The 57,671-nt window shown below is 42.9% G+C and carries 52 protein-coding genes and 1 pseudogene; 42 read left to right on the top strand and 11 right to left on the bottom strand.

The window, feature by feature from the left end; all coding sequences use genetic code 11:
• Window positions 1–48 precede the first annotated feature (48 nt).
• On the top strand, window positions 49–606 hold the full coding sequence (gene orn / locus PYW33_RS13035; RefSeq protein WP_004278381.1) for an oligoribonuclease: 558 nt from the start codon (window positions 49–51) through the stop codon (window positions 604–606).
• A 36-nt stretch (window positions 607–642) separates the two neighbouring features.
• On the opposite strand, the gene PYW33_RS13030 is transcribed toward orn, so the two are convergent.
• Window positions 643–894 carry a hypothetical protein gene (locus PYW33_RS13030; RefSeq protein WP_004647441.1) on the bottom strand — a complete coding sequence of 84 codons (252 nt, stop codon included), beginning with the start codon at window positions 892–894 and terminating at the stop codon, window positions 643–645.
• Window positions 895–1,076: 182 nt separating this feature from the next.
• On the opposite strand from PYW33_RS13030, the gene PYW33_RS13025 reads away from it, so the two are divergent.
• Both PYW33_RS13025 and PYW33_RS13020 read left to right on the top strand, forming a co-directional pair.
• The gene (locus tag PYW33_RS13025; RefSeq protein ID WP_004647442.1) at window positions 1,077–1,847 is read left to right on the top strand and encodes a tRNA threonylcarbamoyladenosine dehydratase; all 771 of its coding nucleotides are present in this window, start codon (window positions 1,077–1,079) and stop codon (window positions 1,845–1,847) included.
• Window positions 1,848–1,945: 98 nt separating this feature from the next.
• Window positions 1,946–3,781: a tetratricopeptide repeat protein gene (locus tag PYW33_RS13020; RefSeq protein ID WP_004647443.1), complete on the top strand. Its 1,836-nt coding sequence runs from the start codon at window positions 1,946–1,948 to the stop codon at window positions 3,779–3,781.
• 67 nt (window positions 3,782–3,848) lie between these two features.
• Here PYW33_RS13020 and PYW33_RS13015 read toward each other — a convergent pair whose 3' ends face one another.
• The 7 genes from PYW33_RS13015 to PYW33_RS12985 form a co-directional block, all read right to left on the bottom strand.
• The gene (locus PYW33_RS13015; RefSeq protein WP_004647444.1) at window positions 3,849–5,273 is read right to left on the bottom strand and encodes an efflux transporter outer membrane subunit; all 1,425 of its coding nucleotides are present in this window, start codon (window positions 5,271–5,273) and stop codon (window positions 3,849–3,851) included.
• 10 nt (window positions 5,274–5,283) lie between these two features.
• Window positions 5,284–7,260: a MacB family efflux pump subunit gene (locus PYW33_RS13010; protein WP_004647445.1), complete on the bottom strand. Its 1,977-nt coding sequence runs from the start codon at window positions 7,258–7,260 to the stop codon at window positions 5,284–5,286.
• A gap of 2 nt (window positions 7,261–7,262) precedes the next feature.
• Window positions 7,263–8,624, bottom strand: coding sequence for a MacA family efflux pump subunit (locus PYW33_RS13005; protein WP_004647446.1), 1,362 nt, complete (start codon window positions 8,622–8,624; stop codon window positions 7,263–7,265).
• A gap of 124 nt (window positions 8,625–8,748) precedes the next feature.
• On the bottom strand, window positions 8,749–9,735 hold the full coding sequence (gene holA, locus PYW33_RS13000) for a DNA polymerase III subunit delta (RefSeq protein ID WP_004647447.1): 987 nt from the start codon (window positions 9,733–9,735) through the stop codon (window positions 8,749–8,751).
• A 9-nt stretch (window positions 9,736–9,744) separates the two neighbouring features.
• Window positions 9,745–10,278: an LPS-assembly lipoprotein LptE gene (locus tag PYW33_RS12995; RefSeq protein ID WP_004647448.1), complete on the bottom strand. Its 534-nt coding sequence runs from the start codon at window positions 10,276–10,278 to the stop codon at window positions 9,745–9,747.
• A gap of 207 nt (window positions 10,279–10,485) precedes the next feature.
• Entirely contained in the window at window positions 10,486–13,107 is a 2,622-nt protein-coding gene (gene leuS, locus PYW33_RS12990; RefSeq protein WP_004647449.1) for a leucine--tRNA ligase, read from the bottom strand.
• A gap of 123 nt (window positions 13,108–13,230) precedes the next feature.
• Window positions 13,231–13,584: a DUF4124 domain-containing protein gene (locus PYW33_RS12985; RefSeq protein WP_004647450.1), complete on the bottom strand. Its 354-nt coding sequence runs from the start codon at window positions 13,582–13,584 to the stop codon at window positions 13,231–13,233.
• A 688-nt stretch (window positions 13,585–14,272) separates the two neighbouring features.
• Here PYW33_RS12985 and PYW33_RS12980 point away from each other — a divergent pair.
• The 6 genes and pseudogenes from PYW33_RS12980 to PYW33_RS12955 all read left to right on the top strand — a co-directional run bounded on the left by PYW33_RS12980 (window position 14,273) and on the right by PYW33_RS12955 (window position 19,526).
• Entirely contained in the window at window positions 14,273–16,000 is a 1,728-nt protein-coding gene (locus PYW33_RS12980) for an acetolactate synthase 3 large subunit (protein ID WP_004278370.1), read from the top strand.
• Window positions 15,997–16,488 (top strand): acetolactate synthase small subunit, encoded by a 492-nt coding sequence (gene ilvN / locus PYW33_RS12975; protein WP_004278369.1) that lies wholly within the window; start codon window positions 15,997–15,999, stop codon window positions 16,486–16,488. Before PYW33_RS12980 ends, ilvN begins: the two co-directional genes overlap by 4 nt.
• A gap of 104 nt (window positions 16,489–16,592) precedes the next feature.
• Entirely contained in the window at window positions 16,593–17,609 is a 1,017-nt protein-coding gene (gene ilvC / locus PYW33_RS12970) for a ketol-acid reductoisomerase (RefSeq protein WP_004647451.1), read from the top strand.
• Window positions 17,610–17,833: 224 nt separating this feature from the next.
• Entirely contained in the window at window positions 17,834–18,085 is a 252-nt protein-coding gene (locus PYW33_RS12965) for a hypothetical protein (protein ID WP_004647452.1), read from the top strand.
• Window positions 18,063–18,683 carry a DUF2971 domain-containing protein gene (locus PYW33_RS12960; protein ID WP_004647453.1) on the top strand — a complete coding sequence of 207 codons (621 nt, stop codon included), beginning with the start codon at window positions 18,063–18,065 and terminating at the stop codon, window positions 18,681–18,683. The genes PYW33_RS12965 and PYW33_RS12960 overlap by 23 nt, the downstream gene beginning before the upstream one ends.
• Window positions 18,684–18,760: 77 nt before the next feature.
• Window positions 18,761–19,526: pseudogene (locus PYW33_RS12955) on the top strand (IS5-like element ISAba31 family transposase).
• A 47-nt stretch (window positions 19,527–19,573) separates the two neighbouring features.
• Here PYW33_RS12955 and PYW33_RS16945 read toward each other — a convergent pair.
• A complete protein-coding gene (locus tag PYW33_RS16945; protein WP_016807076.1) occupies window positions 19,574–19,798 on the bottom strand; it encodes a helix-turn-helix domain-containing protein in 225 nt (74 codons plus the stop codon).
• Between the two features lie 711 nt (window positions 19,799–20,509).
• Here PYW33_RS16945 and PYW33_RS12950 point away from each other — a divergent pair.
• The 16 genes from PYW33_RS12950 to der all read left to right on the top strand — a co-directional run bounded on the left by PYW33_RS12950 (window position 20,510) and on the right by der (window position 36,411).
• Window positions 20,510–21,043, top strand: a complete 534-nt coding sequence (locus tag PYW33_RS12950) for a hypothetical protein (RefSeq protein WP_004647454.1) — start codon at window positions 20,510–20,512, stop codon at window positions 21,041–21,043.
• Between the two features lie 76 nt (window positions 21,044–21,119).
• Complete coding sequence (locus tag PYW33_RS12945) at window positions 21,120–21,824, top strand: fimbrial biogenesis chaperone (RefSeq protein WP_004647455.1); 705 nt, start codon at window positions 21,120–21,122, stop codon at window positions 21,822–21,824.
• Window positions 21,825–21,846: 22 nt separating this feature from the next.
• Entirely contained in the window at window positions 21,847–24,180 is a 2,334-nt protein-coding gene (locus PYW33_RS12940; protein WP_004647456.1) for a fimbria/pilus outer membrane usher protein, read from the top strand.
• Between the two features lie 13 nt (window positions 24,181–24,193).
• On the top strand, window positions 24,194–24,610 hold the full coding sequence (locus tag PYW33_RS12935) for a hypothetical protein (protein WP_004647457.1): 417 nt from the start codon (window positions 24,194–24,196) through the stop codon (window positions 24,608–24,610).
• Between the two features lie 268 nt (window positions 24,611–24,878).
• A complete protein-coding gene (locus PYW33_RS12930; RefSeq protein ID WP_004647459.1) occupies window positions 24,879–26,159 on the top strand; it encodes a glycosyltransferase family 4 protein in 1,281 nt (426 codons plus the stop codon).
• A 20-nt stretch (window positions 26,160–26,179) separates the two neighbouring features.
• The gene (locus PYW33_RS12925; protein WP_004278361.1) at window positions 26,180–26,731 is read left to right on the top strand and encodes a phosphatase PAP2 family protein; all 552 of its coding nucleotides are present in this window, start codon (window positions 26,180–26,182) and stop codon (window positions 26,729–26,731) included.
• An 87-nt stretch (window positions 26,732–26,818) separates the two neighbouring features.
• Entirely contained in the window at window positions 26,819–27,019 is a 201-nt protein-coding gene (gene iscX, locus PYW33_RS12920; RefSeq protein WP_004278360.1) for a Fe-S cluster assembly protein IscX, read from the top strand.
• 110 nt (window positions 27,020–27,129) lie between these two features.
• Window positions 27,130–27,561 (top strand): nucleoside-diphosphate kinase, encoded by a 432-nt coding sequence (gene ndk / locus PYW33_RS12915; RefSeq protein ID WP_004647460.1) that lies wholly within the window; start codon window positions 27,130–27,132, stop codon window positions 27,559–27,561.
• Between the two features lie 122 nt (window positions 27,562–27,683).
• Complete coding sequence (gene rlmN, locus PYW33_RS12910) at window positions 27,684–28,919, top strand: dual-specificity RNA methyltransferase RlmN (protein ID WP_004647461.1); 1,236 nt, start codon at window positions 27,684–27,686, stop codon at window positions 28,917–28,919.
• Between the two features lie 14 nt (window positions 28,920–28,933).
• On the top strand, window positions 28,934–29,734 hold the full coding sequence (gene pilW / locus PYW33_RS12905) for a type IV pilus biogenesis/stability protein PilW (RefSeq protein WP_004647462.1): 801 nt from the start codon (window positions 28,934–28,936) through the stop codon (window positions 29,732–29,734).
• On the top strand, window positions 29,725–30,516 hold the full coding sequence (locus PYW33_RS12900; protein WP_004647463.1) for a helix-turn-helix domain-containing protein: 792 nt from the start codon (window positions 29,725–29,727) through the stop codon (window positions 30,514–30,516). Before pilW ends, PYW33_RS12900 begins: the two co-directional genes overlap by 10 nt.
• 23 nt (window positions 30,517–30,539) lie before the next feature.
• Window positions 30,540–31,661: a flavodoxin-dependent (E)-4-hydroxy-3-methylbut-2-enyl-diphosphate synthase gene (ispG, locus tag PYW33_RS12895; protein ID WP_004647464.1), complete on the top strand. Its 1,122-nt coding sequence runs from the start codon at window positions 30,540–30,542 to the stop codon at window positions 31,659–31,661.
• A gap of 3 nt (window positions 31,662–31,664) precedes the next feature.
• Complete coding sequence (hisS, locus tag PYW33_RS12890; RefSeq protein WP_004647465.1) at window positions 31,665–32,960, top strand: histidine--tRNA ligase; 1,296 nt, start codon at window positions 31,665–31,667, stop codon at window positions 32,958–32,960.
• 30 nt (window positions 32,961–32,990) lie between these two features.
• Complete coding sequence (locus PYW33_RS12885; RefSeq protein ID WP_004647466.1) at window positions 32,991–33,689, top strand: YfgM family protein; 699 nt, start codon at window positions 32,991–32,993, stop codon at window positions 33,687–33,689.
• Window positions 33,686–34,834, top strand: a complete 1,149-nt coding sequence (gene bamB / locus PYW33_RS12880; protein WP_004647467.1) for an outer membrane protein assembly factor BamB — start codon at window positions 33,686–33,688, stop codon at window positions 34,832–34,834. Before PYW33_RS12885 ends, bamB begins: the two co-directional genes overlap by 4 nt.
• A gap of 167 nt (window positions 34,835–35,001) precedes the next feature.
• Entirely contained in the window at window positions 35,002–36,411 is a 1,410-nt protein-coding gene (der, locus tag PYW33_RS12875; protein ID WP_004278348.1) for a ribosome biogenesis GTPase Der, read from the top strand.
• Window positions 36,412–36,564: 153 nt separating this feature from the next.
• On the opposite strand, the gene PYW33_RS12870 is transcribed toward der, so the two are convergent.
• Entirely contained in the window at window positions 36,565–37,593 is a 1,029-nt protein-coding gene (locus PYW33_RS12870; RefSeq protein WP_081398989.1) for an IS701 family transposase, read from the bottom strand.
• Between the two features lie 196 nt (window positions 37,594–37,789).
• On the opposite strand from PYW33_RS12870, the gene PYW33_RS12865 reads away from it, so the two are divergent.
• From PYW33_RS12865 to PYW33_RS12850, 4 genes are all read left to right on the top strand, one after another.
• Window positions 37,790–39,298: a hypothetical protein gene (locus tag PYW33_RS12865; RefSeq protein WP_004647470.1), complete on the top strand. Its 1,509-nt coding sequence runs from the start codon at window positions 37,790–37,792 to the stop codon at window positions 39,296–39,298.
• 2 nt (window positions 39,299–39,300) lie between these two features.
• Window positions 39,301–41,349 (top strand): MreC domain-containing protein, encoded by a 2,049-nt coding sequence (locus tag PYW33_RS12860; RefSeq protein WP_004647471.1) that lies wholly within the window; start codon window positions 39,301–39,303, stop codon window positions 41,347–41,349.
• 21 nt (window positions 41,350–41,370) lie between these two features.
• The gene (locus PYW33_RS12855; RefSeq protein WP_004647472.1) at window positions 41,371–42,066 is read left to right on the top strand and encodes a hypothetical protein; all 696 of its coding nucleotides are present in this window, start codon (window positions 41,371–41,373) and stop codon (window positions 42,064–42,066) included.
• Between the two features lie 80 nt (window positions 42,067–42,146).
• The gene (locus PYW33_RS12850) at window positions 42,147–42,806 is read left to right on the top strand and encodes a 4'-phosphopantetheinyl transferase family protein (protein ID WP_004647473.1); all 660 of its coding nucleotides are present in this window, start codon (window positions 42,147–42,149) and stop codon (window positions 42,804–42,806) included.
• 23 nt (window positions 42,807–42,829) lie between these two features.
• On the opposite strand, the gene PYW33_RS12845 is transcribed toward PYW33_RS12850, so the two are convergent.
• The gene (locus PYW33_RS12845) at window positions 42,830–43,600 is read right to left on the bottom strand and encodes an SDR family oxidoreductase (RefSeq protein ID WP_004647474.1); all 771 of its coding nucleotides are present in this window, start codon (window positions 43,598–43,600) and stop codon (window positions 42,830–42,832) included.
• 91 nt (window positions 43,601–43,691) lie between these two features.
• Here PYW33_RS12845 and mazG point away from each other — a divergent pair, with 91 nt between their 5' ends.
• The 13 genes from mazG to PYW33_RS12780 all read left to right on the top strand — a co-directional run bounded on the left by mazG (window position 43,692) and on the right by PYW33_RS12780 (window position 57,618).
• The gene (gene mazG, locus PYW33_RS12840; RefSeq protein ID WP_004647475.1) at window positions 43,692–44,504 is read left to right on the top strand and encodes a nucleoside triphosphate pyrophosphohydrolase; all 813 of its coding nucleotides are present in this window, start codon (window positions 43,692–43,694) and stop codon (window positions 44,502–44,504) included.
• Window positions 44,464–44,886, top strand: a complete 423-nt coding sequence (locus tag PYW33_RS12835) for a ComEA family DNA-binding protein (RefSeq protein WP_004647476.1) — start codon at window positions 44,464–44,466, stop codon at window positions 44,884–44,886. The genes mazG and PYW33_RS12835 overlap by 41 nt, the downstream gene beginning before the upstream one ends.
• Window positions 44,887–45,022: 136 nt before the next feature.
• Window positions 45,023–46,495, top strand: coding sequence for a polynucleotide adenylyltransferase PcnB (gene pcnB / locus PYW33_RS12830; RefSeq protein WP_004647477.1), 1,473 nt, complete (start codon window positions 45,023–45,025; stop codon window positions 46,493–46,495).
• Entirely contained in the window at window positions 46,492–46,977 is a 486-nt protein-coding gene (gene folK / locus PYW33_RS12825; protein ID WP_004647478.1) for a 2-amino-4-hydroxy-6-hydroxymethyldihydropteridine diphosphokinase, read from the top strand. Before pcnB ends, folK begins: the two co-directional genes overlap by 4 nt.
• Before the next feature lie 53 nt (window positions 46,978–47,030).
• The gene (gene panB, locus PYW33_RS12820) at window positions 47,031–47,840 is read left to right on the top strand and encodes a 3-methyl-2-oxobutanoate hydroxymethyltransferase (RefSeq protein ID WP_004278337.1); all 810 of its coding nucleotides are present in this window, start codon (window positions 47,031–47,033) and stop codon (window positions 47,838–47,840) included.
• Window position 47,841: 1 nt separating this feature from the next.
• Window positions 47,842–48,690 (top strand): pantoate--beta-alanine ligase, encoded by an 849-nt coding sequence (gene panC / locus PYW33_RS12815; RefSeq protein WP_004647479.1) that lies wholly within the window; start codon window positions 47,842–47,844, stop codon window positions 48,688–48,690.
• 18 nt (window positions 48,691–48,708) lie between these two features.
• Window positions 48,709–49,560 (top strand): RNase adapter RapZ, encoded by an 852-nt coding sequence (rapZ, locus tag PYW33_RS12810; RefSeq protein WP_004278335.1) that lies wholly within the window; start codon window positions 48,709–48,711, stop codon window positions 49,558–49,560.
• A complete protein-coding gene (locus PYW33_RS12805) occupies window positions 49,557–49,826 on the top strand; it encodes an HPr family phosphocarrier protein (protein ID WP_016806787.1) in 270 nt (89 codons plus the stop codon). Before rapZ ends, PYW33_RS12805 begins: the two co-directional genes overlap by 4 nt.
• Before the next feature lie 2 nt (window positions 49,827–49,828).
• Window positions 49,829–50,362, top strand: coding sequence for a ribosome biogenesis factor YjgA (gene yjgA, locus PYW33_RS12800; RefSeq protein WP_004278333.1), 534 nt, complete (start codon window positions 49,829–49,831; stop codon window positions 50,360–50,362).
• A 713-nt stretch (window positions 50,363–51,075) separates the two neighbouring features.
• Entirely contained in the window at window positions 51,076–52,344 is a 1,269-nt protein-coding gene (locus PYW33_RS12795) for a sensor histidine kinase (RefSeq protein WP_004647481.1), read from the top strand.
• 173 nt (window positions 52,345–52,517) lie between these two features.
• Window positions 52,518–53,822: an RNA-guided endonuclease InsQ/TnpB family protein gene (locus PYW33_RS12790; RefSeq protein ID WP_004647482.1), complete on the top strand. Its 1,305-nt coding sequence runs from the start codon at window positions 52,518–52,520 to the stop codon at window positions 53,820–53,822.
• A 94-nt stretch (window positions 53,823–53,916) separates the two neighbouring features.
• Entirely contained in the window at window positions 53,917–56,667 is a 2,751-nt protein-coding gene (glnE, locus tag PYW33_RS12785) for a bifunctional [glutamate--ammonia ligase]-adenylyl-L-tyrosine phosphorylase/[glutamate--ammonia-ligase] adenylyltransferase (protein WP_004647483.1), read from the top strand.
• A 24-nt stretch (window positions 56,668–56,691) separates the two neighbouring features.
• Complete coding sequence (locus PYW33_RS12780) at window positions 56,692–57,618, top strand: branched-chain amino acid transaminase (RefSeq protein WP_004278329.1); 927 nt, start codon at window positions 56,692–56,694, stop codon at window positions 57,616–57,618.
• Window positions 57,619–57,671 lie beyond the last annotated feature (53 nt).

Below are 57,671 nucleotides of genomic sequence, written 5' to 3'. Positions count from 1 at the left end.
TTAATTTGCTACTATAGTTGTTTTTAAACCCAATAAGATTGCACATTTATGAGCAGCACCGCTGATACCCGCCTGATTTGGATTGACCTTGAAATGACAGGTCTAGACACAGACAATGATCAAATTATTGAAATTGCAACAATTGTAACCGATGACAATTTGAATATTTTGGCAGAAGGTCCTGTGCTTGCGGTACATCAGCCTGCACGTCTGTTAAATGCCATGGATGAGTGGAACACTCGCCAGCATGGCCAGTCCGGTCTGATTGAGCGTGTACGTCGCAGTAAACTGACCGCTCAGGATGCCGAGCAGCAAACTATTGAATTTCTGAAAAAATGGGTGAATCCAAAATCTTCACCGATGTGTGGTAACTCGATCTGTCAGGATCGCCGTTTCTTGCACCGCCTGATGCCTGAACTGGAGCAGTATTTCCATTACCGTAATCTGGATGTATCGTCAGTGAAAGAGCTGGCCAAACGCTGGCGCCCGGAAATCATGAGTGGCCTCAAGAAAAATGCTTCGCATCTGGCAATGGATGACATTCGTGATTCGATTGCGGAACTGAAATATTATCGTCAATATTTCTTTATCATGAATAAAGACTAAATTTCGATGAACTGAAAAGAGGCGCAAGCCTCTTTTTTATTTTACTGAACTGGATTTCTTTCTAGTGTAAAACTGCTCCATGCTTTCAAAGCCTACCCACGAGAGCAATAACACGATCAGATGATTCTGTGTTTCATAACGATCGAAAATAACCAAGCCAAATAATCCTAAAGTCATTAAACGAATGAGAATGCTGAGATAATAATTTTTGTTCTTTTGGCTGATCAGAACATAAAAATAAAGCCCGATACAAAGCACGTTCAAACCCAAAAGGGTGTTAAATAGCATGACATTTCACTCCTTTTGGCCAAATGACATAGAATTAATTTGTTGATATTTTAGTCAATCTCGAGTGGGTTGTCGCTCTCATCCAACCTGAATGTCATTTAAATCGATCAAAAATTTAGTGGCGGTAAAGAAAAGCGGATTTTGCTAAAATGATCCGGTATTTTTATTGCTATAGATGACCTATGACCGACCTGCTTCAAGATGATGAATATGATCGCCGTTTTGCTGGTGTTGCCAAAATTTATGGAGAAGACAGCTTTAACCATTATGAAAAAAGTCATGTGATGGTGATAGGCATCGGTGGTGTCGGTTCATGGGCGGTAGAAGCACTGGCACGTAGCGGTGTGGGCGAACTGAGCTTGGTCGATATGGATGTGGTGGCGGCCTCTAATATTAACCGTCAATTACCTGCCATGAGCACCACACTGGGTCATGAAAAAATTGAAATCATGGCTGAACGTTGCCGCGCAATTAATCCACGGATTAAAATTAATCTGATCGATGATTACCTGACGCCTGAAAATATCAAAGAAATTTTAGCAGGTGATCCAGATTTAATCCTCGACTGTATTGACGATGTCAAAGCCAAATTTGCTCTGATGCTACATTGTCGCTTTAACAAGATTCCTTTAATTGTATCGGGCGGGGCAGGGGGTAAACTGGACCCGCTGAAAATTCGGGTCGCCGATTTATCTAAAACCGAACAGGATCCGATGCTGGCCAAATTACGTGCCCAGTTACGCAGCAAAGGCATCTGCAAAAAGCCCAAAGAAAAATTCGGCATTACTTGTGTCTATTCCATCGATAATCCATTCTCCAGTGCCGATGTCTGCGCCAGTGCCGGCTTGCGCTGTGGTGGTTATGGCTCTGCCGTGGTGGTGACTTCGAGCTTTGCCATGGTCGCTGTAGCAGAAGGCTTGAAAAAACTCGATAATAAAAGAGCAAAAGCCTGATTTAAAAAATAAAAAGCACAATCTATGTGCTTTTTTTAAACTGGCGTTTAGAATGAAAGGATTCATTTGCAGAACAAAAATAATGTTTTGGAGCAGCTATGTGGTTCTTGCTGGTACTGATTTTGGGGATAGGGGCGTTGGCGATCTGGATGTGGAAACGTCCGGATCCGGTGAAACGTGATCAGGCGAAGGCTGTACAACATGATTTATGGATTGAGCAGATTGATGCTCAACTGAAACATGCAGCACGTTTGAGTTCAGATCCTGAACATCCGAATTATGCACGCGCCTATCAGATTTACCAGAATCTTGCCCAGCAACAGGAAATTCCACAGGCTTATGTCGGCATGGGGCTGATGCATTTGCAGGGTCTGGGACATGCGCAAAATACGGAAACAGCCATCAGTTATCTCGATAAAGCCTTTCATCTGGGCAGTGATGACGCAGCTTATCATCTAGGGCAGATTCATGAGGAGCAACGCTATCAAATGGCTGACCCGGAAAAAGCGCTGTACTGGTACCGACATGCGGTAGCACGTGGCAATCTGGATGCCCAATATCGTATTACTGAACTTTCTTCTACCGAAGGCCAGCCTCAAAACGAGATGACTGCAGAAAAACAGCGTCTGGCATTATTAATTCAAAATGCCGGGCAGGGTCATGCCAATTCGCAGTATCAGTTGGCTCAGTATTATTTGGCAGATTCAACAACCCAAGATTTAGTGCAAGGAATTCATTATCTGTTTCTGGCGGCACAACAAGATCATTTGGCCGCTAATCAGCAGATCGCCGATGATTATGGGCATGGACAGATTCTCCCCCAAGACCTGATGCAATCGCTGCAATTTATTAAACGCTGTATCAGTCTCGGTGACCAGAAAGGTCTCTATGATTATTATGCCGGTGTGTTACAAGGCCGTATCGATACCGACCAGCGTCAACGCGTGTTCCAGCATTTATTGCAGCAGTCCAAAGAACACGCCGATGCACACGCCAAGACCTTAATCGGACTGGCTTATTTTCATGGCTGGTATGTTGATAAAAATGAAACCATGGCATTTCGTTACTGGTCGGAAGCGGCCAACAGTCAGCATGCGCCTGCATTATGCATGATTGCTGCGCTGTATTTTGAGCAGCACCTGGTGGCCAACGAACCGCAAAAAGCATTTGAGTTATATCAGGCTGCCTATCAGCTTAGTCCTGATGATGTGTCTGCAGGGATGGGGCTGGCGCTGTGTTATTTAAACGGTGTAGGCACAGTTAAAGATACGGGCAAAGCCACACAAATGATTCAGAGCGCGGCACAGCAGTATTGGCTGATTGAAGCTCAATCTGAAGCGGATTTAATTTATAGCGTCGGCCGATTTTATAGTCTGGCTGAATATCCATTGCCGACACGTAATAAAGCTGTCCAGTACCTGAATCAGGCGGTTGCGAAAGGTTCGAAAGAGGCGGCATGGTTCCTGTACCAAGCTCTGTCAGGCATTTATCCTGTCTTTGTGAACAATTTAGAGCTAGCAAATCGTTATCTGCATCAGGCTGCGCAATTGGGTCATGCCCAAGCACAGGCAGAATTGGGCTTGAAATATCTTAAAGGCCAACAGATTGCGCAGGATATTGCCTTAGGCTTGAGCTATCTGCAAAAAGCAGCCGCTCAGCAGAATGGTGTAGCACTGAATGCTCTGGGTGAAGCATATGAACAGGGTCAAGGTGTTGAGAGCAATATTGAGCAAGCCGTACAGTATTATCAGCAGGCGGCAGCGCAGGTAAATGCGGATGCTTATAGCCATCTTGGACGTTTATATACCAAGGGAATTGGCGTGGAGCGTGATATCAGAATCGCACGGGACTGGCTGGAAAAAGGCAGTTTACTCGGACATGAGCGATCCACTGAATTATTGAAAAATGTGAATGCGTATTTGCAAATGAAATAAACTGACTCAAATCATATGAGCTAAAAAACCGCTGTCTGACAGCGGTTTTTTTATGGATCAAGCTTTGTTAAGGTAATTGTTTAATCGGGCTACCACCCAATGCCTGCATCAAGGTGACATAAGCATTGTACTGGTTCTGTCTGGTTTGCACCAAAGACAGCCGCGCATTGCGCGTAGTTTCCTGTGCATCCAGCAGGTTTTTCAACGCCACCGCACCATTACGATAACGCACTTCAGTCAAGCGTTCAGTTCTTTCTGTCAGCTCAACATTGCGTTGCTGTAATGCAACCTGCTTAGTGAGCTCAGTACGATTCGACAAGGCATTTTCCACATCGGCAAAGGCTTCGTACATGGTCTGGCGATACTGGATAATGGCTTTTTCATATTCCAGCTCATTGACTTGCAGATCACGTTTCATGTCATTCCATTGCAGGAAAGGCAAGGTCAGACCTGCACCTAAAGTTGCAACCGGATTTTTCAGTGCATTCGAGAGGGACGTACTGCTGCCAATACCGGTGGTCAGATTGCCGGTCAAACTAATGGATGGATAGTAGCTGGCTTTGTTGGCATCTTTATTGGCCAGTGCCTTACGCAAGCGCAGTTCAGTCGCTCGAAGGTCAGGACGACGTGACAATAAACTCGCCGGTAAGTCAGCCTGAATACTCGGCAATTGAATATTCGGTAAACGGCTTGGCTCTTGAATCGCGAGCTGTTGAACCGGCATGTGCAGCAATACCGCGAGTCCGGTACGTGTTTCCACACGTTGTTGTTCAATCTGGCTTAAGGTTGCCTGTTGGCTTTGAATCGCCTGTTCCGCCTGGGTTAAATCCAGACCGGATACTGCGCCGGCACGATATTGCACTCGCACCAGATCATAGGTTTTTTGCGCGGTCGCCAGATTTTGCTGTACCACGCTATAACGTTCATTCAGATAAGCCAGTTGCCAATAGAGTTGCGCTGTGGTGCCGATCAGGCTCTGAGCAGTTGCCTGCAAGTCTTCTTCAGAGGCTAAGGCCTCCCAGCGCGCCGCTTCAGTCTGATTGGCCAGTTTGCCAAACAGATCCAGTTCATAGCTTAAGCCCGGATAGCCCAGTGAAAGACCCGTCGAAGCATTGCTGCCACCCTCCAGATCAAAACGCTGGCCCGTTGAAATTCGTGCATCACCGACACGGACACGGACGCCTTGCTGGCTTTGTGCCTGTCTGGCCTGAATGCGCGCCTGCTGTAAACTGATGCCAGCCACCGCCAGATCTGTATTCTGCGCCAGCACTTGATCGACCAAACTGTTCAATTGCGGATCTTTAAATAAGGTCCACCATTGATCTGCCAGAATGTCGGCATGGATCTGCTGACTTAAAACCTTATTATTTTGAAAGTTGCCCGGCATATTGATCGCAGGCTGCTCATAAGGTGTTTTTACCACTGCCGCACAACCGGTCAGCGAGCTTCCCAGCAACAGGGCACTGGCAAGCTTGGTTAAATTCATTTGCATATCAGGTTCCTTATTCGCGAGAAAGCGCATCGACTGGATTCAGACGAGCGGCATTACGTGCCGGGATAAAGCCAAACACAATCCCGATCAGGCTTGAGCAGACAAAGGCAGCCACAATCGAAGTGGTTGAATAGGCCATCTGGAAAGTACCGCCGGCAAAGTGGGTAATTAGCTGGCCAATCCCGAGCGAGAGCAGCACCCCCAAAATACCGCCTAAAATACACACCAGCACTGCTTCAATCAGGAACTGCTGCAAAATATCACTTTGACGTGCACCCACTGCCATCCGCACCCCAATTTCCTGAGTACGTTCAGTCACGGACACCAGCATGATATTCATCACCCCGATCCCGCCGACCACCAGTGAAATCACAGCAATCGCCGAAATTAAAAGCGTCATAGTCGCTGTGGTCTGCTGAATGGTTTCACGAATACTGTCGGCATTCTGGGTAAACACATCCTGCGCGCCATGGCGCTGTACCAACAGGTTTAAAATTGCATTTTCAGCCGCCGCACTTGGATATTCATCCTTAATCCGCACAATGATGCTGCGAACGTTAGATTGCCCCAGCATACGACTCATCACGGTAGAATACGGCAGGTAGACATTCAGGCTGTCATTATTGCCCATCATGCCTTTTTGTGCATCAATCACCCCGATAATCCGGCTCGGGACGCTACCGAGTAAAATCACCTGTCCCACCGGATTAGTACCATCTTTAAAGAAGGTATTTTTGGTATTGGTGTCAATGACAACATCTTGTGCCTGTTGCATGACGCTACTGCGGTCAAAGGGCTGACCGGACTGGAAAGTCATGCCACGCACATAAAAGAAATCTTCACTGACGCCGTTGACCGTGGTTGAAGCTTCGATTTCTTTATAACGGCCGGTGACACTGCTATTCACCGATGGGCTGACGCCATCGACATACGGTTGTTCAGCCAGCGCATCGGCATCGGCCGGAATCAGGGTTTTGGACTGTGAAGATCTGGAATTGTCCCCAAAGCCTCGACCCTGAAATACAGTAATGGTATTGGTCCCCAGACTACTGATATTTTCCAGAATCTGTTTTTGTGAGCCATTGCCCAGCGCGACCACCGAGACCACCGAAGCGATACCGATAATGATTCCGAGCATGGTCAGGAAAGTCCGCATGCGATGTGCATTCATGGCCAGCAAGGCCATACGAAAGGCTTCACCTAGACGGTCAACTGCAGAACGCCATGAAGAAATCTTCTTTTGTTCACTGCGGATTAGCGGCTGTTTTTCCAGATGCTCTTCGACTTCAGGAACATTGGGTTGGTCGGAAATGATATTGCCGTCTGAAATCTCGATAATACGCGTCGCATTTTTCGCTACATTATGATCATGCGTGACCAGAATGATGGTATGACCTTTGGCATTCAGTTCACGCAAAATACGCATCACTTCAATACCGCTGTTCTTATCCAATGCACCTGTCGGTTCATCGGCCAAAATCACGTCACCGCCATTCATCAGCGCACGGGCAATCGAAACCCGTTGCTGCTGACCACCAGAGAGCTGACTCGGACGGTTCAGGGTTTTTTCACCCAGCCCCAGATCGGTCAGAATCTTGACGGCTCGTGCATGCCGTTCAGATGAATCTGCACCAGCATAAATCGCAGGAACTTCGACATTGCCTGCTGCGTTTAAATCGCCCAGTAAATGATAACGCTGGAAAATAAAGCCGAAATATTCACGGCGTAATTGCGCGAGTTCATCCGCTTCCAGTTCGCGGGTTTCACGGCCTTTGACCTTGTAGCTACCGGTAGTTGGTTTGTCCAGACAACCCAGAATGTTCATCAGGGTTGATTTACCGGAACCGGACTGGCCGACAATCGCCACCAGTTCACCTGGATAAATCTCCAGATTCACCCCTTTTAAAATCTGGACCGTGCTTTCACCCGCAGGGAATTCACGAACCAGATTTTTCACCTCGAGGAGAGGCTGTTGTTGTGAATTCATGCTTACATTCTCATTGGGCCACGGCTATTGCCACCGCGTTTTGCTGCATCATTGGAGGTATCAGAACCATCGGCAATCACCACCTGATCACCACGTTTTAAACCTTTCAGCACTTGCGCAGTCGCGCGGTTATTCAAACCGATTAATACAGGGGTTGGTTTTGCAGTACCATCGGCTTGCAAGACACGAACCATGCCACGCTGTGCTTTACCTTGCTCAATCAGCGCAAGTTCTGCTTCAGACAGGTTTAGACGCGCTGGACGTTCAGCGGCAGGGCGGTTGCCTTGAGCCGATTCAGCTTCAGAACGTGATGCCGGGCCGCCTTCACCGCGAGAACCCTCACCACGAGCTTCACCACGATTGGCACGTGGCGGACGGTTTGAACCTTGAATGGCTGCAGCAGGAATGGTCAGTACATTTTTGGCTTCATCCAGCACGATATAAACTTGCGCCGTCATATCAATACGCAATTTTCCATCTTCATTCGGGACATCGAACAATGCGTTGTAATACACCGCAGAACTTGACGATGAGCTTGATGTATTGCTATCGGTATTAATTGAATTGGGTGCAGGCTCAACCTGACGCAGTTTAGCGTAAATCTTTTTCTCGTTATTACCTAAGGTGGTGAAATAAACCGTCTGACCTTCTTCAACTTTCATGACATCTGCTTCAGAAATTTCAGCTTTAATGGTCATGGTGTCGAGTTTGGCCAGTTTGACAATGGTCGGCGCACTCTGGTTGGCGTTTACAGTCTGACCTTCTTCGGTCACAATCGCCACAATTGTGCCATCCATCGGGGCCACAATCTGGGTATAGCCAAGATCTTCTTTGGCAGTCGCCAGCGTCAAACGTGACTGTTCAATCTGTGCATTGATGGCAGTAATATCCGCTTGTGCTGTTTTATAGTTCGCAAATGCAGATTCTAGCTCTGAGCGAGAAGTGGCATCCTGTGCATACATGGCTTTTTGACGGTTGTATTCAGCTTCAACTTTGGCCAAATTCGCCTGTCTTACTGCAAGTTGTGCCATCTGATTTTTAATGCTGGCTTCAGCGGTTTTTAAATCATTTTCCTGACGAACGGAGTCAATCCGCGCAATCAGCTGACCTTGCTTGACCTGATCGCCCAGTTCTACATACATTTTTCTGACCTGACCCGAAACCTGCGCCCCCACGCTGACCATCTTGGTCGCTTCCAGAATACCAGTTGCCAGTACAGAGCTTTCGATATCGCCTTGGGTGACTTCAGCCGTAATATATTGCGGAGGCTGTTCTTTGGGTTTGAGGAAGTACCACCCCGCAGCGATGAGCGCAATGGCAATCACGGCGGCCATAATCAATTTCGTCGGTTTTATTTTTGGCATGATCAATATCGGTTCAAAATCAGAGAATTGTGAACGATTATAAAAGCGAAATTAGGATAAATCGTGTATTTTTTTAAACTAATAGGAATGATTATTATTTTATTTTTCGAATTTTGACAAAGACTTAGTGAAATAGGGGCTTGCCACAGATACTGGAAATCGCCTGTAGTACCAGATGCTCCGGATTCTCATGTCCAAATCCTTTAATCGAGGCATCAATTCTTAATAATAACCCCGGCCAGGCCAGAAAAGTCTGCGGACTAAGACGGCGCAAGGCCTGTTGATATAACCCGACTTTGGTTTTCCAGATCCCGATTTGCAAGGCATTTTGCGGTTGTTCAAACAGCTGCATCAACAGACGCATTTCCTTGCTGAGACTCCATAAAATCAGGCTCATCGGTTCACCTGAAGCGACCAGATACTGAAAAATCTTGATCGACTGGGAAAGATTGCCTTGTAGCAGGGCATCGCTCAAATCATAGGTGCTATAACGTGACTGATCTTGTAAACATGCATATAAATGCTCCACCTGAATCACATCGATTTCAGCAAAGGTATCGCTGACCCGCATCAGGCTGTTCTTTGCCGCAAGCAGGTTGTGCTCATGATGTTGTTCCAGCCATTGCCAGGCATCATTGGCTAAACGAATGCCGAGTTTTTCAGCTTCAATACCCAGAATCTGCTGCCGGTCTTTGGGATAATTGGCCACCAGCGAAACATTGACGCCATTGGCATCAATGACCTGAAAAAAGCTGGTTTTTAGGCTACTCGCATCTTGCTTGGGCATCACCACTAATAGCAAATTATCGCTGTCTTGTTGTAAATAGCTTTTTAGCAGTTTAAGACTACTTGCATCTGGCTTGATATTGCCATGCACTTCAATCGCCAGCTGTGTTGAAAATAGCGACAGACTGTTCAGAGCATTAAAGACGGTTTTCCAGTCAGCGACCGAACTAATGTCATAGCGTTGACGTTCAATGTCCTGTTTTTGCCAGCTGCTGCGAAAGGCGTCAATTAAATTCTGTTCCAGCAAAGGCTCTTGACCATGCAATACCCAAGCACCGCGAGCTTCATCGACACGTTTCAGGGCTTGCAGATAATCAAGTTTCATAAGGTGGTCTTATTGAGCAGGTTGCGCTGGAGTATTTTGTTTGGCTAAGGGTAAGCGGTTCGATGAAATCTGACGCGCGATCTGTTGCGCCACATCATCAATAATGACCTGATTCAGATATTTTTGTTCCTGGTCATCGGTGTTGACTGTTTCAATATCATATTGATACGTACGTGTTGCCACCACAGTGCGTGGTTCAGTGATTGGATTGCCTTGTGCATCTTCAATCCGGAAAGTCACGTTTAAACGTAATAAGGTTTCAACCAGTTTACCGTTTAGTTCCAGACGGCGAGGGGTGTAATCCAGGACACGTAACACATAAGCATTGGGTGCATTACTCAGCTGTACACCTGCAGCACCGAGGTAAACCGCCAGTTTCTCTTGCAGTTCTTCAGTATTGGGCGGTAAAGACAGGTTCATGACAGAGTAAGCAACAGGTGCGGAACTCGGATTGGTCCCTTTCAGATGAAAACCACAGCCGACTAAGCCTGCACTCAGACCACAAGTTAAAACAATTGCTGCTAAACGTTTGCCCAAATGCATGTGTTGCCCTCTATGCTTCCCGAAGGGGAATATTCGAAATCCTGAACTGGATTGTAAAGTCAAAGCCCGTTGGCTGGCAACGGGCTTTGTTTGGGAATTTTGAAATCCTTCATAAAGTTCCTTCTCCCTTTGGGAGAAGGTTAGGATGAGGGTTTATATATTTACCTCTCCCTAACCCTCTCCTGAAAGGAGAGGGAATGTAAGGACTTAAACCACCAAATTCACTAATTTATTCGGTACCACAATTTCTTTCTTGGTTGGGCCAGTCAAGAATTGTTGAACTTCAGGCAATGCTTTGGCTTGAGCCAAAATATCATCTTTAGAAGCATCGACTGATACTTCTAACTTACCACGGAGTTTACCGTTGACTTGAACCACAATCGTTTGTGTATTACGTGTCAGCGCAGATTCATCTACCGCAGGGAATAAAGTTGAATTCAATCCAATCCCAAATTCGGCCAATAAAGTCTGGCTTAAATGCGGTGCAAATGGTGCAAGTAAAGTTAACAGCGTGGTAATCGATTCACGTGCAACCGCCACGTCATTGTCATCTTGGGCTTCAAATTTGTTGTTCGCGTTTAGAAGTTCCATCAATGCAGCAATGGCAGTGTTAAATGCATGACGACGTTCGATGTCATCACCGACTTTCTGGATGGTTTCGTGAGTTTTACGACGTAGGTCTTGCGCGGCCGTTGAAAGAGCAGTTTTGTCGATGCTGGCAGCAGTATTCGCTTTTTCAAGGAAACCTGTTGCTAAACGCCATACACGTTTCAGGAAGCGGTTTGCACCCTCAACACCGGCATCAGACCATTCCAGTGATTGATCTGGTGGTGCTGCGAACATCATGAACACGCGTGCCGTATCTGCGCCGTACTGGTCAATAATCGATTGCGGGTCGATACCGTTATTTTTCGATTTCGACATTTTTTCCTGACCGCCAACCACAACTTCTTGGCCATCTTCTTTATATTTGGCAGAAAGCACACGGCCTTTTTCGTCTTTTTCAAGTTCGATATCCGCAGGGTTAAACCAGGTTTTCTTGCCAGATTCAGCTTCACGATAGAAGGTATCTGCTAGCACCATACCTTGCGTTAACAAGTTAGTGAATGGTTCATTGCCTTGTACTACGCCTTCATCGCGCATCAATTTGTGGAAGAAACGCGCATATAACAAATGCAGAATCGCGTGTTCAACACCACCGATGTACTGGTTTACAGGCAACCAAGTTTGGCCAGCTTCTGGTTTTACCATGCCACCCGTAAAGTCGGGAGATGCATAACGTGCATAGTACCAAGATGATTCCACGAAGGTATCCAGCGTATCTGTTTCACGACGAGCATCGCCACCACAGCTTGGGCATGACGTTTTGTAGAATTCAGGCATTTTGTTCAACGGGTTACCTGAACCATCTGGAACAACGTCAGTCGGAAGAACCACAGGAAGCTGCTCTTCAGGTACTGGCACTTGACCACATGATGGACAGTTAATCATTGGAATTGGACAACCCCAATAACGCTGACGAGATACACCCCAGTCACGTAAACGGAATTGAACTTTAGAACTTGCCAGGCCTGTTGGTTCTAATTTAGCAAGAAATGCATCGTATGCACCCTGAAAATCTAAACCGTCAAATTCGCCTGAATTAACCAGTTTGCCTTCTTTAGAGCCGTACCATTCTTGCCATTGAGTCGCATCAAAGTCAGCATCATCTGCGCCTTTAGCATCAATCACTTGCTTGATGGTCAAGCTATATTTATTGGCAAATTCGAAGTCACGTTCATCATGTGATGGAACCGCCATCACTGCACCTGAACCATAAGACATCAATACATAGTTGGCGATCCAGACCGGAACTTCTTCGCCAGTCACAGGATGCTTCACAGAAAGACCGGTTGCCATGCCTTTCTTCTCGGCAGTCGCAAGATCCGCTTCTGCCACAGAACCCATACGGCATTCTTCAATGAATGCAGCCAATTCTGGGTTTGTTTCAGCCGCTTTCAGCGCCATCGGGTGTTCTGCTGCAACTGCAACATAGGTCACGCCCATCAAGGTATCGGCACGGGTAGTAAATACCGTTAAACCATCTGCATACACGTCAGGATTTGCTGAAGGGAAAGTGATGTCCATCCCTTGTGAGCGGCCAATCCAGTTACGCTGCATGGTCAACACTTGTTGTGGCCAGCCATCTTTAAGCGTGTCTAAATCGTCAAGTAACTCTTGCGCATAATCAGTGATGCGGAAGTAGTACATTGGAATATCACGCTTTTCTACCAATGCACCTGAACGCCAGCCACGACCATTTTCAACCTGTTCGTTGGCAAGAACAGTCTGATCGACCGGATCCCAATTCACGGTTGAAAGCTTACGGTAGATCAAGCCTTTTTTATAAAGCTGAACAAATAGCCATTGTTCCCAACGATAGTATTCAGGGGTACAGGTCGCAAATTCACGATCCCAATCTACGGCTAGACCGAGTTTTTTCAACTGGTCACGCATGTAAGCAATATTTTCAAATGTCCATTTTGCCGGTGCAACCTGGTGTGCAATCGCTGCGTTTTCAGCAGGCAGACCAAAAGCATCCCAACCCATCGGTTGCAGGACAGTTTCACCTTTTAAGCGATGGAAACGGCTGATCACGTCACCAATCGTATAGTTACGCACATGACCCATATGTAGCTTGCCACTTGGGTAAGGGAACATCGAGAGAATATAACGACGTGGACCTTCTACTTTGTCGGCAACTTTAAAGGCTTTGCGAGATTCCCAATCCTGTTGGACTTGAGGCTCAATCGCACTGGCTTGATATTCGGAATCAATGTGAGTAGTCATAAACGTATCAGTGAATTACGGTGAAAAAAGTCTGTTGCACAGCATAGCGCAAAATGTACCTAAAAGTGAATTTTGCGCCGGCATTTCCCGAAGAAAAAACACGCTGTTCTATATAGAGGTGTCTTATAAAGCAACTGCACGATTTTTAGATTGCTGCAAGGCTTCGTTGGCTTCACGTTGTTGCTGGTCCTGATTCGCAGGAACTTGAGGGGCTTGTTGCTGTTGTTCTTGAGGTGTGTTCTCGGTTTGAACTTCAGTTTCAGTAGTTCTAGATGATGCTGGTGCTGAATTTTTCCAGCCATAGGTATCCACTGTGGTGGCTTTTTTCGCAGATTTCGGTGGTGGTGTTTTCGTATAGTGCGTGGTGCCCTTGGTATCGACCCATTTATAATACTGGATTGCTGAAGCACTGCTGCTACAGATGCCTAGAGAAATTGCACAACTCAGACTTAAGGCAGTTAAAAAAGATATTTTCATTGTTTTTGAGCCTCTGTGTTCTAGCCATAAAATACTACAAAACATTGTAGTGATTTTCACAGTAAAAATAATGAATTTTTTATCCGCTCTATTCATGATTAAGAGTCGAACAGCTTCTGCATCTCGTTTGTAGAAGTGGTGAGCAAATTTTCAGACACAAAATTTATTGATAAACAACTTCACTTGATTTAATAAAAATTCATTCATTTTTTTTATATAAGACATACTAAAAATTTATAAAATTAAATATATAAGTTTATGAATTTTATTGGATTAAATATTATTAGATTAATTCTTTATTACTGTCTTTGCTCTAGATCGCTGTTAAAAACAGCAAATCAGGTGTTTTTAAGCGCATATTGCCTGTTTTTTAAACTTGACTTTAAAGCCTGAAAACACAAGAATGCTGCAATAGTTTTATATGCCTTAATCGATCACCCTTCGACTAAGTGTCATTTCATGCAGTGGGCGATTTCTCTAGCCGAGAAATTGAACAAAGCTAAGCAAAATATGTTTATCCCAACATGTTTTAGGTCTTGTATTGCTCGAACAGCCAAGAGATCAGATTTTTTTCCTATTGCTATGAAAACTATGAAATTTGTGTGCTATAACAGTGCAGACAGTTAACAAATGAAACACTGCAAATGCCTCCCATTTGTGCAGTGTCATAATATTAGGGTGAATCACGTTGGAACTTCTATCTGGTGGTGAAATGCTTGTTCGCGCATTAGCGGACGAAGGCGTTGAACATGTTTTTGGATACCCAGGCGGCGCAGTTCTTCATATTTATGATGCGCTATTTCAACAAGACAGAATCAATCATTATCTCGTACGTCACGAACAGGCTGCCGGTCACATGGCCGATGCTTACTCACGCGTGACAGGCAAGACCGGTGTTGTGCTAGTGACTTCAGGTCCGGGTGCAACCAACACGGTAACGCCAATTGCAACGGCCTATATGGACTCAATCCCGATGGTGATTTTGTCAGGTCAGGTTGCGAGTCATCTGATTGGTGAAGATGCATTTCAGGAAACCGATATGGTCGGTATTTCACGTCCTATCGTGAAACATAGCTTCCAGGTGCGTCATGCCAGCGAAATTCCTGCGATTATCAAGAAAGCCTTCTATATTGCGTCTTCAGGTCGTCCAGGTCCTGTAGTGATTGATATTCCAAAGGATGCGACCAATCCTGCAGAGAAATTTGCTTACGAATACCCAGAAAAAGTGAAGATGCGTTCGTATCAGCCACCGTTCCGTGGTCACTCAGGTCAAATTCGTAAAGCGATTGAAGAACTGATCCATGCTAAACGCCCAGTTATTTACTCAGGCGGTGGTGTGGTTCAAGGCAATGCTTCAGCACAATTGACAGAGCTTGCGCATCTATTGGGTTATCCAGTGACCAATACCTTGATGGGTCTTGGCGCATTCCCGGGTGATGATGAACAGTTCATCGGTATGTTGGGTATGCACGGTACTTATGAAGCTAACATGACCATGCACAATGCAGATGTAATTCTGTGTGTGGGTGCGCGTTTCGATGACCGTGTGACCAACAATCCTGCAAAATTCTGTCCAAATGCTAAAGTCATTCATATAGATATCGACCCAGCGACAATCTCAAAAACCATTATGGCGCACATTCCAATTGTCGGTGCTGTAGAGCCTGTACTGAATGAGATGTTGAACCAGTTGAAACAGCTTAATGTTTCTAAGCCAAATCCTGAAGCGATTGCGGCATGGTGGAAACAGATCAATGAATGGCGCAAGGTTCATGGCGGTCGTTTTGAAGCGGGTGTTGATGGCGTGATGAAGCCACAACAAGTGGTTCAGGCATTGGATAAAGTGACCAATGGCGAAGCGATCATTACTTCTGATGTCGGTCAGCATCAGATGTTTGGTGCGATGTATTACAAATACAAACGTCCACGTCAATGGATCAACTCAGGTGGTCTAGGCACCATGGGTGTAGGCTTGCCGTATGCAATGGCTGCGAAGCTTGCATACCCGGAACAGCAAGTGGTGTGTATCACCGGTGAAGCATCGATTCAGATGTGTATCCAGGAACTGTCGACCTGTAAGCAATATGGCCTGAATGTAAAAATCCTGTGCCTGAATAACCAGTCTTTAGGGATGGTGAAGCAGTGGCAAGATATGAACTATGAAGGACGTCATTCAAGTTCTTATGTAGATTCATTGCCTGATTTTGCCAAACTGATGGAAGCCTATGGTCATGTCGGTATTCAGATTAATCATGCCGATGAGCTAGAGTCGAAGCTTGCAGAAGCGATGGCGATTAACGACAAGTGCGTATTTATTAACGTTATGGTAGATCGTACCGAGCACGTTTATCCGATGTTGATTGCGGGTCAGTCGATGCAGGATATGTGGTTGGCTAAAGGGGAGCGCACGAAATGAGACATATTATCTCTGTACTCGTAGAAAACGAATCAGGCGCGCTTTCCCGTTTAGTGGGTTTGTTCTCACAGCGTGGCTACAATATCGAAACATTGAATGTTGCTCCGACTGAAGATCCAACGCTTTCACGTTTGACATTGACCACTTATGGTGATGATCACAAGATTGAGCAAATTACCAAACAGCTTAACAAGTTGGTTGAAGTGGTGAAAGTGGTTGACCTGTCTGAAGGTGCACATATTGAGCGTGAATTGATGCTGATTAAAGTCAAAGCATTGGGTTCATCGCGTGACGAAATCAAACGTACGGCAGATATTTTCCGTGGTCAGATTGTCGATGTAACCCCAACGACCTATACCATTCAAATCGCGGGTACCACTGAAAAAGTGGATGCGTTTATTGATGCACTTGCAGAACACACGATTTTAGAAGTGGTTCGTTCAGGTGTATCAGGTATCGCACGCGGCGAAAAAGTACTCACCATCTAATTTAAATATTTCCTCATCCTAATAAGAAGGGGGTATCAGGCAATGTAAATACAAGGGTCATTGCCTGATTTAAACAGACAAACAAGCATTAAGCGGAGACAGCAATGCAAATTTTTTACGATAAAGACACTGACTTATCTATCATCCAATCTAAGAAAGTAGCGATCATTGGTTACGGTTCACAAGGTCACGCGCATGCGCTTAACCTGAAAGATTCTGGCGTTGATGTCACTGTAGGTTTACGTGCGAACTCTACTTCTTGGAAGAAAGCTGAAAATTCAGGTCTTAAAGTTGCTGAAGTTCCTGCTGCTGTAGCACAAGCTGACGTAGTGATGATTTTGACTCCAGATGAGTTCCAATCTCAACTTTACCGTGACGTAATTGAGCCAAACATCAAGCAAGGCGCTACTTTAGCATTTGCTCATGGTTTCTCGATTCTTTATAACCAAGTTGTTCCACGTGCTGACTTAGACGTAATCATGGTTGCACCTAAAGCTCCTGGTCACACCGTACGTTCTGAATACCAACGTGGTTCAGGTGTTCCTGACCTTATCGCGATTCACCAAGATGCTTCTGGTAATGCGCGTAACGTTGCTCTTTCTTACGCTTCAGGCGTAGGTGGCGGCCGTACAGGTATCATCGAAACTTCATTCCGTGAAGAAACTGAAACTGACCTTTTCGGTGAGCAAGCAGTTCTTTGTGGTGGTGCTGTTGAATTGGTTAAAATGGGCTTCGAAACTCTGGTTGAAGCGGGCTATGCTCCTGAAATGGCGTACTTCGAATGTCTACACGAACTTAAATTGATCGTTGACTTGATGTTCGAAGGCGGTATCGCGGACATGAACTACTCAGTGTCAAACAACGCTGAATACGGCGAATATGTAACGGGTACTGAAGTAATTAACGAACAGTCTCGTGAAGCAATGCGTAATGCACTTAAACGTATTCAATCTGGTGAATACGCGAAGATGTTCATTCAAGAAGGTGCGTTGAACTATCCATCTATGACTGCTCGTCGTCGTCAAAATGCGGCTCACGGTATCGAAGTAACGGGTAACAAGTTACGTGCGATGATGCCTTGGATCCAAGCGAACAAAATCGTAGATAAAGAGAAAAACTAATTTCTCGAATCAATTGATTTGAATGCGAAAACCCACTTAATTTGAGTGGGTTTTTTATTTCTATGTTTGCGTACCTTAAAAAATGGGAAAGCAGTGCTTTCCCATTTTTTCATATTTTGGATTCAAACAAAATCGTTGATAAATAGAAAAACTAATCTCTTAATTGGCTGATTTTTATGCTATAAAAGTCCTGCGAAAGCGGGGTTTTTTATTGGATAAGAATAATGATTTTATATAAATATGTTGGCTTTGATGCTGGTTTAAAAATATTAGAAACAAGTGCTTTAGGCTTTTCTTTGACGCGCGATTTTAATGATCCATTTGAGGTGACGGCTTTAGCTTTAATGGGGGAAACGGTAAATGTTGGTGTAGAAACGCAAGCTGTAAGAAGTCGGTTTATCAATAAATATGCAGTATTGTCTTTAACTCGAGCCCCCTTACTTAAATCCTTTAATGTGGTCTCATTATGCAGATAGTCATAAAGGAATGGTGATCGGGATTGATACAGAGAAGGCAGGTTTAGAAAGTTTTGAAAATTATACGATACCTGCTCAGAGAGGAGAGATAATTTATGTGAATACAGTGCTACAACATATTAATTCAATAGATGCCGTGCAATTAATGCAAATTGGAAGTAAGCATCATATATGGTGGAAATCTCATGAGAGATTACTAAAACATGCTGTTCTTTATAAGCAATTATGTTGGGCGTATGAAGAGGAGGTTAGGGTAGTGAAATGTTTGGGGAGTGAGGAATACCATTCTTATCATTCAAAGGAAGATAAGAGATTTGAGTTGGATGGAGAGCAGTGGGAAAGAAAATATATTGGTTCAAGAAGTATATTCTTAAAAAGCATCCCATCAGATGCATTTGTTGAGATATATCTTGGGGAAAATAGTTATCGTGATCAAAGAAGGAAGTATGATAATTTAATCGATGGTTATAAAGTTCCTAAAATTTTACAGTTAAAAGAATTTAGTCGGAATAATAATATTGAATTATTCACTGTTTTAGTTGATACAGAAACATGGTCTTTAAAAAGAAAAATTATTAATTCAGTTGATTTAGATTAGGGTGTGTTGACACTTTTAGCTTAAAAAAATAGCGAAGTAGTAAAATCAAATCGCCAAACCCAATTTTACTATTCGCTATGCCTCGTACCATGCTGACAGATCAACACTGGCAAAAGTTGAAAGTTATTCTGCGTAATTTATCCATTCACCACAACTCAAATTTACGCAATTTTATTGAAGCTATTCTCTATAGAATTAGAACAGGCTGTCCGTGGCGAGATATTCCTTGCTGTTTTGGTCATTCAAACTCTATTTTCAAACGTTTTAATCGTTGGTCAAGCAGCGGTAAGTTACTTAGATTATTCAAATTACTAGCCTCATGCCCCGATATGGAGTGGATTTTTATTGATGGCTCTCATGTACGTGCTCATCAACATTCTGCCGGCATAGCGAATCAATCTATTTCTAAAAGTGTAGGAGGAAACTCCTCAAAAATACATTTGATTGTTGATGCACATGGCAATCCTATTGATTTCATGATTACCGATGGAACCACACATGATGTTAAAGTTGCACCTGATTTAATATCAACATTAGATTTAAAAGAGACAAAAGTGGTATGTGCAGATAAAGGCTATGATTCAGAACCACTGCGTGAACAGATCAGGAAAACAGGGACTAAAGCGAATATACCAAAGAAAACAAATAGCCAATCAAACAATGATCATATGGACTGGTATTTATATAAAATCAGGCATTTAGTTGAAAATATGTTTTGTAGATTAAAGCAATTTAGAGGAATAGCTACTCGATATGACAAGCTCAAAAGAAATTATCAAAGTTCTGTTGCTTTAGCCTGTATATTTTTATGGCTACCTTTATAGGGTTAATTATGAACAGTAAATGTCAACAGACCCTAAATAGCTGCAATTGTGGTAGCGGTTCATATATTAGAGTTCTTTTATAAATTGTATTAGTTCAGCCTTGATCAGCCAATCTTCGACATGACCTACAATTCTTGAGGCTGTTGGCTCTGAAACTCCGTAACTCGTAGTAACGTGAAATAAGGTTCGGTATTCTCGCCAATAGCTTAGACAGAGCAGAATCTGATCCTTAATACTTAACTTGGGCGGTCTGCCTTGAGTTAAAACATGTTTCTTCAATTGATCAACCATTAAATAAAAAGTTGACCATGATATGCCTGTATATCGCTTAAACTGTGTTTCTGAAAACTTTTTGAATCGATGTGTTTCATTCATAAATTAGGCACGAATGCCAAGAAAATTAGAGGACGAATATTAAGCAAAATAGTGTTCAATTTTTATTTATGAAAGAAGATTATTGTATATTAACATATTGTTTTTTTAGTTAATTTATATTAATTATTGCTTTTTAGAAAGTTTTTCATAGCTAAGAAAAGTCTTGATGTATGAAAAAGAAAGCAAAAGTTTCGACAAAATCACACATTTCTTAAATAAAGTTGCATAATTTACAACTATTTGTAAAGTTCGTAACTTTGTTTTATTTTTTTGTAAATTAAGGTAAATTATAAAAAAATAATAAAATTAGTGGTTTAATTGTTTTTTATAAAATTTAAAGATTATTTTATTCTTTTTATTTGACATAGTTAGAAACATTTTTAAATTGTATCAATTTATTTTTTGTCTTAACCTTTTATAAGTATAGGATTAAATTTTTTAAAACAAATAAAAAACCAAAAATAGAGAATAGTATTGTGAATAATAAACTTTTGCATATTTTTAGCTCAAAGATAATAAGATAAGTTAACGGTTACTTAACTTTACTCATAATAATAAGAGTTACAGCGTAATCGTTAAAATAACTACATATACATATTCTTTTATTAAAAAGAAATGGAGAAAATCATGAACAAAATTACACAATCGGCATTAGCGGCATTAGTTCTTGGTGCTTGTTCTACGGCATCTTTTGCAGAAGATGAAGCAGCTCGAGGTGGTTATCATCCTCCTAAACCACCCATTGACTGGAGTAAATGTAATACTTTAGGCTGTGAAAAAGAAATTCCAATTTCACTTAAAATTAATAAGAAATGTGTTTTAACTGGTGGAAATGCAATAGTATTATCTGCTGCTGGTGGAACCCAAACTACAAATTATTCAATTACAACAAATACCCCTTATGTTCTGAATTTACAAACTGCAAATGCCGGTGCTAATAATACTACGTTTGTTAGACATGAAACAGATGCATCTGAAACAATTGCTACAACAATTGTGACGACTAAACAAGGTGCTGCAGGTGCTGTTCCATTTGGTAATTCAAATCATGCTGGTCAAGCAGTTGATAATTATACACTTGCAGTTACCAATACTGCAGTTGATGCTACACAGTTAGCAGGTAATTATACCGATCGCTATCTAATTAAAGCTTACTACTAATTTATTTAATCAACCTAACCTGATATTTATGTCGGGTTAGGTTGCCTCATTATACTTTTAAATGGAAAATTATAATATGAGAAAAACAACTATATTATTTTTTTTATCTTTTTTTTATTTTTCTGGCGGGAAGGCTGATGTTGCAATTGATCCAGTACAAATGTATATATTTAATGATAAAAAACAAAAAACAACAACACTTACTTTAGAGTCTATAAATGAAGTAGAAAAAAAGATATTTGAGGTGAAAGCATTTAAATGGGATCAAAATGATAAAGGTGAAGATGTGTTGGAGAAGGATGATACTCTTATAATTAATCCAAGAAATTTTATTTTAAAACCTAATGGGAAACAAGTTATACGTGTTGGTTTTAATCGTCCAATAGTATCTGTATTGGATGGTCGGGAAGAGGGTGCCTGGCGCATTGTAATTGAGGAATTACCTCAACCTGTAAAAGAATCATCTATTACTTTCTTGATGAATTTTAACCTGCCATTATTTATTGGAAAGCAAGATAACTTAAAATTAAATTTTAATATTGAGAATGATAAGCTTATAGTTAAAAATAAAGCAGAATCTCATATTCAAATTTCAAAGTTACAAATTTTAGATTCTAATAAGAAAGAAGTTTTTACTAGTAATAATATGAAATATGTACTTAAAGATAAGAGTATTTTTTATGAGTTGGAAGGGGTTAAAATAAATAATCCTCGTAATTATTTTGTTAAAGTAATGACAGATAAGTCGCATGAGGAAATAGAGTTAAAGCTTATGGATTAAAATTATAATTAAGGATTATATTATGCAGTTAAATAGAAAAATAATTATTCTAGTTAATATTTTATTCTTATGTAATGCTAATGCTAACCAGAATCCTGATGAATTTTTTGCTAATCTTTGGATAAATGAGCTTGATCATAATATAGATATTATTTTAATAAAAAGTGATGATAATTTTTACATAGAGTGCAATATATTGTCGGAACGAGATATTGATATATCTAAATTATCAAAAATGGCTTCTCGGGATGAGTTTTGTCTTATTTCGGACCGGAATATTCAATCTAATTTCGATGCCTCTAAGCAAACAATTAATCTCACCATACCTACCCAACTGTTTAAATCAAATACACAGATCTCCCAGTTGCAGACTATGCCAGAGAGAGCCAGTTTTGGAGGTTTCGTAAATTATGATTTTACCTATTTAAATTCAAAAATAGACAGAGAAACGAATTCTTTATATAACGGCCTGACAGATCTGGGTGTCTTTAAAGACTATTGGATTTTTAAGAACTCAATAGCATATTATAATCATCCTTTGAATGAGTATTTTACTCGACTCAGTACTAGTATTGAGTTTGAATTTCCTAAAAGTATGACTCAGCTTACTTTAGGAGATACAACTACAGTATATAATCCATTAATTAATTCTTTACGTTTTGCCGGTTTAAACTGGGGAACTAATTTTACTGAGCGACCAAATTTTATTTATTGGAATACTCCAATCTTACAGGGAAGTGCGCGTGTTCCTTCTACAGTTGATTTGTATATTAATGGGGTAAGTATATATAGCCAAAGAGTCAGTCCTGGTGATTTCAATCTTCAAACTGGTGCACAAATTCAACAGGCAGGAAATGCACAAATTATTGTTGAAGATGTGTTAGGGAATAGGAGTGTACAAAGTTTTCCTATTCTGGTGACGAATCGGCTATTAAGATCTGATCTTAGTGAATATAATGTTTCATTAGGAAAGTTGCGTTATAACTATAATATAGAAAGTAATGACTATCGTAATTTTTTCTCTAACCTTTATTATCGTTATGGGGTATCTAATTGGACAACACTTGGTTCTAATTTTTCTTATAGCGAAGACTTGCAAAATTTAGGCTTTCTATGGACTCAAGCTATTAGTCATTATTTGGTTTTGGATAGTGTAGTTCAAGCTTCACACGATGAACTTAATAATTTTAATTATTCATATGGATTATCTGCTGCAAAGGATTTCGGAAGAGTTTCACTTGGTGCAAGTGCGAAATATACAGAAAGAGATTTTAAATATTTAGGTGATGACCTGGATAATTTTTATAGTTATCCTAAGTATGAATATTTAATTTATGGGGGAATGAGCAATATTCCTCTCTTGCATAATATTTATTTGAATTATGCTGCCCAGAGTTTTCATCAGCAAGAAATACGCGTGGAAGATGAGATTCCTTCATTTTTTCAAAATGATCGTAAAACTTTAAATTTAGGGTTTAATCGTCGGCTAGGTAGGAAGGGAAGCCTAGGTTTGAGTTATTTTAGCTCATTTGGTAATGATCGGGATTCTGGAGTTGTCTTATCACTTAGCTATAGTTTTGATGATGATAAAGCAGTTTATTTTAGTCATTCAACAGATGAAAGAACTAAATTGCAATTTGTAAAAAGTAATCCTAATCAGGTTGGATTTGACTATGAAACAGGTGTAAATAGACTCGAAGATGAAACACTATATAATTTCAATGGGCGATTGAAAACAGATGTTGGGGATTTAGGTTTTTATCATATAGAGGGAGATAATGAGTCTGAATCACAATTAAACTATCGTGGTGCGGTTGTTTTTCTTAATAATAAATTCAATTTTACCAAGTTGGTTGATAATGCATTTTCTGTTGTTAGTGTGGGAGATTATCAGGATGTCGATGTTTTAAGGTCTTTATCTGTAGTAGATAAAACGAATAAGAAAGGCTATACCTTTGTTCATGATATTATTCCTTATGTAAATTATGATATTGGTTTTGATCAGAATCAATTACCAGTCGAAGATAAGATTCCTTATGCAACCAAGAGGCTTACTGCTTTAGATCAGCGGGGGTATATTATTAATTTCCCTATATATAATACAAAACAGGTCACGATTTTGCCTGTAGATAGTAATAATCATAAATTCACAGCTGGTTCAGAGTTATATATCGATAATGATGGTGGGGAGGTTTATCCTATCTCATCGAACGGTACGGTCACTCTATATGGGCTTATTCCAAATACTTACAATATTAAAATCATCAGCACCGAATCTAAAACTTGCTTTGCACAATTGACGGTTACAGAAAATCAAAAAGAAGAAAGCGGACTATCTACGCTTATCTGTAAATAAAGGATGAAAAATAATGAAACTTAAATTTACTGTACTTGTGTTCTCTCTATTATTAACCAGTCTAAGTCATGCCCAACGTTGTCAGATTGATCGATCGACAGCATCAGAACTCAAATTGAACTCCTCTTATCTGAGCCAAGCTGCGACTTCTTTTATCGTAAGGTGTGATAGTAGTTATGCTATTCAATTTAATTCTAGAAACTTAACCAGCACTAATGGCAGTAGTTATTTGGTTAATGAGCACAATCATAAAATAAGAACACAAATGTATATTTCTGGGGCGACCTCATCCCGTTGGAATATGCCGATATCCCAACCGGCAACTAGCCTAAGTAAATTTATTGTATTGGTACAACTAGCTGAACAACCTTCTGCTTTGACCCCAGCTGGAGTTTATAAAGACAGTTTATATGTGGATCTTATCTACTGAATTCTTTTAGTTGGCTCTTAAAAGAGAATTGGATTTTGGTCTATTTAAGTCCTTTAACCAGATTTTGAAGCTTTCTGACTGGATTTTTTAGGCATGAGCTATGGTTATGAATAGGTGAGTTAATTTACTCTTAATTGTTAGTCAAGTTAATTAGATATCTCTATAAGTACATCAACTTCCGAATAAAATGAGAGAAGGGGGTAATATCATTAAAATGCAATAAATAAGCATTAGACTTTAGCTTAAAATATAATCACATAGGTGTGATATGGAACAGCCCTGCACCTCAGCGTTATCGAAAAAAATGTCTGCACTTCAAAATATTAGCTTTGACTTAAAACAGTTGCGACAGCAAAAAACAAAAATGACCCTGCCTTTGGAAGAGTTGACTCGTCCTCGTCTCAAAATAGCCATTGTGACTGAAACCTGGTCTCCTGAAATCAATGGGGTTGCCCATGCTTTATTGCAACTGTGTAAAGGATTACAAAAACAGGGGCATAAGATTTTATTAATTCGTCCGGAACAACGACAAGCCTATAACGATTTTAAGCCGCATAGCGAATGTCTAGTTAAAGCGCATTGCATTCCTAAATATAGTAATTTGCAGTTTGGTAGGCCGCAATTTTTAAAAATCCATCAAGCTGTTGAAACTTTTACACCCGATATTATCCATGTCGTGACCGAAGGTCCTTTGGGTCTGGTAGCTCAACAGCTTGCAAAATTCCATAAAATTCCGGTTTCTAGCGGTTTTCACTCGTCATTTCAGGAATTTAGTCGATTTTTTGATTTGGCTTTTTTACTGAAGCCAATTCAAGGCTATTTAAAGTGGTTTCATAATAATACTGATTTGACCTGTGTTCCGAGTCGAGGCACGGCTCAAGCCTTAAATCAGTTTGGTGTGACTTGTCCCTTGGCAGTTGTGGGCAGAGGCGTCGATCCAGATACATTTTCACCAAAGTGGCGATCACCAGATTTGCGCTATGCTTGGGGAGTTTCAAACGAGACCCGGGTGATGTTGTATGTCGGACGGCTTTCCCCTGAAAAGGAAATTGACGTGCTGATCAAAACCTATTTTGTGCTGCGCCAAGTTCGTCAGCAAGATATACGTTTGGTGGTGGTTGGAGATGGGCCGGATCGCACTCGACTGCAACAACTGAATCAGGATGGCAGTATTGTTTTTACCGGTAGCTTGACAGGAGAAAAACTGTCAGCGGCGTATGCCAGTGCAGATGTCTTCTGTTTTGCCAGTCAGGTTGAAACCTTTGGAAATGTGGTATTGGAAGCGATGGCCAGTGGCTTGCCAGTGATTGCTTATGATTATGCTTGTGCAAACTTGCATGTGCAGCATGGTGAAACGGGATGGTTGAGTAGACTTGGACATCAGCAGGGGTTGATCCAGCAGATGCTCGGATTGCCTGATCAGCAAAAATTGCAGCAGATGGGTGCGCAAGCACGTAAAAAAGCCGAAAAAGTAGGCTGGCAATATCCGGTCCGGCAATTTGAACAGGCACTGTATTCACTGATACAGCATCAGGAATACAGGATATAAAACAAGAAAGGAGCACCAGTGTGAAACTCCAGAATGTAAAGATTAAATTTTTAGAAATCGATTTGAAAGGCTGTGTTTATCTGAATCATTTTTCGCATTCAGTCCGTATTGCCACTTTTTTTAAAATGATTAGCCGCTTAGGAAATGGTGCATTTTGGTATTTCATGCTGATACTGGTTTGGATCATGCAAGGCTTGATCTATACCGTGCAGATTGTTTATCTGATTTTGGGAAGTACTATAGGTACTATGATTTACAAGGTGCTTAAAATCAAAACTGTACGACCACGTCCTTATCAGGTACATCAAGTGATCCGTTTGGGTGAGCATCCACTGGATCATTTCAGTTTTCCTTCCGGGCATACCTTGCATGCCGTGATGGCAACCACCGTTTTAGGTTATGTCGCACCTTTATTACTGATGCTGATGTTGCCTTTTACGGTTCTGGTCGCAGTGTCCCGAATGGTGCTGGGATTGCATTATCCAAGTGATGTGGCAGTTGGCGCAATTCTGGGTGGCATGATGGCAATTGCCATTGTCCTGACCGCGCCTTATCTGAATATTGTGCTGTAAAAATAAGTGAAAGCCGGAGCAAAGGCTCGCAGATTTTCACAGATTTGTTAAAGTACAGCATCAAAGCAATTATGGTGAGAAATAGAGATGGGTTTACGTTGGACTGACACGCTCGATATCGCGATTGAACTCTATGAAGCGCATCCAGATGTGGACCCGCAGTGGATTCGTTTTACTGATTTACATGCCTGGGTGTGTGCTTTGCCTGAGTTTGAAGATGATCCAACCAAGTCGACTGAAGGTTTGCTTGAAGCCATTCAAATGGCATGGATTGACGAGGCACGCTAAGGCCTCATCTTAAAAAAGCATTTTTTTACAGATGAAAAGCAGAAAAATGCGCATTATCTCGGTATAATGCGCCAAATTTTCATGTCAACAATTGACTTAAGGAGCCTATCATGGCTATCGAACGTACTTTATCTATCGTTAAACCAGACGCAGTTGCTAAAAACCACATCGGCGACATCTTTGCTCGTTTCGAGAAAGCTGGTCTTCAAATTGTTGCAACTAAAATGAAACATTTGACTCAAGCTGAAGCTGAAGGCTTCTATGCTGAGCACAAAGAACGTGGTTTCTTTGCTGACCTAGTTGCATTTATGACTTCTGGTCCAGTTGTTGTTTCAGTTCTTGAAGGCGAAAACGCTGTTCTTGCTCACCGTGACATCCTTGGTGCGACGAATCCTAAAGAAGCTGCTCCTGGTACTATCCGTGCAGATTTCGCTGTAAGCATCGATGAAAACGCTGCTCACGGTTCTGACTCTGTAGCATCTGCTGATCGTGAAGTTAACTACTTCTTCGCTCAAACTGAGATTGCTCCACGTACTCGTTAATTCGCAGTATTCAAGCCAGATAAGTGTTATTATACTTATCTGGTTTTTTTATTCTCTGAATAATTCTTTGCTCACATATTGAGCTTCTCCTTTCATCTTTAGACATGGTTTAGGTAATACACATGAGTACTGAAGCAGTCGCTGTATCAGCAGTTTCTGAGCCACAGCAACACACTCCATCCGCTCCAGCACAGGCAAATACTGTCGAGAAAGTGAATTTACTTGGCATGTCACGTCCGCAAATGGAAAAATTCTTTGAGGACATAGGTGAGAAGAAGTTTCGTGCCGGGCAGGTAATGAAATGGATTCACCAGTTCTTTGTGACTGATTTTGCTGAAATGACCAATATTTCCGGCAAACTGCGTGAAAAACTGGAAAAGATTTGTGAAATTAAAGCGCCTGAAGTGGTGCATAAAAACTATTCTAAAGATGGTACCCGTAAATGGGTATTCCGTGTTGGCGACGGTGAAGGTTCCCTCGTCGAAACCGTATTGATTCCTGCTGAACATCGCAGTGGTTTACGTCGCACTTTGTGTATTTCTTCACAAGTGGGCTGTGCACTGGACTGTTCATTCTGCTCAACCGGTAAACAGGGTTTCCAGCGTGATTTGACTCAAGCCGAAATTATCGGTCAGCTCTGGATGGCGAACTATTCCTATATGGAAGATGTGCCGGTACTTGAGCGTGAACGTTCAGTCACGAACGTGGTGATGATGGGCATGGGCGAGCCATTGCTCAACTACGATGCAGTATTGAATTCAATGCGTATTATGCTGGATGACTTTGCATACGGCATGTCAAAACGTCGTGTGACTTTATCGACTTCTGGTGTGGTACCGAAAATCGATCAGATGGTCAAAGATATTGACGTGGCGCTGGCTATTTCATTGCATGCGCCAAATGATGAACTGCGTAACGAGCTGGTGCCGATCAATAAAAAATATCCGCTTGAGCAGCTGATTGCTGCATGTCAGCGCTATATTGCTAAAGATGGTAACGAAAGTTCACGTAAACATGTGACGATTGAATATGTGATGTTAGATGGCGTGAATGACCATCCTGAACATGCTCAGCAAATGATTAAGCTGTTGAAGAATTTGCCAAGCAAGATTAATTTGATTCCTTTTAATCCGTTCCCGCATGCGCCATATGGCCGCTCAAGCCGCAACCGGATTATTTCTTTCCAAAAAACTTTGTCTGATGCCGGTTTTGTGTGTACGATTCGTCAGACACGCGGTGATGACATTGATGCCGCGTGCGGACAGTTAGTCGGACAAGTTGCTGACCGTACCCGTCGTGCGGAACAGTGGAAAAAGAAAATTGCGCAATCGAATGAGATCATGCGCTCACAAGGATAATAAGAGGTCGCCAGTTGAGAAATCTAACATCAAAGTTTACTTTGATTTCAACAGTATGTGTGTCTTTGGTTTTAGTCGCGTGTCAGACGCCAGATCTGGGTCAGAAAGACCCTGAAAAGGCCACCAAAGTCCGTACCCAATTGGCGGTAGAATATCTGAGAACAGGTGACCTGGATGCAGCTAAACGTGCGCTGGATCAGGCACTTGAAAGCAGTCCGCGTGATTCTCAAGCGAATATGATGATGGGCGTGCTACTGCAACAGGAAGGTAGTAAGCTTAATCTCGAAAAAGCAGATCATTATTTCAAGCGTGCGATTTCGGCAGATCCGAAAAATGCGCAGGCGCGAAATAATTACGGCACTTATTTATATCAGCTTGAACGCTATAATGATGCAATCGAGCAGTTTCAAATTGCTGGTGCCACGTTGGGTTATGATCAGCGATTCCGCGCACTGGAAAATATGGGGCGGATTTACCTGAAACTGGGTGATACAGCAAATGCTGAAAAATCATTCAAACAGGCGCTACAAGCCAATCGCGATTCCTATATTTCAATGTTAGAGTTGGCAGAAATATTTTATTTGAACCAGCAGTTCCCGGCAGCGACACAAATGTATCAACAGTTTGTGCGTGGTGTGGGGCAGAAAAATCAGGGTGCCCGTGCACTCTGGATTGGCATTCGCACTGCGCGTGCCGGAGGTGATCAGTTGGGTATGCAGGTATTGGTCAACCAGTTACGTGCACTCTTTCCTGAAAGCCAGGAATACCAACGTTATTTGCAATTACAGTACAGTACTGAGGCCGTATGGAAGTAAATCCTAATTCACCATCGAATCATTCGAGCGTAGCTCCAAATGCGTTAGGAAATATTCAACGTCCGGGCGAGTACTTGCGCCAGATTCGTATCAACCAGCAACGTAATCTGGAAGATGTAGCGAAAGAGCTGAATATTCCGGTCAAAACCCTGACTGCTCTTGAGCAGGATGAATACAAATCTTTGCCAGAAGCGACCTTTATCAAAGGTTATTACCGGACTTATGCCAAATTTCTGGGTGTAGATGCGTCTAGTATTATTCAGCGTTTTGATGAAATCTATACCAATGATACCGGGTTGCTGCCGAATCATGCCCTGAACAATTCTCCAATTAAAATTATGGGGAAATTACCAGGTTCCAAGCGTGACCGTAATCGTAAGTGGTTAAAGCGCATTTTTATTACGCTGGTACTTTTGCTGATTTTGGGCGCACTGTTTGCCATGATTCAGAACTGGTCGAGCAGTAATTCCCAAAATAGCAGTGAAGTCTCTGGAGTAGGCGCTTCTAATGTCGAGATTCTGAATCTGGATACAGGTGCCGCACTTTCCGGTGATCAGCTGAAACTTGATTTTAACCGTCCGACTTCGGTGCATATTGTCGACTCGGCGGGTAATGTTCTGGCAACTGGCCGTCAGGCATCGAGCTTGCAACTGAATGGTGAAGCGCCATTCCAGATTCGTCTCGATGATGCATCGGCTGTATCGCTCAGTTTGAATAATGAAAATATTTCATTGTCACCCTACACTGTGAACGGAAAAGCAGAATTCCGTTTATCACCTTAACAGATCAAGAGTAGAGCAGAACGATGATCGTAAATCCAATTAAACGTCGTCCAACACGTAAAATTCGTGTGGGTTCAGTTTATGTGGGTGGTGATGCACCAATCAGTATCCAGTCCATGACCAATACTGAAACCTGTGATGTAGCAGCTACGGTTGCACAGATTCAGCGCTGTGTAGATGCCGGTGCAGACATCATGCGGGTTTCTGTGCCTACCATGGAAGCGGCGGCGGCATTTGGTGAAATTCGCAAGCAGGTCAATGTACCTTTGGTCGCCGATATTCACTTCGATTATAAAATTGCTTTGGCAGTTGCCGATTTGGGTGCAGACTGCCTGCGGATTAACCCGGGCAATATCGGTTCTGAAGCGAAAATCCGTGAAGTGGTGGCCGCAGCACGTCATAACGATATTTCCATGCGGATCGGTGTTAATGCCGGCTCACTGGAAAAAGATATTCAAAAGAAATATGGCGAGCCGACGGGTCAGGCTTTGCTTGAATCTGCGATACGTCATATCGATATTTTAGACCGTCTGGATTTCCAGGAATTCAAAATTTCAGTCAAAGCCTCGAATGTGTTCCTGACCATGGATGCGTATCGTTTGTTGTCACAGCAAATTGATAATCCGCTACATTTAGGTGTAACGGAAGCGGGTATTTACCGTACCGGTTCGGTTAAATCTGCGATCGCTTTGGGCGGCCTGCTGATGGAAGGCATTGGGGATACTATGCGTATTTCCTTAGCTGCCGAGCCTGAAGAAGAAATTAAAATTGGTTTTGATATTCTGAAATCGCTGGGTCTGCGCTCCAACGGGATTAACTTCATTGCCTGCCCAAGCTGTTCACGTCAGGAATTTAATGTGATTTCAGTGATGCAGCAACTTGAAGAACGTTTAGAAGATATTCGTACCCCAATGGATGTGTCTGTTATTGGCTGTAAGGTCAATGGGCCGGGCGAAGCCAAAGAAGCGGATATTGGTGTTGTAGGTGCAGCACCACGTTCACTAGTATACCGTAATGGTGAAAAGAGCCATTTAATTGACACGAATCAATTGGTTGATGAAATCGAAACCATGGTTCGTCAACGTGTTACCGAGCTTGAAGAAGCTAAATCTAAAGAAATTATTCGTACAAGTTTTTCTGAGTAGATCATGAGTTCAATCGTCGCAATCAAAGGTTTTAATGACATTCTCCCAACGCAAACCCCAGCTTGGAGACGTCTTGAACAGCATCTATCCGGTTTGATGGATGCCTATGGCTATCAACAAATCCGTTTGCCTATCGTTGAACAGACTAATTTGTTTAAACGTTCGATCGGTGATGCAACCGATATCGTTGAAAAAGAGATGTATACCTTCCTCGACAAGGGTAATCCACCTGAGTCTTTGACACTACGTCCTGAAGGAACGGCAGGTTGTGTACGTGCCATGCTGGAGCATAACCTGCTGCGCGGTGCGACGCCTCGCGTCTGGTATATCGGATCCATGTTTCGTTATGAAAAACCGCAAAAAGGCCGTTACCGTCAGTTTCACCAGTTTGGTGTGGAAACCTTTGGTGTGGCAACGCCAGATATGGATGCAGAACTGATTCTGATGACGGCGCGTCTGTGGAAACGTATGGGTGTGGCAGACAAGGTTCAGCTTGAGTTAAATACACTCGGTGAGTCGGATGAGCGTGCAGCCTATCGTGCGGCACTGGTAGAGTTCCTGCAGGCGCATAAGGCTGATCTGGATGAAGACTCACAACGCCGTCTGACGACTAATCCACTGCGTATTCTGGATTCTAAAGATGCCAAAACTCAAAGTATCCTAGAAAATGCGCCTAAACTTCACGACTTTATGGGTGAAGAAACACTGGCACACTTTAACCAGTTGCAACAGTATTTGTCAGATGCCGGTATTAGCTTTGTCATCAATCAAAAACTGGTACGTGGTCTGGACTACTATAATAAAACCGTATTTGAATGGACGACTACCCACTTGGGTTCACAAGGTACTGTATGTGCTGGTGGTCGTTATGACGGCTTAGTCGGTCAATTGAAAGGCAAAGCGGATCAATCTGTGCCTGCAGTTGGTTTCGCGATGGGGATGGAGCGTTTATTGCTTCTACTGGAACAGATTGAAGACAATACGCCAGTACGTGATTGTGAAGTATTCCTGGTTGCCGATCCTGCTTCTCAGGGTAAAGCGCTGGTATTGGCTGAACAGATTCGTGATCAATTGGAAGCTGCTGGCAGTAACATTCGCCTGAAAGTCGGCTCTCAGGGTTCAATGAAATCGCAAATGAAAAAGGCTGATCAAGCCGGTGCTTTGTATGCGGCGATTTTGGGTGAACGTGAACTGGAAGCTCAGGCGTTTACTGTGAAAGAGCTGGCAACCGCAGAGCAATCGAATGTACCATTTACGGACTTCGTTGCATTTTTTAGTACTAAAATTTCTTCAAAATAATCGATAAAACATTAGGAAAAGGGTAATCTCATGAGCGCAATGAGTGGTGATGAACAGTTTGAAAGCTTAAAATCCTTTATGAAGAAATATGGTTCTTCGATGATTACCGGGATTTTAATTGCGCTGATTGCCTTTTTTGGATGGGAATATTGGCAGAAGAAAAACCTGGCAGAGTCGCAAATGCACACTGCCAAGGTTCAGCAGTTGATGGATGATGCACAGGCATCGAAAGGTGATGGTTTTGCCAAGCTGTCTGAAACTGCGGACAAAATTGTCAAGGAAGCGCCTGACTCAGCTCAGGCGATTCAAACCCAGTTAGTCATGGCGAAACTGGCTTATGACAAAGAAGATTATGCTGCGGCCGAGAAAGCACTACAGAAAGTTGAAAACTCGAAAGTAGATGATAAAGGCCTGGTTCAGGTGGTTAAACTTCGTCTGGCCTATGCGCAACTGGCACAGAAAAAATATGATGCTGCATTGAAAACTTTAGAAGCAGTGACTGAACCTGCATTTAAAGCAACTGCCGATGAAGCACGTGGCGATATCTATGTTGCCAAAAATGATATTGAAAATGCGAAAAAAGTATATCAAAGTGCATGGGATGCTTTGATTGAACGTAAAGAAGAACGTCAGATTTTACAAATTAAGCTCGAAAGCGTAGGCGTGTTAGTCGATGATCCAGAAATCGAACGCCCAATTATAGAAACACAAGCGGAAGAAGCTGCATGAATAGAAAATACAAAATTACCTGTGCCTTGACTGTTTTAACGCTTGCACTGGCTGGCTGTGCAGGTAAAACCACTAAAGTTCCAGAAGTAAAACCGAATCCACTTCCAAAACTGACCCAAGCCAAAACCCTGGTCCCTGTATTTTCCACCAGTGTGGCGTCAACAGATGCTGCTGATCCGTTGCGTTTACGTCTGGATGCAGACAATGGCGTGGTCTTTGCGATTGACCCGAAAGGCGAAGTGTCTGCATTTAAAGGCAAACAGCGTCTGTGGCAGAAGAAAGTCAGCAAAGACAATTTAAGTTCTGGCGTTGAAGCTGCCGAAGGTCTTGTTGTCGTCGGCAACCAGAAAGGTCAGCTGTTTGCGCTAGATCAACAAACCGGCGAGCAGAAATGGACTGCGCAATTGACGGGTGCTTTACTGGCGCCTTCACTGATTCATGCAGGGCGGGTCATTAGTGTCAGCAATGACGGCACCGTATATGCGCATGAAATTGCGACGGGTGCGCAAGTTTGGACTTATGACTTACCTAATGTACAATTCAGCTTACGTGGCATGGCTGCACCGGTTGCATTAGATGCCCGTAATATACTGATTGCCTCTTCCAATGCTTATATCTATGCATTGGATGCCTTAAGTGGTGTGCCAAAATTACAGCGTCGTGTCGCAGTGTCGGATGGACGTTCTGATATCCAGCGTCTGGTGGATATTGACGGGGAACCGGTCGTTGCAGGCCAGTTTGTGGTGACCACCAGTTATCAAGGTCAGGTGACTGTGCTGGATTTAGCTTCACAACAGGTGGTCTGGAGTGAAGATGCCAGCAGTATCCAGCGTCCAGAAGTTGTGGGCAATGGCGTATTTGTGGCGCAAACCGATGGCAGAATCAAAGCCTTTGAGATTACTTCGGGTCAGCCACTTTGGGAAAATGACCAGCTGTTGAATCGTAAGTTAAGTAATCCGGTGATGCTGGGTACTGATCTTGTAGTCGGTGATCTGGATGGTGTCTTGCACCTGATTGATCCGCGTACTGGACAGATTACTGGTCGTTCGAAAACTTCTGGGGAAGTGCGTAGCTTACGCGTTATCGACAACCAGCTTTATGTTTCTACACGCAAGGGCGCATTAAGCATTTGGCAGAACCGTTAATTTTAACGAGCCTTATGCTAAACTAGCCACAACCGTATTTTGTGAACGCGGGGTGATTGAAAAATCAATGCCCCGTGTTTTTATTTAGGGTATTTACCCCTTATATCTTCCTATGCTTTCTGATGTTCAGGCCACTTTGACGCCTGATATTAAATAAAGGTTACTCTATGAAACCCGTAATTGCGCTCATTGGTCGTCCGAACGTCGGAAAATCGACGCTGTTCAACCAGATTACCAAGAGCCGTGACGCATTGGTGGCAGACTTTGCAGGTCTGACACGCGACCGTAAATATGGCGATGCTACCTATCAAAATAAATCTTTCATTGTGGTCGATACCGGCGGTATTGGTGAAAATGAAGGTGGTATTGATTCATATATGGCAGAGCAATCTAAAACTGCCATTCATGAAGCCGACATCATTATTTTTGTGGTTGATGCGCGTGCCGGCCTGCTGGCTTCCGATGAACAGATTGCACGTGAATTACGTACTTTAGGCAAAAAAGTCTTTCTGGTGGCCAACAAGGTCGATGGCGTACATGCTGAAGCTGCCTTGGTTGAATTCTACAAACTGGGTATGGGCGAGCCGCTACAAGTGGCAGCCAGCCATGGTCGTGGTGTTCAGCAAATGTTGGAAGACGTGCTTGCTGATGTACCGGAAGATGAAAATCCGGAAGAGCATGACAAAAACACGGGTCTGCGTTTGGCGATTATTGGTCGTCCAAACGTCGGTAAATCAACGCTGGTGAACCGCTTGCTCGGTGAAGAGCGTGTGGTGGCATTTGACCAGCCGGGTACAACACGTGACTCGATTTATATTCCATTCGAGCGTGATGGCCGTCAATATACCCTGATTGATACTGCCGGGGTGCGCCGTAAAGGTAAAGTTGATGAAATGATTGAGAAATTCTCGATTGTTAAAACTTTACAGGCAATGAAAGATGCTAACGTAATTGTTGTTGTGGTTGATGCGCGTGATGGTATTGTTGAGCAGGACTTGCATTTGATTGGCTATGCACTTGAAGCGGGTCGTGCCATGGTCATTGCAGTCAATAAATGGGATAACATGACTGAATATGATCGTAAGCAATGTAAGCTCGATGTAGAGCGTCGCTTCGATTTCATTCCATGGGCCAAAGTGCATTTGATTTCTGCATTGCATGGAACGGGTGTGGGTGATCTTTATCCATCGATTCACCGTGCTTATGATTCATCTCGTTTGAAAGTGTCACCAGCAAAAATCACCCAGATTTTAAATGATGCGACAGATGCCCACCAACCGCCGATGGTTCAGGGTCGTCGTATTAAAATGCGTTATGCGCATATGGGTGGGCAGAATCCACCAACGATCGTGATTCACGGAAACAAGGTGGATAAAACTCCTGCAGATTATCGCCGTTACCTGGAAAACGTGTTCCGTAAAGTGTACAAGCTTGAAGGTACACCGATTAAAATCGAGTTTAAAACTTCGGAAAACCCGTTTGAAGGTCGTAAGTCTCAAGTGGATGAGCGTGCAGCTGCACGTAAACGTCGTTATGTACAGAAGTTCAAGAAAGCCGAGAAGAAATTTAAGCGTTAATTTTATAGTTTAAATTTTCCGGATAAAAAGCCTGCGTAAAGCGGGCTTTTTTTATTACCTATAAAAATATTTTTTAATCAGGCTTAATTTTGAATTTAATAAAAATAAAATATTCTTTTAATTATAGTTATTTAGTATAGGACTTACGCACTATTATTTATAGATTTTCTGTGGCAGCAGATGATTCTTATCGAGAATAAATTCATCAATAAAGTTCTTGATAATTGGTTTAAATAATTTCTTCTGCCAACGATATACATTTTCAAAGATCCGCTCAAACTGGTTCTTTTGTATCTCAACATAGGCCATCAAGGCTGAGAAAATATGATTCAAAATCAGCTTGGATCGTCTTACTTGAAACTTTTCAATATGACAAACCTGTTTAATTACTCGATGATATTGTTCTATTTTCCAATGACTTGAATGTAATTCATAAAAACCATCAAAGGACAATAAATCATCTTCATCTTGATGCACAATATAAAATCTCTGCTGTTCTTTTAACTGAGTCTTAAATAATTGTACAAAGCCAACATCTTTGAGCCAGACCACTTGACCCTGATGAAAATTCGGCAATAAACGGAGTTGAAACCATTGTCCTTTTTCAGGGGAAACCTTACGGTTACTGTCGACACCAAACATAAATCGAATACCATGTTTTCTTATGGTTTTTAGATTTTCAGTCGATGAATACCAACTATCACCTGTAATGAATTGAATCTTTGCACCCCAATCGAGTACTTCACTTAACATCTCCATAAAGTAATCATTCTTGGTTTTACTTTCTGACTTATCATAAATTCGAAAATTAATTGGAATATTTTTGCCATGTTGATCTGTCGCATACAAGGTAATGAGATTAATACCCTTGACGGATCGGTGGTGTTTACCTGACCAAAAATAGCTAACTAAGTCCATATGTTGACTATATGGCTTATCTAAAACAGTATCATCAATACTGACTATAAGTTTATTATTATCAATGTGTTGAATTGCTTCTTGATATAGATCGTGAGCTGTGTAGTCTTCACGCTCCAAAAAGCGATTTACACTGTCATGCGAGATATTATAAGTCTCGGCAAGTTGTGTGCAGCTAATAGAGTTTGGTTCTGTCATGAGAAAGCCCATATAAATGGGTAATGTACAAGTTGCTGTAGAAGCATGTTTAGTTCGTCTGATCACAGATACGTTATAAAGTAGTTTGAGACTTTTTTAAATCCCTCAATGCGTAAGTCCTATTTAGTATAAGTATTAATTTAATATTTATGTGATATGTATTATATTTGTGTGAAATTGTTAATTCAGTCGCAAAAATGAAAATTGACTGAAAAAGATCATAAGAAATTACTACCCAAATTTGCGGTGGTGTGAGGGGAACATGAAAAAAACTGCATTGGCCTTAATCTGTATGATGGGCTTACCAAGCCTTGCATGCGCTGAAATGATCAAAGTGAATGGTGAGGGCAGTAGCCCCATTATAAAAAAAGATCCAATAGGAACACGGAATCAAGCATTGAATAATGCAAAAACTGATGCAGTCATTGCTTTAATCAAAAAAATAAATGGCCCTCAAGCCATGCAGGATGCCGAACTCCATCTGGCAGATATTGTGAAACAAGTTGACAATGGCTACGTATTTAATCGTGGTAGTCAAACCAACAATAACAATGAACTGGTTACTTCTATTTCAATTGAAATGGATGATCAGGAGTTTCGCCAGATCTTAAATGATCTGGGTTTATCCAAAAAGAATAGCCGAACCAGTCCGATCATGATCGTAATGGATGAATATTTTGGTGTACCGCGAGATAACTCAAAACCGGTGAAAGAGTTTACGTCGTACTTTTCTGACAAGAGCTATGCCTATGATGAAAAGGCCAGCTATGACGCGAAAGAAAGTGCAAAAGCCAGTGAAAGTTCATCATATTCATCAAAAGGCAAATCAGCTTCGGCTTCAGGCTATGCCTATGGTAATTACTATGGTGCAGGTGCGGGCGTTGCTGCACGTTCATCAAGTCACAATAATTCAGGTAAATCTTCTGCTTCAGCAAGTTATAACGCCAGTGAATCAGCACGTTATAGCCAGTCTGAACGCCAGAATGATATTCAAAATTTTGTGAAATATGTGGAATATCAAACCCCGTCGACCACACCTGAGCGTGAAAATCAAACGTTAACCTCAATTGCCCGTGCAGCATCTAAATATGATCTACGCTTAATGGATTCGGATGTGTTTCGTAGCCGTTATCTCAAAGGCAAGAGTATGACCATTCAACAATTGCTGGGTGATGCAGAGCTGGCAAAACTTGCAGTGGCTGCACGTCAGGAAAAAGCGGACTGGTTTATGGTCGGTAGCTCTTATATTTATGACCGTGGTCGTTCAGGTGCAACGGGTCAGTTTGTTTGTGATGGTGCACTCAGCTATAAAATTTATTCAGTCGATGATGGCACACTGATGGGCGGCGATACCCGTACTGAATCATCCACGGCTGCAACGACAGATACTTGCCGTACCAATGTTACCCGTAAACTGGGTGAAATGACGCTATCTGAAGTCGGCCCGCAAATCCTTGCCTATTCGAAAAACCGCAGCATGTATGGTAAGGAAATAACCCTCTTTGTAAAAAGTGTATCGGGTAGCGTATCTAGCCGGTTAGGGGATGACCTGTACGTGGCCTTAGATGAAATGGATGGTGCGGAAAATATCGATATCCGTACCCAGGATGGCAAATTGGTCGAGATGACCATGACTTATAAGAGTGAAAAGCCGTTAAGTGCTGAACTTGCCAAAGCATTGCGCCGGGTAAATCCTGTTCTGTCGAATGCAGAACGCCTGCAAGCAGGGAATACCATTACTTTATGTATTGGTGGTACCCAATGCAAATAAGCATGAAAAAAGCCATGCTTGCCATGGCGCTGATGGGAACGGCTAGTACACAGGCCAATATTCAGGTTTTTCCGGCGAAGGGAATTTACGGGCTGGAACTGCCTTGTCGTCAATCGGTGGAACATATAGAAGCAAACGCATCATCCATTTCCTGTGACTTTAGCAAGGCTGTATCTAGCGAGACGATTCGTACTCAAGTTGTACAGGCTTTCGAGCAGCAGCTGAAACAGGCCTTGCAAGATCAGGTGGTTACTTCAATTTCCCAACAGAATAAACATCGAAGCTATGTGGCTTCTCTGGAAGTTTTGCGGGCCAGCGAATATGTGGTGCAAAAGGAGTCTACAGCCGAGATTTTTCTGCCAGTCACTTTAAGTTTAAAGTTGACCAATGTCCTATCCGGAGAAGTGATTTATACCGATAGCGCTACTTTATCTCAACCTATACAGGTGCTGGCGACTGATATCGAGGCGGCTACAACCCGTCAGGCGGTCCAGCAGAAATTTCAAAGTAGCTTGCTGACCTTGACTCAGCAATTGACCCAAGATCTACAGAAGAAATTTAAGGTCTCTGAAGTGCAGACCAAGGTGATTGACCGCTGGAAGTCTTATATGGTTTTGGATAAAGGCTTTAATCAAGGGATTGCCAAAGATGATGAGCTGAGCTCGGCTTCAGGAGATTTAATCCGGGTTGTCCATGCTGACAGCGATTATGCTGTGGCATTGCCTGTATTGATGAGTGGTAATTCGAGCCAGTTTAGCAAGATTTCGGCTAATACCCGTCAGGCACTGAACAAGCCTAAAGCTTTGGTGATGGATGTATTGACTTATCAAGGCGAGTCAAAAGACCTGATTGAGCAGATTTTTTCTGATGCGATCGGAGAAAATGCATCTTTTACCCTTACACCAGTCAACAAACGTTATAGCGTGCTCGCACAGAGTATCAGTGAGCAGACAGGTTTAACTAATCAGGAAACCCAGCATCAGCGTGAACTTCCTGAATTTTTTATTCGTATTAATGTGATTCCTGTAATTGGTTATCAGCAGCAAGTCGGCAAAATGACTGAGCAGCAAGTGGTACATAGCGAAGTCTTTGCTGAAATGATTGACCGTTCTGGGCGCGTGATTTATTCGGCGCATGCGACTGATGAAATCAGTGAAGCCATTTCACAAGGAATGGGTTTTTCACTGGATACGCGTAAAGAAGTGGCACTTAAAAATGCTTTGGTGAAATTGGGTCAGCAATTCCAAAAAGGGATTCAATTTACCCGTTCAGATTTGCAGGTGGCGAGTGGTGGTAGCGAGACCATCACGATTCAGGATGCAGGCGAGCGTTTGACCACAGGCATGAAAATTCATGTGTATAACCGTGAAAAAGTTGCTCAGCGTCAAGTGTTAATCCCGACTTGGGAAGCTACAGTCATTGATCGTCAAGGGACTAAAGTCAAAGCGCAGCTTGATTTTCCTGTGAGTGGAAATGACCGCCTGCCGGTACGTTCGGGTGATAGCATCTTGGTGGATAGCCATGCTGCTGTGGGTGAGTCGAAACTTGCTCGTGTACTTTGTCCAAGCTTGCATACTGATCAAGTCGGAGAGATTCCATTTTATGGATTTGGTCCGCTGATTTATCACGCATTTACCAGTCAGTCCAAACGTCCATTTTATGCCACAGGTTCAGGTTTTAAAGGGCAGACCAGTTTAGAAACATCAATTATAAAAATGACTGAAAATGCCGGCTTTAAAAAACAGCTTGATTTGAAACTGTATGTGCCCAAAGACGAGTGCTTACAGCCAGCATTCAAGATTCAGGTTCGAGAAGACTCTATTAAATGCAATGCAGACAAATCCAGTTGCGATGCCACTTTGGTGTTGGCAGGTGGCGCGCGGCGTTTTAATGCAAAACAGGAACGTGTTGGGGCTGTCGGTTTACAGCAAGAAGTTAGTTTAAAAGGCATTGATATCACCCATCGTCATGAAATGTACAACATTCAGATGTTCAAGGCATTACCAAAAATTTTAAATCAGATCGTGCAAAAAGCCGATGCAGTTCAGTAAGGAATTATAAGGGGAAATACTATGAAAAAAATCGCAAGCATCTTGATCTTGGGAAGTGTTGTATTGGCATCGCAAAGTCATGCCGGTCTTGGAACACTCAGCAGTCTGGCATCAAAAGCAGTTGCAACGACAACAGGTACGTCTTCACAGAATCTGGATTTGGCAGGTTTTCTTAAGCAGGCACAAGCCACCAATGCCATGTTTATTCAAAGCCGAACGACACTGGCAACCCTGTTTGCTGAACGTAAAGACAGTGAAGAGCTGAAAACCAAATTAAACAGCTTGAAAACTACCTCTGACGTAAAGGAAAAAGAGGCAATCCAGAAAGAGATTACCAAATTGACTAATGATGTTCTGGATGCATCAAAAAAGGATGAGGCGGCGACACTGGAACGTATTAATGCATTAAGTGTAAGCCAGAAACAGCTTCTGGTTAACTCACTTACTAACTTTGCGATTGCGGGCTTGTCTGCACGCGAACTCGTGCTTAATAGTAAGCAGGTGTCTATGCAAATGCTCAGTAATCCGCGTAGTGTCAGCGATAGCGGTATGTCTTTTATGGATGCCAAAGGCCTATTAGGTGATGTGACTGGAATTGCAAAAAATGCAACCATGGCATTGGTTGAGTATCCGCAATTGATGAAAAAAGCGGGCTTGAACTTTAAGGCGCCAGAATCTGCAGCAGCAAAACCAGTTGATATTTCTGATTCAATCTAAGCAATATGAGTCTAGCCTGTTTTCGAACAGGCTTTCTTTTTTTATCTGGCGACGTAAAATGAAAAAGTCCATCTGTTTCTATGAGCTTTGCATTGTCGCGAAATATTCAAATTTATCTACAAAAAATAGATCAGTTCTTTTCAATTGAACTGCCTCAATCACGGGTAGAGCAAATCAAGAATCGAAAACTGGCAATTTATGCGCATCGTAACCAGTTGCTGTCAGATCAATTCAATCATCCGATCCAATCTCTGGATTTCACCACCACTGAATATGGCAAGCCTTATTTAAATGACTATCCGGACTTCAGTTTTAATCATAGTCATAGTCAAAATTTCTACGCCTTGGCCACGAGCAGGAATGTCCAAAACTTGGGAATTGATATTGAAGAACTGAGTCGTAAGGTTCGTTTTGAAGCCTTGGCACAACATGCCTTTCATCCCGAAGAATTAAAACATTGGAAAACGCTGGCTTATGATCCCGAATACTGGTTTAAAGTCTGGACGATTAAAGAGGCCGTGTTAAAGGCATCAGGCTTGGGAATCCGGATCAACCTGAATGAACTCAATACCAATATCCATCCTGAACAAAATGGCGGACGCTGCGAACATCCAGAGATTGGCGTCTATGCTTATCAAAATTATTCTGTTGCTGGCTGTATGCTCACCGTGGCCTGGCAAAGTGAGCATTCCTGCAAAGGGTTGAGATTTCCAGTGATCCAGATTCATCACACTGTCTAAAACAAAATCAATCCGAATATTTTTTATTTTCTGGAAATGAGCAGGTTACTCAGCCGATTCACAAATTGCGGACTCATTCGCGATAAATGAAATAAAAACTGGCTTTTGAAACCAACCAGATGATGCGTTGCTTGCCAGATAGAATCTTTGAGTTCTGCCAGTTTCAGAATATCTTGTGCAACATCTTCTGCTTTTAAATGTACGCCCATCTTTTTGATGCTTTCTGCCTGCATATCTTTGACCATGGCCGTACTGACGAAAAGCGGCATGACATCCAAGACTCGAATCCCATAGGGTTGCCACTCAATATCCAGACTTTCAGTCAGGCCACGCACTGCAAACTTGCTGGTGGAATAACTGCTTAAATCGGCCTGGCCATAAATCGCCGAAGCGGAAGATAGATTGATGATGCGGGCAAATGAAGATTCTTTTAAATAAGGGAAAGCGGCATGACAGCCGTTCATGACTCCTTTAACATTAATATCCAGAGTCCGATGATGCGCCATAATATCAGTTTCTTCAAAAGGGCCTGAATATAAAATCCCGGCATTATTGACCAGAATATTGATTTCACCTGCCCAAGCTGAAAATTCGGCTAAAGCTGTTTCCCAGGACGTATAACCAGCCACATCCAGAAAACCGGCTTTGGCATGTTCGCCCAGTTGCTGGGCCAGTTGTTCTGCCTGCTCCACCTGAACATCATAAATACCCACCTTGTAGCCGTGCTGGTAAAATAGGGCGGCTGTCGCGGCACCAATTCCTTGTGCTGCACCGCTAATCAATATACTGTGCATGTGCCTGATCTCCTTATTGTCTTTTTTTTGAGCATAACAAGAAACTGGCAGATTGACGCGACAATTTGGTAAAAAAAAGAGGTTTTTAAACATGGAACAACTACTCAAGGTCATGCGCGAATTACGTGAAAAATGTCCATGGGATCAGCAGCAGACCCCCGAATCTCTGACCAAATATGCCATTGAGGAAGCTTATGAAGTCGAAGCAGCAGTCCGCTCTGGAAAAGTCGACGATGTCCGCGATGAGCTAGGTGATTTGCTGCTACAGGTGGTGTTCCAGTCGCAAATGTACAGCGAGCAGGGGGCTTTCGATTTTCAGGATGTGGTGCAGGCCATTACCGATAAACTGGTTCGCCGTCATCCGCATGTATTTCAGGCTGAACAATTTGCAAAAATGAGTCCGGAAGATGTGTCTGAGCTATGGAAAGAAATCAAACAGCAAGAAAAGCAGGGCAAGCCGCGTTCACGTCTGGATGATATTAAACATGCACCGGCTTTGGTGCAGGCCGATGAAATTCAAAAAAATGTCGCCAAAATCGGTTTTGATTTTCCGGACATGGCGGGTGCTTATGCCAAGCTGGAAGAAGAACTGGCTGAATTAAAAGCAGCGGTAGCCGGACAAAATTCCGATGAAATACAGGAAGAATTTGGTGACTGCTTATTATCTCTGGTCAATGTTGGACGTAAACTTGGCATCTCCAGCGAGATGGCATTATTGCGGACGATCCATAAATTCCGGACCCGCTTTGCCTTAATGGAAGATCAGGCACAATTACAGCAATTAGACCTGGAAAAACTGTCACTGGCTGAACTTGATCAGCTCTGGGAACAGGCTAAATTAGAATTAAAACAAAGAGCAGCACATGAAAAAAACACCTTATCGAATCGGTCCAACATGGATTAATCTTCTTCTGAGTTGCTGGCTGGGCTTTATTTCTATCGGAACAGCGCATGCGACTGCGACCGATTATATGGAATGGAAGACCCAACAACAGCAACACGACGCCCGCCTGAAGAAAAAAGCTGCCGCTACGGCTTCATCAGAAAGCAATCACTATCTGGCGAAGCCTGCATTATCGGCATCTTCCGCTGCTAATAAAATCAGTTTGAATAATGCAACAGTGGAGCAATTACAGCAGCTAAATGGTATTGGTCAAAAGAAGGCCGAGGCGATTATTGAACATCGGCAAAAAAATGGAAAATTCAAAAGCATTGAAGAGATCCAGCTGGTCAAAGGCATTGGGCCGGCATTGTTTGCCAAAAACAAGGCCAAATTGGCCTTGTAAGGCGACAGCATGGATCATGACTAGCTGATTGATTTGACTCGCAGGATTGACATAATCAAATTGCCCTTTAGGCGTGTAAGCGATATGATTAGCGTCATCTTAGAATTTTACGTTCAGACGTAGGAGACAGCGTCTTTTGCAAACTTTGCGCGCGTCAAAATGTGGTTTATCAACCGCTCAATTACCTTCTTATATTCTCGATGTGATTGATGCCTTAAACAAGGCAGGCTATGAAGCTTATATCGTGGGTGGTGGTGTTCGAGATCTGATGTTAGGTTTGAATCCTAAAGATTTCGATGCAGTTACCAATGCAACCCCGGCTCAGGTCAAGGAAGTTTTCGGACGACGTTGTCGAATTATCGGACGACGTTTCGAACTGGCGCATGTCTATTCAGGGCGGGAACTGGTTGAAGTGGCAACCTTCCGTGCACCACCAAAAAAAGCAGTGACCTCGGCCGCGGGAATGATTCTGCGTGATAACAACTGGGGCAGCATCGAGCAGGATTTTGCCCGTCGTGATTTCTCCATCAATGCAATGTATTACCAGCCACGTAAAGGCATTGTGCTGGATTTCTGCAATGCAGTGGATGATATCCATAGCAAAACCTTACGCTTACTCGGTGATCCGACTTTAAGATTTGAAGAAGATCCAGTGCGGATGCTGCGAACCCTACGTTTTGCCGCCAAGCTGAACTTTAATATTGATGAAGCGATTCTGGATGTCTTTACGCCGGAAATGACCCAGTTGCTGCGTGATGTTTCTCCACATCGACTTTATGATGAATCACAGAAACTGTTTACCATGGGACACCTGAATCGTGTCTTGCCAATGCTGATCGATTTTGGGATCTGGCAGCAGTTATTTGCAGATATCAAGCCTGAAATTACGCCATTTATGGAACGCGCTGCGAAAAATACCGATCAGCGTATTTCTATCGGCAAGACCATCAACCCGGCCTTTTTCTATGCGGTATTGTTGTGGCAGCCATTCCTCGAGCGTTGTGAATTCTATCTAAATAAAGGCGTGGTAGCCGCCGAAGCTCGTGCCCAAGCTGGTCTGGACGTGTTAAAACGTCAGGCGACTCGTACCATTATTCCACGTTTTGCGGAAACCTTTATTCGTGAAGTCTGGGAAATGCAGACTCGTTTGTTGAATCCAAAACCACAGCAAATCGAGGCCTTGTCCAGCCATGCGCGTTTCCGTGCCGGCTTTGACTTTTTGCTGCTGCGTGAAAAATCAGGCGATGCAACTGCACAAGGCATGGGCAGCTGGTGGGATGCTTACCAGCAAATGAGCGGTGACGAGAAAGAACGGGCCATTAGCCAGTATAACCGTCAGCGTGCCAAGAGCCGTCGCAAGGCGAGTCAAGAAGAACATCTGGAACAGAAATTGACCCAGCAGCAAGATCTCACCGAGATTGAACCGTTGGTAAATGAACCTGAACCACGCAATCGTCGAGTGCGCAAAGCCAAGTTTGAAGACAAGGTGAAACCTCTGTCGCATGTAGCAGCCAGTGCCAGTGGTGAAATTGGCCTAGATCATCCGATTATGAAACGTAAGCGGGTGAAACGTGATCTGAGTCAGGTGGTATTTGGGCCAACACAATGATCGTGACGTATATTGGCCTGGGCAGTAACCTGGGTGATTCACGCCAGATTCTGGCAGAAGCTGTACAGAAACTGGCGACCTTGGGGCAGGTGAAAACTTCGCATCTGTATCAAAGTCCACCGATGGGACCACAGGATCAGCCAAACTATCTGAATGCAGTGGTGCAGTTAAATACCGATCTGGCCGCTTTAAGCTTGCTAGATCGTCTGCAAGCCTTTGAGCACGACGCCGGTCGGGTACGTTTACGTCATTGGGGCGAACGTACGCTGGATCTGGACTTGCTGCTCTACGGCAATGAGCAGATTCAAAATGAACGCTTAACTGTGCCGCATGTTGGTGTATTAGAACGTGATTTTGTCCTGCTTCCACTTCTGGATATTGATCCTGAAATACAGGTTCATGGACACAGATTAAAAGACCTAGACATCGTCACACAGTCGACCCTCGCGGTACTCGATGACAGCAACTGGGCAAATATTTAATTTTTAAGTGATGGTAGCTTCGTCAGAACTTTCAAGCATAGAGGAACATTTTCATGGTCAGTCTGAGTGATTTAAGACGCTTTAAAGCAGATGGACGCAAATTTTCATGTCTGACTTGCTATGATGCCAGTATGGCCAAAGCCATGGAAATTGCCGAAGTGGACAGCATTTTAATTGGCGATTCTCTGGGAATGTCAATTCAGGGCCGTGATTCGACTTTGCCGGTTACGGTTGCAGATATGGCTTATCATACGGCTGCGGTACGCCGTGGTAACCAGCATGCCTTTATCATGACTGACTTGCCATTTATGAGCTATGCCACCTTGAATGATGCCTTGCAAAGCTCGAAAACCGTGATGCAGGCCGGCGCGCAAATGGTCAAGATGGAAGGCGGCGCATGGTTGGCAGAAACCGTGCAAGTGCTGACACGTAACGGCATTCCGGTGTGTGTGCATTTGGGTCTTACTCCGCAGTCGGTACATGTGTTTGGCGGTTATAAGCTGCAAGCTCGTACTCGTGAAGCGGCCGATCAGCTCATTGCGGACTGTAAAGCAGTAGTAGAGGCGGGTGCTGCACTATTGTTACTCGAATGCGTACCGGCACAGCTTGGCCAGGAAATCACCGAACTGTTTCCGCAGATTCCGGTGATTGGCATTGGCGCGGGTGCAGCCACTGACGGACAAGTATTGGTGGTTCAGGATATGTTGGGCCTGACCTTTGGCCACACTGCAAAATTTGTACGTAATTTTATGCAAGAACAATCGGGTGCGACCGCCATTCTAGATGCTTTTAAAGCCTACCATGCTGCAGTTTTAGATGGATCTTTCCCGGCACCAGAACAAACTTTTCAGGTTGAATTGTAAGATGAAAACAGAAACCACTATTCAGGGCTTAGCGGCATCCTTAAATCCGGCGCGTACCAGTCGCAAGATTATCGGTTTTGTACCGACCATGGGCAATCTGCATCAGGGGCATTTAAACCTGGTGCGTGAAGCGCGTAAGTTGTGTGATGTAGTGGTGGTCAGTATCTTTGTCAATCCGATCCAGTTTGGACCCAATGAAGATTTTGATAGCTATCCGCGCACGCTTGAGCAGGACCAGCAGCTTTTGGCAGAGGTCGGTTGTGACATCGTTTTTGCGCCGACGGTTGAGCAAATGTATGGTAAAAAACCGCGTCTGACCAATATCAGTGTTTCTGACATTACCAATGATTTATGTGGTTTACAGCGTCCCGGTCATTTTGATGGTGTGGCGGTGGTGGTGACTAAATTGTTTAACATCGTACAGCCGAATTACGCCTTCTTTGGCCAGAAAGATTATCAGCAATTGGCGGTCATTCGTCAGTTTGTACAAGATCTGAATATTCCACTGGAAGTAATTGGTGTGCCGATTGCCCGTGCAGAAGATGGCCTGGCTTTAAGTTCGCGCAATGGTTATTTAAGCGAAGAGCATCGTGCAATCGCACCGGTCATTTATCAAAGCTTGCAAAAGGCTGAACAGCAATTACAGGCAGGCGTGGAACTGGATACGGTATTGGCGGAGCTTCGCCAGACTTTAACCGATGCCGGGTTTGTGGTGGATTATATTGAAGCCAGAACTCCAGAATTACAAAAAATTCATACGTTTAATCAAGATCTTGTGTTATTTATAGCTGCAAAGTTGGGGAATACACGTCTGATCGATAACCTGCAGGTTAAATACACTGCCGGCTAAGATGAAAGGGTAGCATGCATGAAGCGCATTTTAATCGTCACGGGACAATCTGGTTCGGGGAAATCATCTGCATTACAGGTGCTTGAAGATCTGGGTTATTACTGTATTGATAATCTGCCTTTGGCATTGCTTCCCGAAATCGTGGCCAAACTGGACAGTGAAAATAATCTGGAACAGTTGGCGCTGGGCGTCGATGTGCGCAGTACCCGGGCAGATTTACAAGAATTTGATCATGTATTTGAGCAGCTGCAACAGCATGGTTCGGTCGATATTATCTATCTGACCACGCAGGATCAGGAGCTGATTGCCCGCTTTAGTGCTTCGCGTCGGCCGCATCCTCTGGCGTCACGCTTTAAAAGTCTGAATCAATGCATTCAGGAAGAAAAAATCCTGTTGATGCCGATTCAGTTGCGTTCTACAGTTCATATCGATACTACCGATAAAAGCGTACATGACCTGAAACATACCTTATTGTCCAAGCTGGGACAGGCCGATAACCTGATCCTGATTCTGCAATCCTTTGGTTATAAGCATGGCATTCCACTGGATGCCGATTATGTCTTTGATGTCCGGCATTTGCCAAATCCGCATTGGGAACTGGAACTGCGCAAATTTTCAGGGCTAGATCAGCCGGTGCAGGCGTTTTTACAAAAGAGCGATCAGGTCGAGGACATGTTCAATGATCTGTATCATTTTCTGGACAAGTGGTTGCCGACCTTTGCCGAAGGGCATCGTCATTATATGACCGTGTCGATAGGTTGTACCGGTGGTCAGCATCGTTCTGTTTATATTGTGGATAGACTAAAAAAAGCCCTTGAGGCAAAATGGTCTATTCAAGTCCTCCATCGAGAAATGAAGCACTGGTCATGATTGATACGACAGTTGACGTAATTAATAAATTGGGTTTACATGCACGCGCATCTGGTAAACTGATAGAAGTTACCACCAAATTTCGTTCCAGTATTCGGATTGGCAAGGCTGACAAATTGGTAGATGCCAAAAATATCATGTCATTGCTCATGCTTGGTGCAGGCAAAGGAACAACTTTACGCTTAGTGATTGAAGGAGCAGACGAGGACAAAGCCTTATCTGAAATTCAGGCACTATTTGCAGCAAAATTTTATGAGGCAGATTAATCGTGGCACGTCGACCGAACAGTTTAACTGAAGAAGATTTTGATTCTTTAGAGGGACGCGCAAGTAAGACCGAACAGAAAAAAGCAGTCCAGCGTATGGCTGCTTTAGGTGCGCAGCTTGCAGAGCTGAGCGCTAAACAAATTAAAAACCTACCCGTAGATGAGCGTTTGATTGACGCCTTACTTGATGTGCAGGCAATTAGTTCGCATGAAGCACGTCGCCGTCAATTTTCACGGATTGGTAAATTATTACGCAATGAAAATGAAACGGTAATTTTGTCTTATTTAACACCTAAACAAGGTCTTAAAAAGACAGCTCAATTACAGCGTTGGGTGGATCGAATTGTCAAAGATGGTGATCCAGCCATCAATGAATTTACCAAAACCTATAATGCGACAGAGCGTCATACCTTACGTCAACATTATCTTCGGGTACACCGTGATTTAAAGAATCAAGCACCTGAAGAAGAAGTGAATGCTTCTAAATTAAAGCTGTTTAACTATGTACAGCAAGTGGCGTTGATTTCTGACAATTAAGCAGCCATGTAAAAAGGCGGTCTTTTTTAGGCCGCTTTTTTATAGCTATTTTGAACTGATTGGTTTGACTTGGACATGCATAGTCTATAAGTGGTCTATCTTAATATTACTATTCCAGCTTCTAAAACTGCATTGATGATAAAAAATACAAAATTTCTGCAATTAATTTGTTAATGAATGTAAAATCTTTACAATTCTCAGTGGCTTTTTTGGCCTGTTTTTAGTCAATATCCTGATATTTAAATATTTCGTAGACTGGAATTGTTAAGATAGTTTTAAAAATTAAAAAATAATTCTGAGTGTTATTAGATAGATGAAACCTGATATAAAATTTCTTTTTAATCATAAGGTCAAGTTATATAATTGAAAAATCATTAGCTTTTACTCCAAATAGAGTAAAAAGCTATAGTGGGTATTTTTTAGTCAATAGTGTGTTACAGTAAATACAAATAAACATGCTTATTTTAGGTGAGATATATTAATTTCAAATACTTATGTAGGTTTTTTTCGAATAGTAAATTTTCAAGTTATTCTTAATCAATTAAATATCAGTGCTTTGCGGTTAAGAATGTATCTGGATAGAAACAGGTTAACAAATCCTTTAACCTATAGGTGAGTTTTCATCGTTGAGTAAATATAGAATCTTTGTTATTGATTGTATGAATTTGGTCGGCAGTGTTTTCTATATTCCATAAACATTCAGAGAGGCAGACATGGAACTAAAACTGCTAGAGGTCGGTCAGAATACGGAGCAATTAAGCTCGTGCCGTATATCTCTCATTTTAGGTGTCTATACCTCCAACAACCTATTAGACACCTTTTGTAAGATCGCCCGTAAAGTTTTAAACGTTAAAACCAGTATTATCGGCTTCCACACGGAACCCTATATCTGGTACATCTGTCCGCGCGGTTTTCGGGCCTTGCACGCCCCACAGGAAGTGAATCTGCCTGCGTATCTGCAACAGTCAGATGTCATTGACCAGACGCATCCTGCTTATACAGAATTGTCAAATTATGTGAAAGATCTCGGTGTAGCGCATCAGAGATTAGTCGCCTTTAATTTAAAATCAAGTAGCGGTGTGTCTTTTGGACAGGTCATTTTCTTTGATGATCAGACTGAACTGTTCGATCAGGACGATATTGCCACCATCAAACAATTTGCTGAAAGTTTAGTGATTCGAATTCAGCTCAATCAAGAACATACTGAGTTGAAAGAATTATACGAGCAGCAATGCGCACAAAATTTCAGTAAAACTAAATTTTTCCAGATTATTGCGCATGATCTGCGTGCACCGTTTCACGGCTTGCTCGGCTTTTCCGAAGTACTGGCACAGGAACGTGACACACTGGATGAATCCAGTATTCAGAGTATTGCGGATTATTTATATGATAATGCACAATCGACCTATAACCTGCTGGAAAGCCTGCTGACTTGGGCGATGGCAGAGGGTGGGCGCTTTGTTTATCATCCGATCAATTATGAATTGAAACAGTCCAGCAAGATTGTATGTGGTGTTCTGAAAAGTTTGGCCTTAAATAAAAAGATCGAACTGGTCGATAATATTCCTGAAGACATCAAGGTACATGCGGATATCAACATGATTACCTCTGTCTTGCAAAACCTGGTGTCGAATGCGCTTAAATTTACCCCGGTGAATCAAGGCGGTAAAGTGATTTTAGCTGCAGAGATGGAAGGCGAGCAGGTCAAGATTACGATTCAGGATACTGGCCTGGGCATGACCGAAGAACAGATGCAGAATCTGTTTAAACCGACTTTGGGTGTGAGTGTCAGAGGCACAGCTGAAGAGAAAGGGGTAGGTTTGGGTCTGGTACTCTGCAAGCGCTTTATTGACCTGAACCATGGTCAAATTGCTGTAGATTCCAAAGAGGGCCGTGGTACGACCTTTACTGTGCATTTGCCGATGGTTACCAATGATCATCAGGCGCTAGTGCTTGAAGATGTACATGCCGAGCAATCTTAAAAGGTAAATTTCAAACTAAAACATTCCCACTGAGACAAAACTCCTGCTATCTTTAGTGTGAAAGAGGACTCCACCCAACATTAGGGTGGAGGTGAATTTCACGACTTTTTTTTAGTGCAATATGATAGAATAATTTGCATTAAGTTTCTGTATCTAAATAGATTTAAGGCGAAATGAAGATCAACAAAGCGTACAAATTTAGGCTTGAGCCTAATGCGGAACAGGAGCTTGTTTTAAACAAGTTGCTTGGCTCTGCACGTTTTGTTTGGAATCAAATTTTAGCTGTTTCGTTCGAGATGCTTGCTAATAATGAGCGAATCAACAAAGTTAATTTAGTCAATAAAATTCCTGAATTACGCAAAAAACCTGAATGTGCTTTTCTAGAAAACAGCTCAAATGGCGTTTCACTCCAACAAAAAGTTCGTGATCTTGGTGATGCTTGGGGGAAGTTTTTTAACAAAAAGGAACAAGCTAAGTTAAAGCAAAAACCATTTAGAGCTAAGAAGCCACGATTTTTTAAATTATCCGATGGTGGTGAAGTTCAACTTAGAACACTTATGCCACGATTCAAAAAGAAATCTGATGGTTATGATTCCATTCGTATTGTTCAATTTGGCAGATATTGTTGGGTTAAAGGCAACCAAGTTAAGTTACCTAATGACATTGGCGTTGTGAAATTCAGAAAATCACAAAATATTGTGGGTGAGATTAAGAACGTCACAATCTCAAAGCATGTCGGGAAATGGTATGTGTCATTTGGTGCTGAAAACACAGTAGAAGCACCAGTCCACCCATCAAAATCAGCCGTTGGCATTGATTTAGGTGTTAAAAAGTTAATTACAACGTCTAGTGGTCAAGTATTCGACCCGATCAATAGTTTCAAGGCCAATCAAGTAAAGTTGGCTAGGCTTCAGCGCAAGCTGAGAAAGAAAAACAAGTTCAGTCAAAATTGGAAAAAGCTGAATCTCAAGATCAATACATTACACCATCATATTGCCAATATTCGGCATGACTACTTGCACAAAGTCACCACAACGCTCAGCAAAAACCACGCAATGATCGTAGTTGAGGACTTAAAAGTAGCCAATATGTCGAAGTCAGCGAAAGGCTCAATCGAGAAAAAAGGAAAGAATGTTAAAGCCAAGTCCGGCTTAAATAAATCAATCCTGGATCAAGGTTGGTCAATGCTTGTTAATATGTTGGTGTACAAACAGCAATGGCGAGGTGGTTTACTCGTTAAAGTTGACCCTAAATATACAAGTCAGACTTGTAGTTCATGTGGTCACGTTGCAAAAGAAAATAGGCTTACTCAAGCAAACTTTAGTTGTGTCGAGTGTAGCTTTGGCGAGAATGCAGATATTAATGCTTCTCGCAATATTTTGGCGGTAGGACATACCGTTTTGTCTGTGGAGGGTGGATGCGGTAAAGGTCGCCTTGCGAAGCAGAAAGCAAGTGAAATCCGTGAGGAAGTCACCTAAGAGCTTTTACTTTTAGAATCCCCCACTTGAACATCGTGAAAGTGGTGGGAGTATGTCAAAACTAAGCAGAATGTTTCAGGGGAAGAGTTGAGTGATGAATGCGGCACAATTGCAGAAAACCTTAAGAGCTAGCCAATATACCGAACAGGTATTGGCCAATCACCAGAGTTTACTGGAACAGGATTATGCAATTGATCAGTTTCAAGGCTCACTCAGTCGGGAATATATTGATCAGCTGGTGCAGCACTGCATCCTGAATATAAGCGATGAAGCAACGTGGATGCGCGCAATGCGTATTCTGCGGGCTCGTTTGATGTTTCGCTGGATCTGGCAGGATGCCAATCAACTCACCGATGTTATTACCCTCACTCAAGAACTCTCCGATTTTGCCGATGCCTGCATCTGTGCGGCGAAAGATTTTGCCCGTATTCCGGTCGCTGCCAAGTATGGCCAGCCGATTGGCTATAACGGAAAAGTCCAGGATCTGATTGTCATCGCGATGGGCAAACTCGGCGCCCAAGAACTCAATCTTTCCAGTGATATCGACTTGATTTTTGCCTTCGATGAGCAGGGTGAAACCGATGGGCGCAAATGTATTGATGTGCAGCAGTTTTGCATCCTGTGGGGACAGAAACTGATTCATTTGCTGGATCAGATCACGGCGGATGGTTTTGTATTCCGGGTGGATATGCGCCTCCGTCCCTGGGGCGATGGTTCGGCGCTGGCCATTAGCCACGCGGCCTTGGAAAAATATCTGAGCCAGCATGGGCGTGAATGGGAGCGTTATGCCTGGATTAAAGCGCGTATTGTCAATCCAAGTCCGGAAGGCGATGAGCTGCTGGAGATGACCCGTCCATTTGTATTTCGCAAGTACGTCGATTACAGCGCTTTTGAAGCCATGCGCGAAATGAAAGCTATGATCGAGCGCGAAGTACAGCGCCGTAATATTGAAGATGATATCAAGCTCGGAGCCGGTGGCATTCGCGAAGTCGAGTTTATCGTGCAGGTGTTTCAGTTGATTTACGGCGGCGCCAAACTTGAATTGCAGGATCGGCAGTGTCTGGTGAATCTGAATCATCTGGATGATGCCGAGTTACTGGATGAACAGGCGGTGCAGGATCTGGAAGATGCTTACTTATTCCTGCGTCGGGTCGAGCACGCGATTCAGGCACTGCATGATCAGCAAACGCAATCACTACCGACTGAGCCAGAGTTAAGGGCGCGTATAACGGACACGCTTGGTTTTGCTAATTGGGATAGCTTTATGGCATATCTCAATGAGAAACGTGACAAAGTTATGTATCAGTTTGATCATTTAATTAAGGAAAATGGTCCAGATACCCTGGTTGAAAGTTTTTCACAGCTGGAAAAAAAACTCAAAGAAGTGTTGGATGAGAATGCGAAGAATCTCGTTTATGAGTTTTGGAATGGGCATGCCTTAAAAAAATTACCGGCAAAGGCGGTACAACGTTTAAAAACCTTCTGGCCACATTTAATTGAAGCCGTTTTACAGTCAAATGATCCTCAGGTGGCGTTGGTACGCTTAATGCCCCTAGTTGAATCAGTGATGCGCCGTACGGTATATCTGGTGATGTTAATCGAGAGCAAAGGCGCATTGCAGCGTCTGGTTAAAATGGCAACGGTTAGTCCATGGATTTGCGAAGAACTGACTCATTATCCGGTACTGCTGGATGAATTCCTGTCAATGGATTTTGAATTGCCAAAACGTCAGGATCTGGAAGATTCCTTGCGCCAGCAACTGTTGCGCATTGAAGTTGATCAGGTCGAAGACCAGATGCGGGTCTTGCGCCTGTTTAAAAAATCCAATGTACTTGCTGTAGCCGCCAGTGATGTGCTGGCAGAAAGCCCGTTGATGAAAGTTTCTGATGCCTTGACCGATATTGCTGAAGTATCGGTGAATGCAGCGCTGCATCTGGCCTATCAGATTGTGGCGAAAAAGCATGGTTTTCCACTGGATGCAGAAGGGCAGCGCTGTTCAGTCGAGCATACTGCTTTTGCAGTCATTGGTTATGGTAAAGTCGGTGGTATTGAACTGGGTTATGGCTCGGATCTGGATCTGGTCTTTATTCACTATATGGGTGAACAGGCCGATACCGATGGACTCAAGCCGATCAGTGGTTTTGAGTTTGCCATGCGTGTCGCACAAAAGTTTATGTCCCTCATGACCACGCAAACCCTAGATGGACGCGTATATGAAGTCGATACCCGCTTGCGTCCATCGGGCGAAGCTGGGCTTTTGGTGACCAGTTTGAAAGCCTTTGAACAATATCAGTTCAAGAGTGCCTGGTTATGGGAGCATCAGGCCTTGGTGCGAGCCCGTCCGATTGCGGGTGAAATGAGCTTGCGGAAAAAGTTTGAAGTCTTGCGCCGGGATATTTTGATTCAGCCTCGCGATGAAAATTATGTACGGGCAGAAGTACTGAAAATGCGTCAGAAAATGAAGGAGCATCTCGGTTCTTCTAAAGAGCAAAAAAAAGATGGTATTTTTCATTTAAAACAAGATGCAGGTGGTATCGTAGACATCGAATTTATGGCACAGTATGCGGTGTTGGCCTGGAGTGGGACGAATAAAGATCTCGCCCATTTCTCCGACAATGTACGAATTCTTGAGGATGCCGCAAAATCAGGTTGCTTATCCAGCGACGATGCGACTGCTCTGATTCAAGCTTATCTCCGTGAACGCGCCGAGAGCCATCGCTTAGCCCTTGCAAATCAATCCATGCAAGTGTCTGCAAGCGACTGGCACGATACCCGAATGACCGTTTGCAAGTTATGGCAAAGACTAATTGATCCAAGTGCAGACTTTGTACTGGATAGTGAATAATTGTGAGAAATTGGAGTTTGTGGCATGAATTTGGCTGATCGTGATGGTTTCATTTGGCAAGATGGACAACTAGTTGACTGGCGTGAGGCAAAAACTCACGTATTAACACATACTTTGCATTACAGCATGGGTGTGTTTGAAGGTGTCCGAGCTTATGAAACCCCGAATGGAACGGCTATTTTCCGTCTAAAAGAACATACCAAGCGTTTGTTGAATTCTGCAAAAATTTATCAAATGAAAGTTCCATTTGATCAAGCAGCATTAGAACAGGCTCAAATTGATGTTGTTCGTGAAAACAAATTAGCGTCTTGCTATTTACGTCCAATTATTTTTATTGGTTCTGAAAAACTCGGTATCGCTGCAACTGACAATACCATTCATGCCGTAGTTGCGGCATGGAGCTGGGGGGCGTACCTGGGCGAAGAAGCAATGGCGAAGGGTATTCGCGTAAAAACTTCTTCATTTACCCACCATCATCCGAACGTGACCATGTGTAAGGCCAAAGCATCAGGTAACTACACCTTGTCCATTCTTGCACATCAGGAAGTGGCGCATTCAGGTTATGACGAAGCAATGCTGCTCGACCCGCAAGGCTATGTATGCCAAGGTTCAGGTGAAAACGTATTCCTGGTGCGTGATGGCGTGATTCATACGCCTGATATCGCAGGCGGTGCATTGGATGGTATTACCCGTCAAACCATTATTACTATTGCTAAAGACCTGGGTTATGACGTAATTGAACGCCGTATTACCCGTGATGAGTTCTACATCGCAGATGAAGCATTCTTTACCGGTACTGCTGCAGAAGTCACACCAATCCGTGAATACGATGATCGTCAGATTGGTGAGGGTGTACGTGGTCCAATCACCACTCAAATCCAGAAAGCATACTTCGATGCAGTTCAGGGCAAAGACCCTAAATATGCACACTGGTTAACTTATGTGAAGTAATTAAGAATTTACTGATTGAAAAAACCTCTCATTTGAGAGGTTTTTTTTAACTG

The organism is Acinetobacter lwoffii, from assembly GCF_029024105.1.
In the GTDB taxonomy this organism is placed as follows: Bacteria; Pseudomonadota; Gammaproteobacteria; order Pseudomonadales; family Moraxellaceae; genus Acinetobacter; species Acinetobacter lwoffii.
Note: the sequence above shows the minus strand (reverse complement) of the source record. Positions and strands in the feature narration are given on the sequence as shown.

Excerpts from the sequence above, each read along its gene's own strand:
- orn (WP_004278381.1), top strand. The coding sequence starts at position 49 with ATGAGCAGCACCGCTGATACCCGCCTGATTTGGATTGACCTTGAAATG.
- PYW33_RS13030 (WP_004647441.1), bottom strand. The coding sequence starts at position 894 with ATGCTATTTAACACCCTTTTGGGTTTGAACGTGCTTTGTATCGGGCTT.
- PYW33_RS13025 (WP_004647442.1), top strand. The coding sequence starts at position 1,077 with ATGACCGACCTGCTTCAAGATGATGAATATGATCGCCGTTTTGCTGGT.
- PYW33_RS13020 (WP_004647443.1), top strand. The coding sequence starts at position 1,946 with ATGTGGTTCTTGCTGGTACTGATTTTGGGGATAGGGGCGTTGGCGATC.
- PYW33_RS13015 (WP_004647444.1), bottom strand. The coding sequence starts at position 5,273 with ATGCAAATGAATTTAACCAAGCTTGCCAGTGCCCTGTTGCTGGGAAGC.
- PYW33_RS13010 (WP_004647445.1), bottom strand. The coding sequence starts at position 7,260 with ATGAATTCACAACAACAGCCTCTCCTCGAGGTGAAAAATCTGGTTCGT.
- PYW33_RS13005 (WP_004647446.1), bottom strand. The coding sequence starts at position 8,624 with ATGCCAAAAATAAAACCGACGAAATTGATTATGGCCGCCGTGATTGCC.
- holA (WP_004647447.1), bottom strand. The coding sequence starts at position 9,735 with ATGAAACTTGATTATCTGCAAGCCCTGAAACGTGTCGATGAAGCTCGC.
- PYW33_RS12995 (WP_004647448.1), bottom strand. The coding sequence starts at position 10,278 with ATGCATTTGGGCAAACGTTTAGCAGCAATTGTTTTAACTTGTGGTCTG.
- leuS (WP_004647449.1), bottom strand. The coding sequence starts at position 13,107 with ATGACTACTCACATTGATTCCGAATATCAAGCCAGTGCGATTGAGCCT.
- PYW33_RS12985 (WP_004647450.1), bottom strand. The coding sequence starts at position 13,584 with ATGAAAATATCTTTTTTAACTGCCTTAAGTCTGAGTTGTGCAATTTCT.
- ilvN (WP_004278369.1), top strand. The coding sequence starts at position 15,997 with ATGAGACATATTATCTCTGTACTCGTAGAAAACGAATCAGGCGCGCTT.
- ilvC (WP_004647451.1), top strand. The coding sequence starts at position 16,593 with ATGCAAATTTTTTACGATAAAGACACTGACTTATCTATCATCCAATCT.
- PYW33_RS12965 (WP_004647452.1), top strand. The coding sequence starts at position 17,834 with ATGATTTTATATAAATATGTTGGCTTTGATGCTGGTTTAAAAATATTA.
- PYW33_RS12960 (WP_004647453.1), top strand. The coding sequence starts at position 18,063 with ATGTGGTCTCATTATGCAGATAGTCATAAAGGAATGGTGATCGGGATT.
- PYW33_RS16945 (WP_016807076.1), bottom strand. The coding sequence starts at position 19,798 with ATGGTTGATCAATTGAAGAAACATGTTTTAACTCAAGGCAGACCGCCC.
- PYW33_RS12950 (WP_004647454.1), top strand. The coding sequence starts at position 20,510 with ATGAACAAAATTACACAATCGGCATTAGCGGCATTAGTTCTTGGTGCT.
- PYW33_RS12945 (WP_004647455.1), top strand. The coding sequence starts at position 21,120 with ATGAGAAAAACAACTATATTATTTTTTTTATCTTTTTTTTATTTTTCT.
- PYW33_RS12940 (WP_004647456.1), top strand. The coding sequence starts at position 21,847 with ATGCAGTTAAATAGAAAAATAATTATTCTAGTTAATATTTTATTCTTA.
- PYW33_RS12935 (WP_004647457.1), top strand. The coding sequence starts at position 24,194 with ATGAAACTTAAATTTACTGTACTTGTGTTCTCTCTATTATTAACCAGT.
- PYW33_RS12930 (WP_004647459.1), top strand. The coding sequence starts at position 24,879 with ATGGAACAGCCCTGCACCTCAGCGTTATCGAAAAAAATGTCTGCACTT.
- iscX (WP_004278360.1), top strand. The coding sequence starts at position 26,819 with ATGGGTTTACGTTGGACTGACACGCTCGATATCGCGATTGAACTCTAT.
- ndk (WP_004647460.1), top strand. The coding sequence starts at position 27,130 with ATGGCTATCGAACGTACTTTATCTATCGTTAAACCAGACGCAGTTGCT.
- rlmN (WP_004647461.1), top strand. The coding sequence starts at position 27,684 with ATGAGTACTGAAGCAGTCGCTGTATCAGCAGTTTCTGAGCCACAGCAA.
- PYW33_RS12900 (WP_004647463.1), top strand. The coding sequence starts at position 29,725 with ATGGAAGTAAATCCTAATTCACCATCGAATCATTCGAGCGTAGCTCCA.
- ispG (WP_004647464.1), top strand. The coding sequence starts at position 30,540 with ATGATCGTAAATCCAATTAAACGTCGTCCAACACGTAAAATTCGTGTG.
- hisS (WP_004647465.1), top strand. The coding sequence starts at position 31,665 with ATGAGTTCAATCGTCGCAATCAAAGGTTTTAATGACATTCTCCCAACG.
- PYW33_RS12885 (WP_004647466.1), top strand. The coding sequence starts at position 32,991 with ATGAGCGCAATGAGTGGTGATGAACAGTTTGAAAGCTTAAAATCCTTT.
- bamB (WP_004647467.1), top strand. The coding sequence starts at position 33,686 with ATGAATAGAAAATACAAAATTACCTGTGCCTTGACTGTTTTAACGCTT.
- der (WP_004278348.1), top strand. The coding sequence starts at position 35,002 with ATGAAACCCGTAATTGCGCTCATTGGTCGTCCGAACGTCGGAAAATCG.
- PYW33_RS12865 (WP_004647470.1), top strand. The coding sequence starts at position 37,790 with ATGAAAAAAACTGCATTGGCCTTAATCTGTATGATGGGCTTACCAAGC.
- PYW33_RS12860 (WP_004647471.1), top strand. The coding sequence starts at position 39,301 with ATGAAAAAAGCCATGCTTGCCATGGCGCTGATGGGAACGGCTAGTACA.
- PYW33_RS12855 (WP_004647472.1), top strand. The coding sequence starts at position 41,371 with ATGAAAAAAATCGCAAGCATCTTGATCTTGGGAAGTGTTGTATTGGCA.
- PYW33_RS12850 (WP_004647473.1), top strand. The coding sequence starts at position 42,147 with ATGAGCTTTGCATTGTCGCGAAATATTCAAATTTATCTACAAAAAATA.
- PYW33_RS12845 (WP_004647474.1), bottom strand. The coding sequence starts at position 43,600 with ATGCACAGTATATTGATTAGCGGTGCAGCACAAGGAATTGGTGCCGCG.
- mazG (WP_004647475.1), top strand. The coding sequence starts at position 43,692 with ATGGAACAACTACTCAAGGTCATGCGCGAATTACGTGAAAAATGTCCA.
- PYW33_RS12835 (WP_004647476.1), top strand. The coding sequence starts at position 44,464 with ATGAAAAAAACACCTTATCGAATCGGTCCAACATGGATTAATCTTCTT.
- folK (WP_004647478.1), top strand. The coding sequence starts at position 46,492 with ATGATCGTGACGTATATTGGCCTGGGCAGTAACCTGGGTGATTCACGC.
- panB (WP_004278337.1), top strand. The coding sequence starts at position 47,031 with ATGGTCAGTCTGAGTGATTTAAGACGCTTTAAAGCAGATGGACGCAAA.
- panC (WP_004647479.1), top strand. The coding sequence starts at position 47,842 with ATGAAAACAGAAACCACTATTCAGGGCTTAGCGGCATCCTTAAATCCG.
- rapZ (WP_004278335.1), top strand. The coding sequence starts at position 48,709 with ATGAAGCGCATTTTAATCGTCACGGGACAATCTGGTTCGGGGAAATCA.
- PYW33_RS12805 (WP_016806787.1), top strand. The coding sequence starts at position 49,557 with ATGATTGATACGACAGTTGACGTAATTAATAAATTGGGTTTACATGCA.
- PYW33_RS12795 (WP_004647481.1), top strand. The coding sequence starts at position 51,076 with ATGGAACTAAAACTGCTAGAGGTCGGTCAGAATACGGAGCAATTAAGC.
- PYW33_RS12790 (WP_004647482.1), top strand. The coding sequence starts at position 52,518 with ATGAAGATCAACAAAGCGTACAAATTTAGGCTTGAGCCTAATGCGGAA.
- glnE (WP_004647483.1), top strand. The coding sequence starts at position 53,917 with ATGAATGCGGCACAATTGCAGAAAACCTTAAGAGCTAGCCAATATACC.
- PYW33_RS12780 (WP_004278329.1), top strand. The coding sequence starts at position 56,692 with ATGAATTTGGCTGATCGTGATGGTTTCATTTGGCAAGATGGACAACTA.